Origin of the sequence: Micromonospora sp. NPDC023644 (assembly GCF_040640115.1) — a bacterium.
Classification (GTDB): domain Bacteria; phylum Actinomycetota; class Actinomycetes; order Mycobacteriales; family Micromonosporaceae; genus Micromonospora.
Map to the genome: position 1 here is coordinate 1 of NZ_JBFABA010000012.1, position 57,671 is coordinate 57,671.

The 57,671-nt window shown below is 72.8% G+C and carries 48 protein-coding genes (1 of these 48 running past the window's edge); 16 read left to right on the forward strand and 32 right to left on the reverse strand.

All coding sequences use genetic code 11. From position 1 onward, the window contains the following. Positions 1-764: 764 nt before the first annotated feature. A complete protein-coding gene (locus AB0G08_RS11965; protein ID WP_358086446.1) occupies positions 765-1,028 on the reverse strand; it encodes a hypothetical protein in 264 nt (87 codons plus the stop codon). A 183-nt stretch (positions 1,029-1,211) separates the two neighbouring features. Further along, a complete protein-coding gene (locus AB0G08_RS11970; protein WP_358086448.1) occupies positions 1,212-1,679 on the reverse strand; it encodes a hypothetical protein in 468 nt (155 codons plus the stop codon). A 289-nt stretch (positions 1,680-1,968) separates the two neighbouring features. On the opposite strand from AB0G08_RS11970, the gene AB0G08_RS11975 reads away from it, so the two are divergent. From AB0G08_RS11975 to fxsT, 11 genes are all read left to right on the forward strand, one after another. Continuing rightward, positions 1,969-2,418, forward strand: a complete 450-nt coding sequence (locus AB0G08_RS11975; RefSeq protein WP_358086450.1) for a PRC-barrel domain-containing protein — start codon at positions 1,969-1,971, stop codon at positions 2,416-2,418. Positions 2,419-2,458: 40 nt separating this feature from the next. Next, positions 2,459-2,635 carry a hypothetical protein gene (locus AB0G08_RS11980; RefSeq protein ID WP_358086452.1) on the forward strand — a complete coding sequence of 59 codons (177 nt, stop codon included), beginning with the start codon at positions 2,459-2,461 and terminating at the stop codon, positions 2,633-2,635. A gap of 87 nt (positions 2,636-2,722) precedes the next feature. Beyond that, positions 2,723-3,781, forward strand: a complete 1,059-nt coding sequence (gene trpS / locus AB0G08_RS11985; protein WP_358086454.1) for a tryptophan--tRNA ligase — start codon at positions 2,723-2,725, stop codon at positions 3,779-3,781. Positions 3,782-3,868: 87 nt separating this feature from the next. Continuing rightward, positions 3,869-4,384, forward strand: coding sequence for a DUF6098 family protein (locus AB0G08_RS11990; protein ID WP_358086456.1), 516 nt, complete (start codon positions 3,869-3,871; stop codon positions 4,382-4,384). 134 nt (positions 4,385-4,518) lie between these two features. Then, positions 4,519-5,046, forward strand: coding sequence for a DUF6244 family protein (locus tag AB0G08_RS11995; protein ID WP_358086458.1), 528 nt, complete (start codon positions 4,519-4,521; stop codon positions 5,044-5,046). A 127-nt stretch (positions 5,047-5,173) separates the two neighbouring features. Continuing rightward, positions 5,174-6,076, forward strand: a complete 903-nt coding sequence (locus tag AB0G08_RS12000; RefSeq protein WP_358086460.1) for a DUF4231 domain-containing protein — start codon at positions 5,174-5,176, stop codon at positions 6,074-6,076. A gap of 242 nt (positions 6,077-6,318) precedes the next feature. Beyond that, the gene (locus AB0G08_RS12005; RefSeq protein WP_358086669.1) at positions 6,319-8,646 is read left to right on the forward strand and encodes an FxsB family cyclophane-forming radical SAM/SPASM peptide maturase; all 2,328 of its coding nucleotides are present in this window, start codon (positions 6,319-6,321) and stop codon (positions 8,644-8,646) included. Further along, positions 8,637-9,440: an AAC(3) family N-acetyltransferase gene (locus AB0G08_RS12010; protein ID WP_358086461.1), complete on the forward strand. Its 804-nt coding sequence runs from the start codon at positions 8,637-8,639 to the stop codon at positions 9,438-9,440. The genes AB0G08_RS12005 and AB0G08_RS12010 overlap by 10 nt, the downstream gene beginning before the upstream one ends. 77 nt (positions 9,441-9,517) lie before the next feature. Further along, entirely contained in the window at positions 9,518-10,198 is a 681-nt protein-coding gene (locus tag AB0G08_RS12015) for a TIR-like protein FxsC (protein ID WP_358086462.1), read from the forward strand. Then, on the forward strand, positions 10,185-11,396 hold the full coding sequence (locus AB0G08_RS12020; RefSeq protein ID WP_358086464.1) for a TIR-like protein FxsC: 1,212 nt from the start codon (positions 10,185-10,187) through the stop codon (positions 11,394-11,396). The genes AB0G08_RS12015 and AB0G08_RS12020 overlap by 14 nt, the downstream gene beginning before the upstream one ends. After that, on the forward strand, positions 11,393-15,304 hold the full coding sequence (fxsT, locus tag AB0G08_RS12025; protein WP_358086466.1) for an FxSxx-COOH system tetratricopeptide repeat protein: 3,912 nt from the start codon (positions 11,393-11,395) through the stop codon (positions 15,302-15,304). The genes AB0G08_RS12020 and fxsT overlap by 4 nt, the downstream gene beginning before the upstream one ends. Here fxsT and AB0G08_RS12030 read toward each other — a convergent pair. The 3 genes from AB0G08_RS12030 to AB0G08_RS12040 all read right to left on the reverse strand — a co-directional run bounded on the left by AB0G08_RS12030 (position 15,298) and on the right by AB0G08_RS12040 (position 18,070). After that, a complete protein-coding gene (locus tag AB0G08_RS12030) occupies positions 15,298-16,248 on the reverse strand; it encodes an alpha/beta fold hydrolase (RefSeq protein ID WP_358086468.1) in 951 nt (316 codons plus the stop codon). The two genes, fxsT and AB0G08_RS12030, sit on opposite strands and share 7 nt — an antisense overlap. 383 nt (positions 16,249-16,631) lie before the next feature. Next, the gene (locus AB0G08_RS12035; RefSeq protein WP_358086469.1) at positions 16,632-17,399 is read right to left on the reverse strand and encodes an RNA pseudouridine synthase; all 768 of its coding nucleotides are present in this window, start codon (positions 17,397-17,399) and stop codon (positions 16,632-16,634) included. A 209-nt stretch (positions 17,400-17,608) separates the two neighbouring features. Continuing rightward, positions 17,609-18,070: a pyridoxamine 5'-phosphate oxidase family protein gene (locus tag AB0G08_RS12040; protein ID WP_358086471.1), complete on the reverse strand. Its 462-nt coding sequence runs from the start codon at positions 18,068-18,070 to the stop codon at positions 17,609-17,611. Between the two features lie 157 nt (positions 18,071-18,227). Between AB0G08_RS12040 and AB0G08_RS12045 the strand changes: the two genes are divergently transcribed. Further along, the gene (locus tag AB0G08_RS12045) at positions 18,228-18,716 is read left to right on the forward strand and encodes a GNAT family N-acetyltransferase (RefSeq protein WP_358086473.1); all 489 of its coding nucleotides are present in this window, start codon (positions 18,228-18,230) and stop codon (positions 18,714-18,716) included. Positions 18,717-18,783: 67 nt separating this feature from the next. Here AB0G08_RS12045 and AB0G08_RS12050 read toward each other — a convergent pair whose 3' ends face one another. The 8 genes from AB0G08_RS12050 to AB0G08_RS12085 all read right to left on the reverse strand — a co-directional run bounded on the left by AB0G08_RS12050 (position 18,784) and on the right by AB0G08_RS12085 (position 28,085). Beyond that, positions 18,784-19,410, reverse strand: coding sequence for a nitroreductase family protein (locus AB0G08_RS12050; protein WP_358086475.1), 627 nt, complete (start codon positions 19,408-19,410; stop codon positions 18,784-18,786). Further along, on the reverse strand, positions 19,403-20,620 hold the full coding sequence (locus AB0G08_RS12055; protein ID WP_358086477.1) for a cytochrome P450: 1,218 nt from the start codon (positions 20,618-20,620) through the stop codon (positions 19,403-19,405). The genes AB0G08_RS12050 and AB0G08_RS12055 overlap by 8 nt, the downstream gene beginning before the upstream one ends. Further along, complete coding sequence (locus AB0G08_RS12060) at positions 20,617-21,585, reverse strand: hypothetical protein (RefSeq protein WP_358086479.1); 969 nt, start codon at positions 21,583-21,585, stop codon at positions 20,617-20,619. Before AB0G08_RS12060 ends, AB0G08_RS12055 begins: the two co-directional genes overlap by 4 nt. After that, complete coding sequence (locus tag AB0G08_RS12065; RefSeq protein WP_358086481.1) at positions 21,516-24,224, reverse strand: PEP/pyruvate-binding domain-containing protein; 2,709 nt, start codon at positions 24,222-24,224, stop codon at positions 21,516-21,518. Before AB0G08_RS12065 ends, AB0G08_RS12060 begins: the two co-directional genes overlap by 70 nt. Further along, a complete protein-coding gene (locus tag AB0G08_RS12070) occupies positions 24,224-24,898 on the reverse strand; it encodes an isoprenylcysteine carboxylmethyltransferase family protein (protein ID WP_358086483.1) in 675 nt (224 codons plus the stop codon). Before AB0G08_RS12070 ends, AB0G08_RS12065 begins: the two co-directional genes overlap by 1 nt. Continuing rightward, complete coding sequence (locus tag AB0G08_RS12075) at positions 24,895-25,758, reverse strand: hypothetical protein (RefSeq protein WP_358086485.1); 864 nt, start codon at positions 25,756-25,758, stop codon at positions 24,895-24,897. The genes AB0G08_RS12070 and AB0G08_RS12075 overlap by 4 nt, the downstream gene beginning before the upstream one ends. A gap of 587 nt (positions 25,759-26,345) precedes the next feature. Further along, on the reverse strand, positions 26,346-26,939 hold the full coding sequence (locus tag AB0G08_RS12080) for a hypothetical protein (RefSeq protein WP_358086486.1): 594 nt from the start codon (positions 26,937-26,939) through the stop codon (positions 26,346-26,348). A gap of 114 nt (positions 26,940-27,053) precedes the next feature. Beyond that, positions 27,054-28,085 carry a saccharopine dehydrogenase NADP-binding domain-containing protein gene (locus AB0G08_RS12085; protein ID WP_358086488.1) on the reverse strand — a complete coding sequence of 344 codons (1,032 nt, stop codon included), beginning with the start codon at positions 28,083-28,085 and terminating at the stop codon, positions 27,054-27,056. A gap of 104 nt (positions 28,086-28,189) precedes the next feature. On the opposite strand from AB0G08_RS12085, the gene AB0G08_RS12090 reads away from it, so the two are divergent. Then, positions 28,190-29,143 (forward strand): helix-turn-helix domain-containing protein, encoded by a 954-nt coding sequence (locus tag AB0G08_RS12090; RefSeq protein ID WP_358086490.1) that lies wholly within the window; start codon positions 28,190-28,192, stop codon positions 29,141-29,143. 52 nt (positions 29,144-29,195) lie between these two features. Here the strand turns inward: AB0G08_RS12090 and ileS are convergent, their stop codons facing one another. Then, positions 29,196-32,318 (reverse strand): isoleucine--tRNA ligase, encoded by a 3,123-nt coding sequence (ileS, locus tag AB0G08_RS12095; RefSeq protein WP_358086492.1) that lies wholly within the window; start codon positions 32,316-32,318, stop codon positions 29,196-29,198. A gap of 364 nt (positions 32,319-32,682) precedes the next feature. Between ileS and AB0G08_RS12100 the strand changes: the two genes are divergently transcribed. Further along, a complete protein-coding gene (locus tag AB0G08_RS12100; RefSeq protein WP_358086494.1) occupies positions 32,683-33,180 on the forward strand; it encodes an NUDIX domain-containing protein in 498 nt (165 codons plus the stop codon). A 71-nt stretch (positions 33,181-33,251) separates the two neighbouring features. Here AB0G08_RS12100 and AB0G08_RS12105 read toward each other — a convergent pair whose 3' ends face one another. Continuing rightward, positions 33,252-34,253: an SIS domain-containing protein gene (locus AB0G08_RS12105; protein WP_358086496.1), complete on the reverse strand. Its 1,002-nt coding sequence runs from the start codon at positions 34,251-34,253 to the stop codon at positions 33,252-33,254. 32 nt (positions 34,254-34,285) lie between these two features. After that, positions 34,286-35,098 carry a BtpA/SgcQ family protein gene (locus AB0G08_RS12110; RefSeq protein ID WP_358086498.1) on the reverse strand — a complete coding sequence of 271 codons (813 nt, stop codon included), beginning with the start codon at positions 35,096-35,098 and terminating at the stop codon, positions 34,286-34,288. Positions 35,099-35,262: 164 nt separating this feature from the next. Here AB0G08_RS12110 and AB0G08_RS12115 point away from each other — a divergent pair, with 164 nt between their 5' ends. Next, positions 35,263-36,645, forward strand: coding sequence for an aldehyde dehydrogenase family protein (locus AB0G08_RS12115; protein ID WP_358086499.1), 1,383 nt, complete (start codon positions 35,263-35,265; stop codon positions 36,643-36,645). On the opposite strand, the gene AB0G08_RS12120 is transcribed toward AB0G08_RS12115, so the two are convergent. The 11 genes from AB0G08_RS12120 to AB0G08_RS12170 all read right to left on the reverse strand — a co-directional run bounded on the left by AB0G08_RS12120 (position 36,632) and on the right by AB0G08_RS12170 (position 50,105). Further along, positions 36,632-38,218, reverse strand: a complete 1,587-nt coding sequence (locus tag AB0G08_RS12120; RefSeq protein ID WP_358086500.1) for a pyridoxal phosphate-dependent aminotransferase — start codon at positions 38,216-38,218, stop codon at positions 36,632-36,634. The genes AB0G08_RS12115 and AB0G08_RS12120 overlap by 14 nt on opposite strands. Next, positions 38,218-39,087 carry a TauD/TfdA family dioxygenase gene (locus tag AB0G08_RS12125; protein ID WP_358086501.1) on the reverse strand — a complete coding sequence of 290 codons (870 nt, stop codon included), beginning with the start codon at positions 39,085-39,087 and terminating at the stop codon, positions 38,218-38,220. The genes AB0G08_RS12120 and AB0G08_RS12125 overlap by 1 nt, the downstream gene beginning before the upstream one ends. Before the next feature lie 154 nt (positions 39,088-39,241). Then, positions 39,242-39,766, reverse strand: a complete 525-nt coding sequence (locus AB0G08_RS12130; protein WP_358086503.1) for a flavoprotein — start codon at positions 39,764-39,766, stop codon at positions 39,242-39,244. A 38-nt stretch (positions 39,767-39,804) separates the two neighbouring features. Then, positions 39,805-40,749: an NAD(+) diphosphatase gene (gene nudC, locus AB0G08_RS12135; protein ID WP_358086505.1), complete on the reverse strand. Its 945-nt coding sequence runs from the start codon at positions 40,747-40,749 to the stop codon at positions 39,805-39,807. Then, the gene (locus AB0G08_RS12140) at positions 40,742-42,448 is read right to left on the reverse strand and encodes an NAD+ synthase (protein WP_358086507.1); all 1,707 of its coding nucleotides are present in this window, start codon (positions 42,446-42,448) and stop codon (positions 40,742-40,744) included. Before AB0G08_RS12140 ends, nudC begins: the two co-directional genes overlap by 8 nt. Before the next feature lie 108 nt (positions 42,449-42,556). Beyond that, positions 42,557-43,267, reverse strand: coding sequence for a PIG-L deacetylase family protein (locus AB0G08_RS12145; protein ID WP_358086509.1), 711 nt, complete (start codon positions 43,265-43,267; stop codon positions 42,557-42,559). 46 nt (positions 43,268-43,313) lie between these two features. Then, positions 43,314-44,942 carry a class I adenylate-forming enzyme family protein gene (locus AB0G08_RS12150; protein WP_358086511.1) on the reverse strand — a complete coding sequence of 543 codons (1,629 nt, stop codon included), beginning with the start codon at positions 44,940-44,942 and terminating at the stop codon, positions 43,314-43,316. 2 nt (positions 44,943-44,944) lie between these two features. Continuing rightward, positions 44,945-45,787 carry a phosphopantetheine-binding protein gene (locus AB0G08_RS12155; protein ID WP_358086513.1) on the reverse strand — a complete coding sequence of 281 codons (843 nt, stop codon included), beginning with the start codon at positions 45,785-45,787 and terminating at the stop codon, positions 44,945-44,947. Further along, positions 45,780-46,361, reverse strand: coding sequence for a GNAT family N-acetyltransferase (locus AB0G08_RS12160; protein ID WP_358086515.1), 582 nt, complete (start codon positions 46,359-46,361; stop codon positions 45,780-45,782). The genes AB0G08_RS12155 and AB0G08_RS12160 overlap by 8 nt, the downstream gene beginning before the upstream one ends. A 295-nt stretch (positions 46,362-46,656) precedes the next feature. Further along, positions 46,657-48,789 (reverse strand): radical SAM protein, encoded by a 2,133-nt coding sequence (locus tag AB0G08_RS12165; RefSeq protein WP_358086516.1) that lies wholly within the window; start codon positions 48,787-48,789, stop codon positions 46,657-46,659. Positions 48,790-49,151: 362 nt separating this feature from the next. Next, the gene (locus tag AB0G08_RS12170) at positions 49,152-50,105 is read right to left on the reverse strand and encodes an LLM class flavin-dependent oxidoreductase (protein ID WP_358086518.1); all 954 of its coding nucleotides are present in this window, start codon (positions 50,103-50,105) and stop codon (positions 49,152-49,154) included. Between the two features lie 48 nt (positions 50,106-50,153). Here AB0G08_RS12170 and AB0G08_RS12175 point away from each other — a divergent pair, with 48 nt between their 5' ends. After that, positions 50,154-51,149 (forward strand): aldose epimerase family protein, encoded by a 996-nt coding sequence (locus AB0G08_RS12175; RefSeq protein WP_358086520.1) that lies wholly within the window; start codon positions 50,154-50,156, stop codon positions 51,147-51,149. Between the two features lie 31 nt (positions 51,150-51,180). Here the strand turns inward: AB0G08_RS12175 and AB0G08_RS12180 are convergent, their stop codons facing one another. The 5 genes in view from AB0G08_RS12180 to AB0G08_RS12200 are tightly spaced (at most 14 nt apart) and all read right to left on the reverse strand, a layout consistent with a single transcriptional unit that may run on beyond the window. Continuing rightward, complete coding sequence (locus tag AB0G08_RS12180; protein ID WP_358086522.1) at positions 51,181-51,579, reverse strand: hypothetical protein; 399 nt, start codon at positions 51,577-51,579, stop codon at positions 51,181-51,183. A 2-nt stretch (positions 51,580-51,581) separates the two neighbouring features. Continuing rightward, positions 51,582-54,653 carry an AMP-binding protein gene (locus tag AB0G08_RS12185; RefSeq protein WP_358086523.1) on the reverse strand — a complete coding sequence of 1,024 codons (3,072 nt, stop codon included), beginning with the start codon at positions 54,651-54,653 and terminating at the stop codon, positions 51,582-51,584. Then, complete coding sequence (locus AB0G08_RS12190) at positions 54,650-55,864, reverse strand: cytochrome P450 (protein ID WP_358086525.1); 1,215 nt, start codon at positions 55,862-55,864, stop codon at positions 54,650-54,652. Before AB0G08_RS12190 ends, AB0G08_RS12185 begins: the two co-directional genes overlap by 4 nt. Beyond that, the gene (locus AB0G08_RS12195; protein ID WP_358086527.1) at positions 55,861-57,639 is read right to left on the reverse strand and encodes a non-ribosomal peptide synthetase; all 1,779 of its coding nucleotides are present in this window, start codon (positions 57,637-57,639) and stop codon (positions 55,861-55,863) included. The genes AB0G08_RS12190 and AB0G08_RS12195 overlap by 4 nt, the downstream gene beginning before the upstream one ends. Before the next feature lie 14 nt (positions 57,640-57,653). Beyond that, positions 57,654-57,671, reverse strand: the 3' portion of a protein-coding gene (locus tag AB0G08_RS12200) for an amino acid adenylation domain-containing protein (protein ID WP_358086528.1). It continues 4,224 nt past the right edge of the window; the window shows 18 of its 4,242 coding nt (coding positions 4,225-4,242); the start codon falls outside the window, past its right edge — the gene reads right to left on this strand; its stop codon occupies positions 57,654-57,656.

The following is a 57,671-nucleotide window of genomic DNA, read 5'->3' on the forward strand; positions in this document are numbered from 1 at the left end:
TCCTGAGCCAGGATCAAACTCTCCAACAAAAACTTGTTGAAAAACTGTCCCGACAACAAAAAGTGTTGCCAAAGGAATCCAAGACCAACAAACCATAAAGGCTTGCCAGTCCGGGGTATAAATCAATTTGGCACTGGCTTATCAAGCACCCTGTTGAGTTCTCAAAGAACAACCACACACCGCCCGGAAACCCCACACCGTGGGGCCCCCGACCCGGGGCATTTCGTTCGCGTCCCCGCCGCTCTCGCGCCGGGCACTTTTACTACGTTACCTCACCGTCTCCGCCGTGTCAAACCGTTTGTCCCGGTCTGTCGTGCTTCGTACGGGTTGGCTCCGACGGACGCGCGCAGCGGCGGACCGCTGCGGTTGATCATCGGATTTGGCAGACCGGCCGCTCTGCGGTTTCCCGCGAGCTCGCCCGGTTCCCTGCCGGCCGTGAACCTTACCCGGTCGGCTTCGCTGCGCCAAATCCGCCTCGCGGCTGATCCGGTGAGCCCCGCCCGGGGCCGTGTCGTCCAGGGTGTCGACCCTGTCCGATCCGGCGCCAGTCCGGTTCGGGCCTCAGGAGTTTCGCTCCTGTTTGCCCCGTTCCGCGCTGGCAGAGAGAAAGTTACGCGTCTGCGGGTTTGAACGTCAAATCGGGGGGTAGCGTCCCCGGTCACATCATTCCCGGCCCGCTATCTTGCCTGCTCAGGGCGGGTGCGGCGCTTCCGCCCTGGAGGCCGCCGGTATTCCGCGCGGACGGGAGGCGTCCGGTGAGGTGGTCAGGGCGCCTGGTCGTCGGCGCGCCGGCCGGCAGCCCGCCAGGCTCGGACGCCGAGCACACCGACGGTGGTGCCGATGAGCAGGGACGCCGCGATCAGCAATGCGTGGATCCAGAGGAAGCCGGTGGCCAGGAAGTCGCCGATCGCGCCGGTGGACCAGGACCGCGGGTCCTTCCAGATCGCGACCGCGAACCTCGGCCAGATCACCCAGGTCCAGATTCCGACCCCGGTGAGGAAGATCGACCAGCCTCGCGACAGCACCATGGCTGCCGAGTATGCCAGCGCGGCCGGGCGGGCGGTCGGCCGCCGGAGACCGAGACGCAGGTCAAGGGCCCTGTGCGGCATCCGGGTCTCCGCCCCGCCATTCGGGCACCGCCGCGGGCGGGTCCGGGCGCGTGGCCCGGAACGGGAGACCCGCACGGTCACGGGCCTCCCGGGCCGCTCCCGTCAGAAGCAGGTGCCGATGCCACCGATCGCGGGGTTCACCCGGTCGTGGCGGTGGATCGTGCCGCTCGGGTCGGCCATGAAACCGCCCCAGATGATGCAACCGCCCTTGACGTACGCGCGGGTCGGCCCGGCGGCCCACAGCTTGTCGCCGTCGTCGGTCTGGGTGGGCAGGTACTGGGCGGCGAGGTAGACCTGGGTGCGGGTCAGCGCACCAACGTAGGCGGACTTGACGGTGACCGTGCAGCCGTAGCCGACCATCGGGTGGTACATCAGGTACACGGTGCCGAGCCGGGCGCCGGTCTCCGCGTGCCGGATCGGGTCCTCGTCCAGGAGCGTGTAGCCGAGCCCGCAGAGCGACTGCGGCGTGACCGGATTAACGCCGGCGGCCTGCCCGGCGGCGCCGGTCCCGGCGACCAGTCCGAGCGCGACGGCGAGCACGACCCCGATCCGACGAATGCTGCGGTACATCCGTGTCCCCCTTTTTCTCCCTGCGACAGATGCGGGATCAGAATGGTCGGACCGGGGGGACGGAACGAATGTGCCGGCTGGACACTCCGCATTGCCGCCGGGTGTGCGTTCAGCCAGGTGCCACCGCTCCCACCTGCGGCACAGCCCCGCCATTCATCGACAGCCGACGACTATGACGTACTTCGCACCGAGACATTTCAGCGAACCGGAAATTGCCATGTTGTTTCCCGGCGGGACGGGCGGGGCACTGCCTTCCGGGACCGGCACATACCGTCATCGGAGGTGACCCGTGCAGCCGTCGACGTTCAATCCCTGGGCCTGGCGCGATCCGTCCGCACTCGCCGGCGGATACTCCGGGGCCAGCCTCGACTCCGCCCCGCCGGACAGGCCGGCGCCCGGCGGCGACGGACCGGACGCCCCTGGCCCCGGCACCCCGCTCGACCTGGTCGGCTACCGGGTGGAGGCCACCGACGGGCGGATCGGCTCGGTCGACGAGGCCAGCGACAACACCGACGCCCGCTGGCTGGTGGTGGACACCGGACCGTGGATCTTCGGTCACAAGGTCCTGCTGCCGGCCGGCACGGTGACGCGGGTGGACCACCTGGACCGCACGGTGCACGTGGACCGCACCCGCGAGCAGGTCAAGGAGTCGCCGGCCTTCGACCCCGACGCGTACGGCGAGCCCGGCTACCGGGACCGGATCGGCGACTACTACCGGGAGACCTACCGGCAGGGCTGAGGGCGGGCGCGGACACGGCCGGACCGGCTAACGTAAGGGCATGGTCCGGCCGATCAGCTACGCGCCGGAGGTCGTCGACCCGGTCGACGGCCTCCCGCTCGGTGTCGTGACCACCTCTCCCATCCGCTCCGGCGACGGCCGCGAGCGGATGATCGACGTACTTCGTGCCGGTGGACTGCGGTTCCGCGACGGCGCGCGATGGCGTTCGGCTCGCTGAGCCGACCCCTGACCGATCCCGGGTGACAACCCCGGTCGGCGCGCGCCCGCGCACACCTCGTCCATCAGGCACGAAAGGCACACCACCATGTCCGTTCCACGGATGCTCACCGGAGACCGTCCCACCGGGCGGCTGCACCTCGGCCACTACGTCGGCAGCATCGCCAACCGGGTGCGGCTGCACCGGCGCCACGAGAGCTTCTTCATCATCGCCGACCTGCACATGCTCACCACCCGGAACACCCGCGAGGACATCGAGCGGGTCGCGGTCAACGCCCGGGAGATGGTCACCGACATCCTGGCCGCCGGCGTCGAACCGGAGCGTGCCACCTTCTACCTCCAGTCGGCCATCCCGGAGGTCGGCGACCTGAACACCCTCTTCCAGAACCTGGTCACGGTGCCCCGGTTGGAGCGCGTGCCCTCGCTCAAGGACATGGCCCGCGACGCCGGCAAGGAGGAGATGCCCTACGGCCTGCTCGGGTATCCGGTGCTCCAGGCCGCCGACATCCTCTGCGTCAAGGGGCAGGTCGTGCCGGTCGGCAAGGACAACGCGCCGCACGTGGAGGTGACGCGGGAGATCGCCCGGCGGTTCAACCACCTCTACGGGGAGGTGTTCCCCGTGCCCGAGACGATCGCGTCCGAGACGCCGACCCTGGTCGGCACGGACGGCCGGGCCAAGATGAGCAAGAGCCTGGGCAACGCGATCGCGCTCTCCGCCGACTCGGCGACGGTCCGCCGCGCGGTGATGGGCATGTACACCGACCCGAACCGGATCCGCGCCGACGTGCCCGGCACCATCGAGGGGAACCCGGTCTTCGCGTACCACGACGTCTTCAACCCCGATCGGGCGCAGGTCGACGACCTGAAGGAGCGCTACCGGGCCGGGCGGGTCGGCGACGTGGAGGTGAAGGAGAAACTCGCCGTCGCGCTCGACCGGTTCCTGGACCCGATCCGGGAGCGCCGGGCCCGGATCGAGGCCGAGCCCGGGCTGGTCGACCAGCTGATCTTCGAGGGCACGGAACGGACCCGCCGCGAGGTGCGGCAGACGCTCGTCGAGGTCCGCCGGGCGATGGGGTTGACCGCCGCGTACACGCAGGTGCGCCGCCGGGCCGAGCGGCACCGCAAGGCCACGGCCACGCCGGCCTGAGCGGGTCGTACGACCGGCGTCCGGCCCGGGACCGGGGGTTGCTCCGGCACCGGGCCGGATCTCGCGGGCGAGATCGCGACGGAATGAATGAGTGGCTCCGGGCGGGGCAACTGGAACACCATGGGCGTGGTCCGGTACGAGGCGGTGATGCCGGTCGTCGACGAGCTCGATCAGCTCGTCGACCTGCTGCGGAATGCGCCCCCGGGTGAACAGTTGTACATCCGGTGGTCCCGCGGTCCCGGCGTTGACCTGTCCGGCGAGCACGGGTCCGAGCAGTCCAGCAAGGACGCGCTGACCGGCATCGACCTGCCCGGCCTCTCCGCGAATCCGCTCGCGGTCGAGTCGTGGTGGGGCGATCGGCCGCTGCGGCTGTGGGTGGCGCGGCGCCTCTACGACTACTGCCACCTGCGCCGGCTACGCGGCCCGGGCGTACGGCCCTGGGTGCTCGTCGGCGAGCAGCGCGGCCGGGGACCGGACAACGAGCCGTTGGTGCGGTGCCACCGGCCGGTCGCGTGGGTGTCGGAGCGGGCGCTGCGGGAGGCGGACCGCGTGGTCGAGGCGCAGGCGTCGACCGAGTGGGGACCGCTGCACCGGGCCGACTGATCCGCCCACGACGGGGTGACCGACCCCGCCCGTCGCGGCCCGGCCCCGCTCCCAACGGTCTGGCGGCCCGGCGCACATGTCGCTAGGTTGCAGCTTCGAGCACCTCACCGTCGTCGATCGGGGAAGTCGGCCGCGTGTCGCACATCGAGAAGATCACCGGGGAACTGCGCGCGTTGACGACCGGCGTCGAGAGGGCGCAGGCGCTGGCGTCCGCCGCCGACAACCAGGCGCAGGAGGTGGCCCTGCGCGCCGCCGCCGCCGGCTTCGCCGCCGTGGCGGCGGGCGTGACGCGCGTACGCGACGGCATCTCGGCCGTCCGGGGCGGCCTGGGCAGCCTCGCCACGACGATCGGCGAGGCCACGAAGGCGACCGCGGCCGTCCCGCAGGAAGCCAGCCCGCACGAGACAGTCGCCGGCCTGACGCCCGTGCAGAACGCGGTCGACGGCATCCGTGACACCGCCGTCGCCACCGTCGCCCAGGTCGACCAGACCCGGCAACTCGTCACCACCGTCCTGCACGGCGGCCAGCCGGGACCACTGCTGCAGTCGTTGGAGCACATCAAGCAGGTCCTGACGCTGGTCGCCCAGCGCACCGCCACCGCCCGGCAGGCGGTCGAGACGGCGATCGCCGAAGCCCGGCAGCTGGGGTCGGCGGGAAACTGACCGGGGCTGGCGGCAGCACACCGACCAGCTTCCTGCCCCGCTGACGCGCCGGCCGCCGCGGCCGTCGGGTCGGCTCGGCCGCCTCGGGTCCCCATGGTACGGGCGCGGCCGTCCTACCATTCACATCGTGGCGAGCTTCGATGTCCCGGCGGCGGTCGCGACGGTCTGGCAGCGGCAGGCGGCCTGGTCGCGGGCGTCCGGCGAGGCGAAGCGTGCGATCACCCGCGCGCGCCTGAGCATCGCCGCGCTCACCGTGGGCGCCGCCGTCTGCGGCACCCTCGCCAACCAGCTCGGCCAGGCCCACCCCGGCGCGGGACGGGCGCTCGCGATCGTCGCGGCGGCGGCGCTGCTCGTGGTGCCGCTGGCGGCCCGGTGGTCCTCCCGGGACGCGGTGCACGCGTGGACCCGGCTCCGCTCGGTCTCCGAGGCGCTGAAGGCGGACACCTACCGCTACCTCGCCGGGGTCGCCCCGTTCCGGGGTACGGACCGGGACGCCGTCCTGCTCGGCCGGCTCGACGCGCTCCTGGACGACGCCGGCGACCTGGTCGGCCGCACCTTGGACGCGCCACCGGCCGCCCGGCCGCTGCCGGCGGTCTCCGACGTGGCCACGTACGTGACGGAACGGATGCAGCGGCAGATCGACGGCTACTACCTGCCGGCGGCCCGCCGGATGGCGCACGCCGCGAGGCGGGTCCGGTACGCGGCGACGGGGCTCACGATCGCCGCCGCCCTGGTCTCCGCGACGGTCGGGGTGCTCGGCGACAGCCTCGGGCTGACCGCCTGGATCGGTGTCGCGGCGGCCGTGACCACGGCGCTGGTCGGCTACGGCTCCGCCCAGCAGTACGAGCACCACCAGATCGAGTACGCCCGCACCGCCGACCAGCTGACCCGGCTGCGCACGGCCCGCGAGGCCGGGCTGGGCTGGGCCGACGACGACGCGTTCGTCGCCGAGGCGGAGCGGATCATCTCGCTATCCAACGAGGGCTGGATGGCCAAGATGATCGAGCAGGATGGCGCTGCGCAGCCGTGACATCACAGGTTGTGGCATATAGCATCGTCGATAGTGCCGTTTGACCGTCGACGTGGGCGGCCGTCCGTCCACTCCCGACAGACATGGGGGAACCGACGTGGATCGCACCGTACGCCAGCCCGATCCGACCCCGCCGCCACTGGAAGACCTCCGGCGCACCCCGCTCGGCCGGATCCCGCTCGACCGGGCCCGGTCCGTCGCCCGCGTGACCAGCCGCAGGGAGGATCGCCCGGCCCGTGTCGATGTCGCGGCCTTCATCTCTGCGATCTGAGCCGGCCGGGCCGACCGTCGCCCCGCTGACGCAGTACGTGCTCAAGCTGGTCAGCCGCTGCGACCTCGCCTGCGACCACTGCTACGTCTACGAACACCCCGACCAGTCCTGGCGGCGCCAGCCCCGGGTGATGGACCCCGCCACCGTCCAGGCCGTCGCGGAGCGGATCGCGGAGCACGCGGCGGCGCACCGGCTCGACGTCGTGCGGGTGGTCCTGCACGGCGGTGAGCCACTGCTCGCCGGCGCCGCCCGGCTCGACGCCACCGCCGCCACCCTGCGGCGCGTCATCGGCCCGGTGGCCCGGCTCGACCTGCGGATGCAGTCCAACGGTGTGCTGCTCACCCCGGCGACCTGCGACGTGCTGGTCGCCCACGACGTCAAGGTGGGGATCTCGCTCGACGGCGACCGGGCCGCCAACGACCGGCACCGCCGCCACGCCAACGGGTCGAGCAGCCACCACCAGGTGCTGCGGGCGCTGTCGCTGCTGCGCAGCCCCGCATACCGCGCCAGCTACGCGGGCATCCTCTGCACCGTCGACCTCGCCAACGACCCGATCCGGGTGTACGAGGCGCTGCTGGCCGAGGAGCCGCCGCACGTCGACTTCCTGCTGCCGCACGCCAACTGGGACAACCCGCCCGCCCGGCCCGACGGCCTCGCCACGCCGTACGCCGACTGGCTGCTGGCCGTCCACCGGCGCTGGCTGGCCGACGGGCGCCCGGTGCCGATCCGCCTGCTGGAGTCCCTGCTCGCCACCGCGTCCGGGCACGGCAGCCACAGCGAGGCGGTCGGGCTCGGCCCGGCCGACCTGGTCGTCGTCGAGACCGACGGCACCTTCGAGCAGGTCGACTCGCTCAAGTCCGCCTTCGACGGCGCCGCCGCCACCGGCCTGGACGTCTTCCGCCACCGGGTGGACGACGCCGCGGCCCACCCGGCGATCGCCGTACGGCAGACCGGTCTCGCCGGGCTCTGCGCGACCTGCCGCGCCTGCCCGGTGGTCGGGCACTGCGGCGGCGGGCTCTACGCCCACCGTCACCGCGCCGGCAACGGCTTCGACAACCCGTCCGTCTACTGCCCGGACCTGCTGAGACTCGTCCGGGTGGTGACGGCAACCCCGGTCGCCGACGAGCCCACCCGTCCGACCGACTCGCTCAGCCCGCGCGTCCTCGACGACCTCGCCACCGGCCCGGGCACGGCGGGCTCGGCCGAGCAGCTCGCCGCCGTCCACCTGGCGCTGGTGCGGGCCCTGCTGGTCACGCTCAGCGAGCGGGCCGCGGGCGACCCGGTGGCGGCCGACGGGTGGCGGCTGCTGGTCCACCTGGACGACGCGCATTCCGACGCCGTCCGCGCCGTGCTGGCCCACCCGTTCGTGCGCCGCTGGGCCCGGCGGTGCCGGGACGGCGCGGCCGAGCTGTCCTACCTGGCCTGTGTGGCGGCTGCCGCCGCCGTCCGCGCCCGGGTCCGGGCCGACCTGCCCGTCCCGGTGCGCGACGGGCTGGTCAGCCTGCCGACGCTCGGTGCCCTCGCCGTCGGGATCGAACGGGGGGTCGTCCGACTCGTCACCGACGACGGGGACGTCCGGCTCGCCGGCCGGTGGGTCACCGCCGACGCGGGCCGGGCAGGCGACCCGGCCCGGGAGGACGAGCCGGACGGCTGGCTGCCGGTGCGTTCCGTCGGGCTCGACGGGGGCCGGCTGCTGCTGGAGGACACCGACCCGCACCGGGACTGCTACGACCTGCCGGTGCAGCCGCGGCTGTCGGGCGCCGCCGCGCAGCGGTGGACGCAGCAGCTGGAGCGGGCGGTGCGACGGATCGACGCCGAGGCCACCGGCTACGCGGCGGGGGTCCGCACCCTGCTGCGGGCCGTCGTGCCGCTGGGCGCGGAGCCGACCGGCCGGTTCCGCAGCGCCGCCGCCGGCACCGCCTTCGGCGCGGTGGCCGTGACCGCCGTACCCGACGACGCCGCCCTCGCCGTGCTGCTGGTGCACGAGGTGCAGCACCTCAAGCTCGGCGCGGTGCTGGACGTCTGCGACCTGTTCGACCGCGCCGACAGCCGGACGCTGCGCGTGCCGTGGCGGGACGATCCGCGGCCGGTGGAGGGCGTGCTGCACGGCGTCTACGCCCACCTGGCGGTCGCCGACGTGTGGCGCCGCCGCCCCGGGCCGGCCGCCGAGGGCCACTTCCGCCGCTACCGGGCCTGGACCGACGGGGCCCTCGACGCCCTGCTCGACCTCGGCACCCTGACCCCCGCCGGTGCGCGGTTCGTCCGCGGGATGCGCGCCACGGTGGACGGATGGCCGTGACCGCCGGCCTGCTCCGGCGGGGCACCCTGACGGCGGACCTGCGCGCGCTGGGCCTGCCGCCGGGGGCCACCGTGCTGGTGCACTGCGCCCTGTCCCGCGTCGGTCGGGTGGCGGGCGGCCCCGCCGCGCTGCTGGCCGCCCTGCGGGACGTGCTGGGCGGGTCGGGGACGGTGGTCGTACCGGCGCAGACAGCCGGCAACTCCACCACGTCGCGGCGGTTCCGGGTGGCGACCGCCGGCATGACCGCCGCCGGGGTCGCCGCGGCGGAGGCGGCCATCGTGCCGTTCGACCCCGAGCGCAGCCCCGCCGAGGGCATGGGGATCTTCGCCGAGCACGTACGCCGGCAGCCGGGGGCGTCGCGGAGCCGGCACCCGCAGACCTCCTTCGCCGCCCTCGGCCCCGACGCGGCCCGGCTGACCGCCGTCCACGACCTCGACTGCCACCTCGGCGAACGCTCGCCCCTCGGCGCGCTCTACGCCGCCGACGCCGTGCTGCTGCTGCTCGGGGTCGACTGGTCCGCCTGCACGGCGTTCCACCTGGCCGAGTACCGGCTGCGCCGGCCGCCGGCCGAGCGGGCGTACCGGTGCTACGTGCGCGACGCCGCCGGGCGGCGGGTCCGGCGCGACTTCCGGGCCCCGGACCTGCACGACACCGACTTCCCGCTGATCGGCCGGGCCCTGACGGACGCCGGGCCGGTGCGTGCCGGGCGGGTCGGCGGCGCCGACTGCCGGCTCGTGGGCCTCCGCACGGCCGTCGACTTCGCCAGAGGGTGGATGGATGAGCACCGCCGGTGACGGACGGGGCAGCGACGGGTTGGCGGCTGTCGATACTGTGGACGGCCGGAAGTCGCTGCACCGGTCGGGAGCGGTAGGTGGCAGAGGAAACGTACGGGGAGGACGAGAGCGCCCCCGTGTTCTTCCTCAGCTACGCCCGCACGAAGAACCGGGTGGCGGCGCCCCCGCGCGACACCAACCAGAAGGTCTTCCAGCTCTTCGTCGACCTCTCCGACCACGTCGTCGAGCTGCTCGGCCTCGGCCCGGGACGGACGGCCGGATTCATGGACCGGATGCTCGACGGAGGGCAGGTGTGGACCGAGGACCTCGCCTACGCCGCCGGCCACTGCCAGGTCTTCATCCCGCTGATCTCGCCGCAGTACCTGAACAGCGCCTGGTGCGCGAAGGAGTGGGACGCGTTCACCCGGCGGCAGGTCCTGCACCGGCCGGGCGCCGGGCCGTCGGCCGGCGAGACGCCGGTCATCCCGGTCAACTGGTCGGTGGTGGACCGCCGCCGGGTGCCGGAGGTCGTGTCGCGGCGGCAGATGTTCACCCCGACCCGGCTGCCCTCGGACATCGCCCCGCAGTACCACGACGAGGGCATCTACGGCCTGCTCAGCCTCGGCAAGAACGGCAAGGACGCCTACGACGCCGTGGTCTGGCGGCTGGCGCAGCGCATCGCCCGGGCCTACCAGACGCACTGGGTGCGGGCGGACGTCCCGACCGACGTGCGGCAGTTGCGCGAGACGTTCGAGGAGGTCGGACATGACGTGGTCTGACCTCCCGGGGGTCCGCGCCGTCCCCCGCCGGGAGACCTACTTCTTCCTCAGCTACGCGCACTCGGTGCCGCTGTCGGCCGCGTCCCGGCCGGACACCGACTACTGGGTCAGCCGGTTCTTCCACGACCTGGCCGCGGCCGTGCGGCGCGGCGCCACGAGGAGCGGCGACCTCGACGCCGGCTTCTTCGACGGCCAGGTCAGCCCCGGGGCCGACCTCAGACAGACGCTCACCGAGGCGCTCAGCCTCGCCCACGTCTTCGTGCCGCTGCACTCGCCGAACTACTTCCGCAACGCGTGGGCGCTGGGGGAACGCGAGTCGTTCCGCAGCCGCCTCACCCGGCTCGCCCCGGCGCGGGCCGAGCGGCACCTGTTGCCGGTGCTGTGGCTGCCGCTGCCGTCCCGGGGCGACCGGCCGGAGACGACGCAGGCCCTCGACCTGGTCCCCGACGCCGACGACCGGGCCGACTACGCCGAGAACGGGCTGCGCGCCCTCTGCAAGCTCAGCGCCTACCGCCGGCAGTACGAGAGCGTCCTCGCGGCGCTGGCGGCGCGGATCGTCACGGTGACCGAGACGCAGCCGCTGGCCCGGTCCCGGGCGGCGACGTTGTCCCGCCACCCGGTGACCGACGGCGGCGGCCCGGCGCTGGTGGTCACCACCCTCACCGACCACGCGCGGTGGCGGCCGTACGCCGGGCAGCACGAGCTGGCGGTGGCCGACTACGTCGCCGCGACCGCCGAGCGGCTCGGCCTGCCCACCCGGGTCGTCGACCTGCCGGCGGCCCGCGCCCTGGCGCCGGAGAGCCCCACCGTCGTGCTGGTGGACGCCGCGGCCGGTGCCGCCGCCGCCCAGGCCGCGCTGGCCGGCCTGCCCCGCTGGGTCGTCCCCTTGGTCATCGCCGCCGACCACGAGCGTGGCGAGTCGGCGCCCGAGTCCATCGCCGGTACGTTGCAGGACGCCGGATTCCCCCGGGTCCTGCCGGCGCGCGCGATCGAGGAGTTCGAGCGGTGCGCGCCGCTGCTGGTGACCGAGGCCCGCAAGCAGTTCCTCCGGCACGGTCCGGTGGACCCGCCCGACGGCCCGGCCACCCCGAAGCCGAGCCTGCGGCCGTCCCGGCCGTCCGACGGCCCGCCGGGCGCCGGTCCGGGCCTGCCGCCGGTGCGGCCGTTCGACACGACGCGAGGGAAGGACGAGCGATGACGCCATCGCGCGAGGGCCAGGTCGTCACCTTCTACTCCTACAAGGGCGGTACGGGCCGCACCATGGCGCTGGCCAACACCGCGTGGATCCTCGCCGCGAACGGCCAGCGGGTGCTCGTCGCCGACTGGGACCTGGAGTCTCCCGGCCTGCACCGGTTCTACGCCCCGTTCCTCGACCCGGAGCAGGTCGCCACCACCGGGGGCGTGATGGACCTGATCCTGGACTACGAGTGGGAGAACGCCCGCCGACGCGAGGAGGCCGGCGCCGACCCCCGGCCCGGCGACTGGCACCGGGAGTACGCCCGGGTCCACCGGTACGCGTTCTCGGTGGGTTGGGAGTTCCCCGGCGGCGGCAGCCTCGACCTGCTGCTGGCCGGCCGGCACAACCCCGACTACGCCACCAGCGTGACGGGCCTCAACTGGGACAACTTCTACAACCGGCTCGGCGGCGCGCAGTTCTTCGACGCGCTGCGCGAGGACATGAAGCGGCACTACGACTACGCCCTGATCGACAGCCGCACCGGGATCAGCGACGTCGCCGAGATCTGCACCATCCACCTGCCCGACGTCCTGGTCGACTGCTTCACCCTCAGCGACCAGGGCATCGACGGCGCCGCCGCGGTGGCCGCCCGGGTGCGCGACTACGAGGGGCGGCGGGCGCGGCGGGTGCTGCCCGTGCCGATGCGGGTCGACGACGGGGAGAAGGGCAAGCGCGACGCCGGCCGGTCGTTGGCCATGCAGCGGTTCGCCGGCCTGCCGGGGGGCATGACCGACAGCGAGCGGCAGGCCTACTGGCTGACCGTCGAGGTGCCCTACCGCGCGTACTACGCCTACGAGGAGACGCTTGCGACGTTCGGCGACGAACCGGGCGGCCGGACCACGCTGCTGTCCGCGTACGAGACGCTGACCAGCCACATCACCAACGGCAGGATCACCGGCCTGCCCCGGATGGACGACCAGTTGCGCCGCCGGACGGTGCAGCGCTTCGAGCGCAAGCCGACGGTCGTGGACGAGCTGATCGTGCTGCGGCACGTGCCCGAGGACCAGGTCTGGGCGGAGTGGGCGCAGGCCGTGTTGAACTCGGCCGACCTGCGGGTGGTCACCGCCGCCCTGGACGGGCCGGCGCCCGAGCCGACGGGCGCGGCCTCCCGCGAGGTCCGGCTGGTCTCCCGGGCCTACCTGGCGGCCCGGCGCGCCCGCCCCGACACCGACGGCGACCGGGGCGCGCCGAGCTGGCTGGCCGTGCACGTCGACGACACCCCGCCCGTGCCGGACGTCCCGGTCGGCAGTTGGACGGCCGTGCACGACCTCACCGCCGAGGACGCGGCGAACCACCTGCTGAAGCTGGTGGGGCGCACGGTGGGCGCGGCCGGCCTGCGTCCCGCCCGCTTCCCGGGCGTACGCGCGACGGTCTTCAACGCGCCGGCCCGCAACGCCCGCTTCACCGGGCGCGAGGACCTGCTGCGCCGCCTGCGGGAGGAGCTGAAGGCGTCGGGCGGCGGCGGCACCCCGGTCGCGCTGCGGGGCGGTCCCGGTCTCGGCAAGACGCAGCTCGCCATCGAGTACGCGCACCGGTTCCGGGGCGCGTACGACATCATCTGGTGGGTCGCCGCCGACCCGCCGCAGTTCGTCGACGTGATCATGACGGAGCTCAGCGAGGAGCTGGGCCTGCCGAGCCAGGCGACGATCCCGGAGACCAACCGTGCCCTGCGGCAGCGGCTGGGCCAGACCGAACGCCGCGCCGACGGCGGCCCGCCGCCGCACTGGCTGCTCATCTTCGACAACGCCGACCAGTACGAGGACGTCCGGCCCTACCTGCCGCAGGGCAACGGCCACGTGCTGGTCACCACCCGCAACCCGGACTGGGGCGACCTGGCGCGGGCGGTGGACGTGGAGGCGTTCGAGCGGGGTGAGAGCGTGACGCACCTGCGCGCCCGCCTGGGCGAGCACCTGATGAGCGTCGCCGAGGCCGAGCAGGTCGCCGACGCCGTGGAGAACGTGCCGATCTTCGTCGCCACGGTCGGGGCGTGGCTGGCCGACACCCGGACGCCGGTCGACGAGTACCTGGCCGGGCTCCGCCGCACCGGGCTGGAGACGGAGGTCTGGGACCTCCCGCTGCGACGGCTCAGGGAGGGCTCGCCGGGGGCGTACCGGCTGCTCCAGCTCGCGTCGGTGCTCGCGCCGGAGATCTCCCTCGACCTGCTCTACAACGACGAGGTGGCCCAGGTCATCGCCCCGCACGACCCGGTGGTCGCCGCCCGGGTCGCCGACCGGGTGTCGGAACGCGACATCGCGGCGGCGCTGGTGCAGCGGATGAACAAGCTCGCGCTGATCAAGCTCGACCCGCACGCCCACCGGGTGCAGGTGCACCGGCTGTTGCAGACCGCCCTGCGCGCCCGCATGTCCGACGACGAGCTGGTCACGGCCAAGCACGAGGTGCACCGCATCCTCGCCGGGTCGCGACCGCCGGGCGAGGTGGAGGACCCGGCGAACCGGCAGCGGTTCCGGATGCTCTGGCCGCACCTCGACGGCTCCGACGCGATCTCCTGCCGGGACGACAACGTCCGGCAACTGGTCATCGACCGGGTCCGCTACATCTACGTCAACGGCGGCTACGAGCAGGGCGAGCGGTACGCGCGGGAGACCGAGGCCGTCTGGTCGGCGCTGCTGGCGGAGTTGGCGCCGGACGGGCCGGAGCACCGCAGGCTGCGCGTCCAACTGCTGCACCTGCGGTTCAACTGGGCGAACGTGCTGCGCAGCCTCGGCCGGTTCGAGGAGGCCCACCGGCTGGACGAGGACACCCTGCGCCAGCAGGAGGAGCTGATCGGCGACAGCCACCCGCACACGCTGATGACCGCCGGTGGCTACGGGGCCGACCTGCGTACCCTGGGCCGCTACCGGGAGGCGCTGGAGCGCGACCTGCGGACGTACGCCGCGTCGGTCGACGTCTTCGGCGAGGACCACCGGCGCACCCTGACCGCGGCGAACAACCTGGCCGCGTCCTACCGGCTGATGGGGATGTTCGACAAGGCCCTCGACGGCGACGAGGCCACCTACCGCCGGCTGCGGGTCGTCCTCGGCCCGGAGCACCCGAACACCCTGGCGTCGGCCAACAACCTCGCCCGCGACCTGCGGGAGACCGGCGACTACGAGGGTTCCGTGGCGCTGCTGCGGGAGGCGGTGACGGGTTACCAGAGCCTCTTCGGCGAGCACTCCCGCGACCTGCTCACCGCGCAGGCCAACCTGGCCGCGTCGCTGCGCAGCACCGGGGAGATCGCCGAGGCGGCCCAACTGCTCGACGAGACCTACCAGCGGCTGTTGGCCACCCTCGGGCCGGCCAGCCCGGACACCCTGTTCAGCTGGCTCAGCCGGACGGCGAACCTGATGTTGCAGGGGCAGGGCACCCAGGCCCTGACGGAGCTGGGCGAGGTGGAGCAGATGTTCGTCCGGGTGTTCGGCGCCGAACACCCGTACACGCTGGTCTGCCGGATCAACCTGGGCGTGGCCCTGTGGGACGCCGGCGACACGGGCACCGGCCGGTCGCTCACCGAGGCGACGACGCGGACGATGCTCACCACGCTCGGCGACCGGCACCCGTTCGCGATGGCGGCGGCCAACAACGTCGCGGTCTTCACCATCCTCGCCGGGGAACCGGAGAAGGGACGCGACCGGCTGCGGGCCGTGGTGGCGCAGCTCACCGAGGTGCTCGGAGCCGAGCACCCGGACACGCTGCGCAGCCGGGGCAACCTGGAGACCGCCCAGCAGGCGTTGTCCGGCGGGCGGGTGAGCATCGGCCGGATGCGGATCGCCGACCGGCTCGCCAACCGGATCGGGCAGCACCACCCCAGCGTCGTGGTGCTACGCGACGGGCGGTACGTGCGCCGGGTGCTCGACCCGCACCCCTACTGACCGGGCCGGGCGCCGATCAGCAGGGTGGCGTCGAGCGCCACGTCGGGGTCGACGAGCCAGCGCAGGATGCGCGGCAGCTCCTCGACCGCGTCGAAGTGCGCCGCCCCGGGCCGGACCTCCATCTCGGCGCCGGGGATCTGCGCGGCCAGCCAGCGGCCGTGGCTGACCGGGGCGAAGTTGTCGTCGGCGCCGTGCCACAGCCGCACCGGCGTCGCCGCGGTGTCGATCGCCCGGAGGTCGAACGCCCAGGGGCGGCGGAACGCCAGCACGTCGTCGATCCACCCGTACGGCCCGGAGCGGAGCGCCTCCGCGTAGGTGTCGGTGATGAGCCGGCGCAGCGCGGGGTCGTTGACCGCCCGGCGGTCCGCGGCGCTCATCTCCGTCCTCAGGTCCGCCAGGAGCAGCCGCGGGTCGGCGGCGGCCCGCTCGGCGCGCTGGCGGATCTCCTCGACCACGGCCGCGGTGTCGGGGCTGCCGACGCCGAACCCGCGCACGTTGCCGGTGTTCATGCCGCCGACCCAGTCCAGCTCGACGGCGTTCCACGGGGCGAGACTGACCAGCACCGCCACCCGGGTCACCCGGCCGCGCAGCCGGGCGTCGGCCGCGCAGGCAAGGGCGTGCGGGCCGCCGCCGGAGCGCCCGACGACGGCGAACTTCTCCACGCCCAGGTGGTCGGCGATCGCCTCCACGTCGCGGGCGGCGTCGGCGACGTCCCGGTCCTCGCGCCGGTCGGAGTCGCCGTAGCCGGGCCGGTCGTAGGCGATCAGCCGGACGCCCATGCGGTAGAGGACGATGCCGCGGGGTTTCGGGCCACGGCGGCTGCCGGGTGTGCCGTGGAGCAGGAAGACGGGGAAGCCGTCGGGCGCGCCGGTCACCTCGTACGCCACGCGTCTGCTGTCCTCGCGTTCGGCGAAGTCGGCCCCTGGCTCGCCGTCTCGGGTCACTCCGTCCTGCCCTTCGGTGCCGCAACCAGCCAATACTCGCAACCCGGCATCGAGTAGAGACGATGTCTGACGGCTCCACTCAGCAATCGAGCCTAATGGTCGGGCCCGCCGCGCCGCTATGCCGAGCGGGAACAACGGGCCGGATCTGTCGGAAACGACACCTACGGTCCACGTGGGCTGGAACTTCCGGCGGCCCCTTCGACCGGGACGCCGGTGGCGGGTCCGCACCGGGCGGGCTTCGGCCGGCCACGGCGGCTCGGTGGCGAGCTGGCCGGCCGCCGCGGAGCGGGCCGGGCTCGGCGGGCCACGGCGGCTCGGGAGCGGGCCCGGCGGGCCACCGCGACTCGGGGGCGGGGCGGTTCGGCGCGGGCGCCCCGCGCCGGTCAGGCGGCCAGCGCCTCCAGGGCGTCGTCGAGCAGGGGCTTCCGGCCGTCGGCGAAGACGTCGAGGAACTCCTCGCCGGGCGCGGCCCAGAACCGGGTGCGCGGTTCCTCGCGCCAGTCGCAGGTGATCTCGCAGCCCCAGGAGTGGAGGTACGTCCGCTGGTCCGCCTGGCCACGGTGGAAGAGCGGGTCGCCGACGATCGGGAAGCCGAGCCACGCCAGGTGGACGCGGATCTGGTGGCGCCGACCGGTGACCGGCTTGAGCACCAGCAGCGTACGGTCGCCGCTGACCAGCGCCGTGGCGAAGTCGGTACGCGACTCGTAGGAGGGCTTGGACCGGTCGACGGCCGACTCCGGCAGCGCGAAGCGGCGGTGGTCGGCGTCGTAGCGGATGGCGTCGCGCTCTCCCGCGATCCGGATGGTCCCCTTGCGGCCGGGCCGCAGCGGCAGGTCGATGGTGCCGCGCTCGGGCAGCCGAGCCCCCTCGACCCAGGCCAGATAGCGCTTGTCGGCGCCCCGGTTGGCGAACTGCCGGGTCAGCGACGCGTGCGCCGACGGCGTCCTGGCCAGCAGCAGCAGCCCCGAGGTGACCTTGTCGATGCGGTGCACCCAGTGCACCGGTTCCCCGGCGGCGGCGGCCAGGTCGGTCAGGGACTCGGTGTGCCGCTCGCCCATCACGGAGATGCCCGGCGGCTTGTCGAGCACGAGCAGGTGGTCGTCCTCGTGGACGGGCTCGCGCCGAAGTTCCGACCAACTGAAGGTGGTCATCATCGCCTCGGCTCTCGACTGTCCTGAGCTGCTCCGGGTCGCCGACGGCCGCGCCCGGGGCAGCGGTGACGCGCGGAGCGGGGGTCGCACCGGCCAGGTGGGCCGGCAGGGCGAAGGATACCAACCCGACGACTGCGGGCCCTCGGCGTCGAGTGGCGTCGCGTCGGCGCTCCGGACCGCGCAGTGGGCGGGCGGGAGACCGGCACGGCCTACGTGCCGGCGTACCGAGCCGGGTCGAACCGCCACCGGGTGGCGGCGAAGCCGGACCCCTTGTCCATGCCGATCACCTTGGCCGGGGTCACCTCGAAGACGAGGTACGGCGACGGGCCGATCCCGTCCCCGTCGATCCCACCGTCGACCGGGGTCACCGCCCAGCCGTACTTCTCGCCGTAGGCCTCGGCGACGCGCTCCAGCGCCGCCGGGTCGGTGATCCGGGACGCCCTGCCCTCGATCGACAGGTCGAGCTCGGGACTGCCGACGGTGAGGACGCAGTGCGGGTTGGCGGCCAGGTTGTCGACCTTGTGGGCGGACCCGCTGGAGCAGAAGTACATGGCGTCGTCGAGCCACAGGGCCAGCAGCGGCACGGCGTGCGGCCTGCCGTCCGGCCGGACGGTGGACAGGAAGAACTCGCCCGCCTCCGTCAGCCGCTCACGCGCCCGCGACCAGGGCATTGGCTCGGCGCCTTCGCTAGCGAAGGACGGTTCCGCGACCGGCTCACGACCCACCATGGTTCCCCTTCGAACGACGACAGCGTGATGGAGACAGCACGCAGAGTATCGCAGCGTACGGGTGTCGGTGAACGGCCGGCCGGCCCCGTAGCCTGGGGTGATGCTCATCAGGGTCGCCACCGAGCAGGACTGGACGGACATCTACCCCTTCTACGCCGCGACCATGGCGGAGGGGAAGACCTATGCCTTTCCGCCGGACCAGTCCCTCGAAGAGGCCCGGCCCTGGTGGATGGAGCAGCCCCCGGGCAGGACCGTCGTCGCGGTGGACGGCGACGTCGTCGTCGGCTCGGCCAAGATGGGCCCCAACCGGCCCGGGCGGGGTTCGCACGTGGCCACGGCGTCCTTCCTGGTCGATCCCGCGCACCAGGGCAGGGGTGTGGGCCGGGCACTCGGTCGGTACACGCTCGACTGGTGCCGCGCCGAGGGATTCCACGGCATCCAGTTCAACGCGGTGGTCGAGTCGAACCACCGGGCCGTGCACCTGTGGCGTTCCCTCGGTTTCGACGTGATCGGCACGGTCCCCGAGGCGTTCGACCACCCCCAGGACGGCCTCGTCGGCCTGCACGTCATGTACCAGCGCCTGCGGTGACGGCCGGGGCCGGGGGCTCCGCCCCGACCCCGGCCCGGTCATCCCGCAGCGCGGTCGGCCGCCCGGGTCACCAACGCTCGTCGTGCAGCACGGTGGACAGTGGCGGTCGGGCGGCCGGCCGGAAGGTGCTGCCCGTGTACCAGGCCGTCGGTACCAGCGCCACCTGGTGCACCCCGGCAGGGATGCCGAGCAGCCGGGCCACCTCGTCCTCCCGACGCAGGTGGGCGGTGGTCCAGACGGTGCCGAGCCCGCGGCTGCGGGCGGCCAGCATGTAGCTCCAGACGCCGGGCATCACCGACCCCCACAGCCCGGCCTGGTTGCCGGCGGGCAGCGGGTCGGGGGTCACCACGCAGGCCAGCGCCAGGACGGGTACCGAGCCCATGTTCTCGGCCAGGTGGACGGCGCTGGCCAGCGACCGGTTCCCGTCCGGCGGCGGCCGGCCCGCCCCTCCACCGGCCGCCGCTAGTTGCTCCTCGAAGGCGGCCCGGTAGATGGTCCCGAGCCGGTCCCGGGTGCCCGGGTCGGTGACCGTGATCCAGTGCAGGGCGTTGCGACCGGAGCCGCAGGGCGCCTGCTGGGCGACGCGCAGGCACTCCTCGACCAGCGACCGGGGCACCGGCCGGTCCAGGTCCAGGCGCCGGCGCACGGCGCGCGTGGTCGTCAGCAGGGCGTCCGGGGTCAGCGGGTCAGCCACCTACGGCACCGTCCCACTCCAACGGCAGCTCCCACAGGCCCCGGACGTACATGTCCGTACGCCACCGCAGCGCCTCTTCCGGCACCGCGATCCGCAGCCTGGGCAGCTTCTCCAGCAGCATGGCGACGCCCACCCGCAGCTCCAGGCGGGCCAGCTCCGCGCCCAGGCAGTGGTGCGCGCCGAACCCGAAGGCGACGTGCGGGTTCTCCGTGCGGTCCGGGTCGATCCGGTCCGGGTCGGCGAAGACGTCGGGGTCGCGGTTCGCCGCGTCCGGGACCGGCACCACGACCTCGCCCTCGGCCACCACCGAGCCGTCGGAGAGCGTCACGTCGGTGGTCGCCACGTGGGGCACGCCGCCGCTGCCGTTGGCGCAGACGTGGCGCAGCAGCTCCTCCAGCAGCGGATCGAGCGAGGCGGGACCGCCCCGGGCCCGTTCGACCAGCTCGGGTCGACGCAGGATGTGGTACAGCAGGACGGCCAGCACGTTGCTGGTCGTCTCGTACCCGGCCATCAGCATCCCGGCGGAGAGGACGACCACCTCGGCGCGGCTCAACTGCCGGTCGGGCCGCTGCTGGGTCATCATCCGCACGATCAGCCCGGACGGCGCCTCGCCCCGGTCGAGCCGGGCCCGCAGCGTGTCCACCAGGTCCGCGAAGTATCCGTGCATCTCCCGGTGGCAGCGGTCCACCTCCTCGCCCGGAACCCGGTTGATCGACATCATCGAGTCGACCCACGGGCCGAAGCGCGGCATGTCCGCCTCGGGCACGCCCATCAGCCGGCACATCACCCGCAGCGTGAACGGCACCGTGAAGCGACCCACCACGTCGGCCGGACGCGGCCCGGCCGCGAACTCGGCGAGCTGCCGCCGGGCCAGGTCCTCGACCATCGGCCGCAGCCGGCCCACCTGGTGCGCGGTGAAGGCCGGCACCACCGTGCCCCGGCGCCGGGTGTGCACGGGCGCGTCGGTGGTGATCAGGGGCAGCGAGTCGGCGCTGCGGGCGAAGAGCGTCCCGGCGGTGTAGGCCGAGCGGCTGAACCTGCGGTCGGAGAGCACCAGCCGGACGTCCGGGTACCGGGTGACGAGGAGCGCCTCCCGGCCGCTCGGCAACCGGACCCGTCCCGGCCGTGGGCCGGCGCGCATCGCCGCGTACTCGGCCGGTGGTTCCACCGAGGGGTCGACCGCGAAGGGGAACGAGGGCAGGTCGCTCATGCGCTTGCCACCTCCTGCAGGATGCTGACGAGCTGATAGGTGGCGAACGTGCCGAGCAGGAACATCGCCGCCGACGCGTACGGCCAACGGGGTTGCCGCTCGACCCAGAACCGCCGCGCGCCGAGGGCCGGCAGCGCCAGCGGCAGCACCACCAGCCAGACCGGCCAGTACGGCGCGTCGTCCCGCGCGGTGGTGACCAGCAGCAGCACGACCGACGCCAGCGCCGCGCCGACCGCCAGGGCCGCCGTGGCGGGGGCGCCGAGCGCCTGGGAGTACGTGCGCTCGCCCGGCCGGGGCTGCCGGGTCGTCTTGCGGCCGAACTCCAGGTGCAGGAACGCCAGCGCGGAGACCACGATGCCGACCGCGCCCGACCAGGACGGCGCCAGCCCCGTCGAGTGCAGCACGCCGGCGTAGAGGAACGCGTTGATCAGGAGCTGGACCGGGAAGTTCACCACGAAACCGACCAGCAGCGCATCGCCGGCCGGCCAGCGCAGCCGCTGGTCCGCCCAGAGCAGCGCGAAGGCGTACCCGAGCTGGGCGGCGAGCACGCACATCACCGGCCACCGCCAGGCGTTCAGGGCCAGGACCAGGACCGTGCCGGCGGCGATCATGACGCCCAGGTCCCGGACCCCCACCACGCCCCGCGCCAGCGGCCGGTCCGGATTGTGCGTCCGGTCGTAGTCGAGGTCCCGGATGTCGTCGATGGCGCGCATCATCAGCAGGTTCACCAGCAGGGTGAGCGCGCTGACCAGCGTGCCGACGTCGGGCAGCCAGCCGTCGATCCGCACGTCGGCGACCGCGCACACCGCCGCGCCGCCGAGCGCCCAGAGCACCGCGTACGGCACGTACGCCTTCGGCGGGTAGCTGCCCGTGACGTAGCGCGACAGCCGCCGGATCAGACCGTCGCCGGGCTGGTGGCCGGGACGCTGCGGACCGTACCGTTCGCCCCGTCCACCTCGATCCACGAGCCGTCCTCGATCAGGGTGGTGGCGTCCGGCACCGCGACCACCGTCGGGATGCCCAACAGTCGGCCCGTGATCGCGGTGTGCGAGAGCAGGGTGCCCCGCTCCACCACCATGCCGCGCGCCACCATCATCAACATCAACCATCCGGGGTCGGTCTCCTTAGCTACGATGATCCGGTCACGGCAGGTCTCCGCCGGTGTCGACGGGTCCAGCACGACCCGCGCCTGCCCGCGCACCACTCCCTTGCTCGACGGCAGCCCCTGCAACCGCACCGGCCCGCCGGCGCCGGCCGCGGCGCTGACGACGGGCGCGGCCAGGGAGGCCGGCATCGGCCGGTTGTACGGGGTGGCGGGGCGGATGCCGAGATCCGGGCCGTCGGCCGCGGCCAGTCGCTCCGCGCGGCGGCGCCGGACGATCGCGCGCAGGTCGGTGTCGACCACCGTCCCGTCGTACGCTCCGAGCACCTCCTCGACGGTGAGGTCGAGCACGTCCAGCCGGTCGTCGAGCTGTCCCGCCTCGGTGAGCAGCGCCCCGAGCCGCCACATGACGTGCCGGGTCAGCCCGTAGAGCTGGCTGCGGCAGTAGCGGGTGTCCTCCCGGGTCCGGACGAAGAACCGCAGCCCCGCCGCGAGGGTCCGGATGACCAGCCGGCGACCCGCCGAGCGGCAGTTCTGCCGCAGCTCCCGCTCCGCCTCGGCCCGGCTCTCCAGTTCCCGGGCCCGGCTCTCGGCGACGGTCAGGCCGCTCTGCACCAGGGGCCGCAGCATCGTGATGATCATTCCGGGTCGCTGGCGGGGCGAGGCCTCCTCCAGCTTGAGGTCGTGCGGCGCACGGTCGCCGTACCGGCGCAGGTGCTCACGCGCGGCGTCGGCCACCTCCGTGCCGTACCGCCCGTCGGTCACCTCGCGCCAGAGCGCGTCGGCCGCGTCGTCGTCGCAGTGCCGCACCCGTTCGGCGAGTTCCGGGTGCTCGCCGAACAGCTGGGCGAGGGCGATCCCCGACCGCACGCCGAGCACCGAGCGGTTCTCCCGCCCGCCCATCAGCAGGCCCCCGAGGGTCCGCTGCTCGTCGCCGTCCACCCAGCGGCGCACCAGCGCCGAGGCGAGGGTGGCCGTGCCGAGCATGAAGAAGGTGTTGACCAGGGTCACCCCCCACCGGTGGCCGACCTCGCTCCAGAGCCGGCGGTAGCGGGCGATCAGCTCCTCCGGCGTCCACTCGTCGATGCCGCGGGAGTCGTCGACCAGCGCGTCCCACCACCGGAGGAACCGCCGCACGGAGCCGGGCAGCCGGGCCAGCCGCAGCGCCAGCCCGGGCACGCTGGGCAGCGCCCGCAGCACCTCGGCACGCGACGGGCGGTAGTCCCCGGCCAGCCCCATCGACCGCTCCCACCAGGGGCGGACCAGCACGAAGCCGGGGATCTGGTGGTGCAGGACGAACCAGGCGTCCAGCCGGTAGTAGACCCGCCCGCCCAGCAGCCCCACCATGCGGCTGAGGTGGTGCTCGTTGGACCGCAGCCGGTGTTCCGGCACGCCCATCCGGCGGTACACGTCCCGGAAGATCAGTCGGTAGAACACCCGCGCCTGGGAGTACGTCAGGGCGCCCGACACCCCCGGATAGCTCTCGGTGATGTTGTGGTTGCTCCAGGGCACGGCGTCGTCGTCGGCCCCGTCTGCCTCCCGGGGCCGCTCGGGCGAGGAACTCGCGAAGACCACCGGCCGGGCCTGGAGCAGGTGCACGGTGCCGTCGGGGGTGATGGTGCCCTCGATGTCCTGCGGCGGGCCGAAGAACCCCTGCACCCGGGCGGCCAGGTCCGCCACCTGACGGGCCTGCTCCTCGGTGAGCACGGGCGCGGTGGCGAGTTCCGCCGGCACGGGCTGGACCATCGGTCCCGTACCGTCCGCGGCGGGAACGACCATGTCCCTCTTGACCACGGTCTCGGCGCGCACGGCCCCGGTGGCGTTGTCGACGAAGAAGTGGTCCACGTCGGCGCGTTCCTGCACGACCCCCTCACCGATGCCGTGGGCGGCGGCCACCACGCAGGAGTCCGCCCCGGTACGCGGATCGCGGCTGAACGCCACGAACGAGCGGGTGCCGGGGATCATACGTTGCACGCCCACCGCCACCCGGGCCGACACGGGGGGAAGGCCGCGCCGGGCCCGGTACAGGATCGACTCCGGGTTCAGGCCGGACGCCCAGCAGTCGAGGACCCGCCGCCGGACGTCGGCCGGCGCGACGTACAGGAACGAGTCGGTCAGGCCCGCGAAGGCGTCGTTCACCCCGTCCTCGCCGTTGCCGTCCGCGTCGGCCACCACGCACGCCCGTACCGCCAGCAGGTGGTCCGGGGCGGCGAGCGCGGCCACCGCCGCGTCGAGTTCGGCGGTGACCTCCGCCGGCAGGGTGACCGCCCGGAGCTCGTCGGCGGTCCGCTTCGCCCAGTCCAGCAGCTGGTCCGGATCCGCGTCCGCGCCCGGCGCGGTCGCCATCAGCGCGGCCGCCGCCTCGTCGAAGGCGAGCACCGACAGGCAGCAGAACCCGGGTACCGGGAAGCCGGCCGCGCGGAGCTGCTCCTGCCGGGCGAACTTGTGCCCGACCAGCGTCGGATCGGACAGCCGCGGATCCCCGGCGTGGATGATCGACATCACCACACCCCCGGCACGAGCCGGGCGCGCCCGGTGGCGAACTCCGGGTAGCCCGGCGCCGACCAGAGCACCCGCTCCTCGGTGCGGATCCGCCAGATCAGGCCGCCCAGCAACGCCAGCAGCGCCAGCACGCTGACCGGGCTGAGGAAGTAGAGCACGAAGCCGAGGTTGGCCAGCAGCATTCCGGCGTACGCCGGGTGCCTGACCAGCCGGTACGGCCCGCCGGTCACGATGGGGTGCCGGTCCCGGCGCAGCACGTGGTGGGTGTAGAGGGCCCCGAGGGCCCGGATCGCAGTCAGTCGCAGGGCGATCCCGGCGACGAAGAGCACGATCGGGGGGATCATCCACCACGAGAACCGGGACCACGGCGCGGCCGGCACCATCGCGACCACGACCAGCGTCAGGCGGGCGCAGGCGTAGACCGCCAGGGTGCGGATCTCCGCCGCGGGCTGCGCGGGTTTGCGGAAGGTCACCGGAATCTCGACGCTCAGCCAGACCAGGTATCCGACCGCGAGGAGCCCGGAGATCAGGTGGGACGGCTCCCCTGCCGAGCTGAGGTACCAGACGCCCCGGACGACGAGCACGGTGAACGCGACCACGAAGAGCAGCCGGGTCAGCACGGTGACCGGGTCGATCCCGGCGCGGGGCCTGGTGGTGGCTTCGGGCCGGGTCACGCCTGCCTCCCGGTGCTCGCGGTCGGACGCCGGAGCCGGTCGTAGACGGCGGGGGTCGCCACGTAGTAGCGGAAGCCCACGTGCCCACGGGGGACGCCGTCGACCAGGACCCTGATGGTCAGGCTGAGCCGGCCCCGGGCGGCCGGTTCCGGCGTCCAGTTCAGCGCGATGTCGCCGGACAGGTCGCCGGGCAGGTCCGCGTCCAGGTCGAGGAGGACGAACGTCGCGCCCGGGCGGGACCGGCCAGCCACATGGTTGATCATGGTGGCGAACTGGCGGGCGGCGTCGACGACGAGTTCGACCCGGGCCGGCGCACCAGGGGGACCGGCGAGCGGATGGCCCGGCGGTGGCCGGCGGACGGCGACGGAGTAGTCGGCGTCCATCGCGGAGATGAGCACGTTCTCGGGGTGTTGGCGGTGGACCAGCGCCGGATCCGCCGGGGGCGCCGGGGCGGACACCCGCGTACCCGGGACCTCGGGTCGGGACGGCTCCCCGGTCCGGAAACCGACCGTCCCCTCGCAGACGGTGGTCTCGCCCTGGAACGCCCGCAGCCCGATGTCGCCGGCGGTGCTGGCGCCGTCGCCACCGCTCGCCGCCAGGTGGCCCACGAACGCCACCGAGCGCGCGGGCGCCGGAACGACCGCCTCGAGGCCGACCGGGTCGCCCAGTTCGCAGAAGAGGGGGAAGCGCAGCGAGACGAGCATCTGCCGCCGGGTCCCCTCGATGCCGACGTCGGCGGACCTGAGCAGCTCGAACAGACCGCAGACGAGCGCCATGCCGGGCAGGTGGTCGAGCGGATGGTCGAAGAAGTAGGGGTCGTGCGGGTCGACGACGAGGGCGGCGGACCACCGGTCATGCACCGTCCCGCCCTCCCGCGCCACGCGGCTGACCAGCTCTCCGCCGCTCGTCCGGCCGGGCTGAGAGGTCTCGAGATGCTCGGTTCCCAACGACATAGGACCTGCCCTTCGGTCTGATCGGAGACCATGATCCTCAATGGGAGTTCCGTCGCCAGCTTCTTCCATATTGCGGTTTTCCATTGGCGTGGGCAGATGGGAACGCGCATACCGGAGTTCGTGGGAATTCCACTTGTCCCGGTCCGCGACATACGACGCGACCGCCTCGGATGTCCCGGGAAGAGGTGGTTGGGGCCTGTCCCGTCCGGCGGTCGTCCGGCCGGCCGGATCGCGTCCTGACCTGGGCGGGAACGCCCGCCGGGGCAGGGCGGCGCGGGTGCCGGGCCGCCTCGGTCGGCGTCGGGATCGGGCCGCCTCGGGGGGCGCCCGCGGCTACGGGAGCGCCCCGAGGCGGCCCGGCGTCGGAAACCGGACACTGGACGGAGCCTCGCGATTCGCCACGCCCGTTCGGAGGTCCGGCAACGAGCCCCAGCGAACCGACCGCGGGAACGCGCGACGCCTACGACCTGAGGGCGCCGTCGCCTCCGCCGGGGTCATTCGCCCAGCGGAGCACCGCGCCAGCGCCATTCCTGCGACCGGGGGCGTCCCGGCAGCTCGATCCGGCCGGTGGACCACCGCAACGCCGCCCACGGGTCCACCCCGGCCAGTTCCCGCACCGCTTCCGGAAACAGCCGGGCGAGGACCCGGGCACACACGTCACGTGGTGGACGGAGGGCCAGGCCGAGGCCCTGCGCGATGTCGTCGCCGTGCAGCAACGTCTCCGCGCAGCCCATCGCGGCGAAGCCCTCCGGATCAGCCTGGCCCGTGGGGTGGTAGGCCCGGACATCCGGGCCAGACGTGCGTACGGTGGCCGCCAGAAGACGGCCAGCCACCTCGACGAACTCCAGCACCTCCGCCGGCGAGGCGTCCTCGTCGGCGTTAGCCATGAAGCACACGAACCGCTTCTCGGGCCGGGCGACGAGCTGGCCCGCGAACGACATCAGGCAGTCTCCGACGTGCTCGGCGGCGTGCCAGCAGTCCCACTCCAGGCCGCCTGCCCGCGCGGACCAGTCCAGGCCGGTCGCCGGTCGCAGGCTGGCGACGACGCTGGACACTGCGACATCGAGATCATCGGCGGTGACCGCCACTGTTTCCTCCAGTTCCGCGCGGCGGACGCCGTGCCCGCCGTAGCCGGTGCACACCTTGCCTGCGGGGTGTGACGAGCCCGCCGGTGGTGGGAGTCCGAGAGGGGAGCGCAGGGCCTACTGACGCAGTTCGAGCGACATGTGCGCGGACAGGGCGCGGAGGAAGTCGGGCGCGTCGAAGACGGCACCGGCGGAGGCGACACCGACGGTCCTGGTCCGTCCCGTGAGGATGCGGTGGACGGCCTCCACCGCGAGCGGCGCGCTGACGGCGTAGATGTCCCGGCCGCCCGCCACGGCGCGCCGTTCCGCGCCGCCGGAGCGCACGACGACGTCGACGAGGAAGGTCTGCGCGGACCGCCCGCGATCGTCGGCGGCGGCCGGTGCCGGAGTGTCCGGAGCCGCCAGTTCCCCGGCCGCCTCGACCGTCATGTAGGTGCGGACCTCGGGGATGGCCAGGTGGCTCGGGACGGTGACGACGTCGGCCATGCTGAATTCGCCGATCACCGCCCGGCTTCCCATCGGCTCGGGGAAGGCCCACGTCAGGGCGGGCGGGGCGTCGTCGCGGTACTCCAGCCGCCCGTCGCGGTAGCGGACGCGCCGGCCGTCCCTGCGCTGCCGGGAGACCGTGCCCGCCGCGCGGGTCCCGGGCGTGGGGTGCCAACCGCTCAGCCCGTACGCGACATGCGCCTCGTCGGCCGCCGTCCAGTCGCCCATCGCCGCGGTGACCAGCAGGTCGCCGAGGCCGCCGAAGAAGGCCATCGCGGGAACCACCACGGTCCCCGCGGCGCGGGCGCGCTCCGCGAAGTGCGTGAAGGTGTCGAGGTTGGCCTCGATCTCGGCGGCCACGTCCACGTACGGGATGCCGGCGCGCAGCGCCGCCTCGATCACGGGAGCGGCGGTCACGGCGAAGGGCCCGGCGCAGTTGACCACGGCGGCCGCGCCGGCCAGCGCGCGGTCGAGCGAGGCCGGGTCGTCGACCGAGGCCGGCCGGACGTCGAGCCCCGGATGGAGCGCCGCGAGCGCCCGCAGCTTGTCCGCGTCACGTCCCGAGAGCAGCGGGACGAACCCGCGGGTGCGCAACTCCGCCACCACGAAGCGCCCGGTGTGCCCGTAGGCGCCGAAGACCGCCACCGTCCGATCTGATCCCATCAGCTCTCCCAGCCCCGTACCCGATTGATCAACTGTGACCATCCTGGCCGTGGTGGCGCACCGCCGCGAGTGTCTGGAACGCCATGCCCCGTACAGTTTCGGACATGGGCACCGTCGCGCTGGCCGTCACCGAGGGGATGCTGCACTTCGAGCTGTCCCTGGCGTACGAGGTCTTCGGATCCGACCTGACCGGCCTGGCCGACCCCTGGTACCGCCTCACCGTGTGTGGACCGGCCGCGGTGCGGGTGGGCCGGTTCCTGCTGGAGCCCGACTGCGGGCTCGACCAGCTCGCGCACGCCGACACGGTGATCGTCCCCGGGTGGGTCGACGTCGACGAGGACCCGCCCGCCGACCTGGTCGACGCGGTGCGCGCGGCCCACGAGGCGGGCGCGCGGGTGGCCTCCCTGTGCACGGGCGCGTTCGTGCTGGCCGCCGCCGGCCTGCTGGACGGCCGACGGGCGACCACGCACTGGGCGCACACCGAGGCCCTGGCGGCCCGCCATCCCCGGGTGGAGGTCGATCCGGACGTGCTCTACGTGGACGACGGCAACGTGCTCACCTCCGCCGGCAAGGCCGCCGCGATGGACCTGTGCCTGCATCTGGTCCGCCTCGACCACGGCGCGGCGGTCGCCAACACGCTCGCCCGCCGCCTGGTCGTGCCCCCGCACCGGGCCGGCGGCCAGGCCCAGTTCGTCACCGCCCCGGTGCCCGCCCGGGACGACCACCCGCTCGCCGCGCTGTTCGCCTGGGCGATCGAACGGCTCGACCGCCCGCTGACGGTGGAGGACCTGGCCCGCCAGGCGAACATGAGCTCGCGCAACCTGGGCCGCCACTTCAGGTCGTTGGCCGGCACCACCCCGCTGCGATGGCTGCTGACCCAGCGGATCCGGCACGCCCAGGAGCTGCTGGAGACCACCGGCGACAGCATCGACGCCGTCGCGGCGGCCACCGGCATGGGCACCGCCGCGACGCTGCGCCGACACTTCAACCGCGCCCTCGGCGTGCCCCCGGAAACCTACCGCCGCACCTTCCGCAGCTCGCGGTCCAGCGCTCGATGACGGGCCACCACCGGGGGCAGCGAGGCTCGACCTGTCCCGCCGCGACGATCCCTCAGGCCTTGCGGAGCCAGAACGTCAGACCCAGCGATTCGTCGCTGAACGCCTCGGCGTCCGCCCAGGTGGGCGTACCGGCGGCGTAGTCCGTGGCGAGCACCTCGTCGGCGACCAGCTCGCCGTGCTCGGCGAGCGCCGTCGCGGTGTCGTCCACCGACGCCTGGTAACGCAGCACGATGCGGTCCGCGACGTCGAGGCCGCTGGTCTTACGGGCCTCCTGGATCTGCCGGATCGCGTCGCGCGCCACCCCGGCGCGCCGCAGCTCGGGCGTGAGCTGCAGGTCGAGTGCCACGGTGGCACCGCTGTCGGAGGCCACCGCCCAGCCCTCGCGCGGGTTCTCCGTGATGATCACCTCGTCCGGGCCCAGCGTGACGCTCTCGCCACCGACGACGATCGTGGCCGTGCCGGTGCTGCGCAACTCGTCCTTCAGCGCGGCGGCGTCGGCGCCCGCGATCGCCTTGGCGACGGCCTGCACCTCCTTGCCGAACCGCCTGCCCAACGACCGGAAGTTGGCCTTGGCGGTGGTGTCGACGAGCGATCCGCCGGCCGTGACGACCGACGACACCGACCCGACGTTGAGCTCGGCGGCAACCTCGGCGAGCAGTTCCGGAGGCAGGTCGTCGAAGCCCGAGGCAGAGGCCAGCGCGCGCGACAGGGGCTGGCGGACCTTCATCCCCGAGTCGGCGCGGGCCGCCCGGCCCAGCTCGACCAGCCGCCGGGCGAGCGCCATCTGCACCGCCAGCTCCGGCTGGACCAGGGAGTCGTCGGCGACCGGGTACGCGGCGAGGTGGACGGACGTCGGCGCGTCCGGTGTCACCGGCACGACCATGTCCTGCCAGACCCGCTCGGTGATGAACGGCGTGATCGGCGCCATCAGCAGCGTCACCGCCGTGAGCGCCTCGTGCAGGGTCGCCAGCGCCGCCCGGTCCCCCCGCCAGAACCGGCGGCGGCTGCGCCGCACGTACCAGTTGGACAGGTCGTCGACGAAGGCGGCGAGCAGCTTGCCCGCCTCGTGCGTGTCGAACGCCGCCATCGCCGCGTCCACCCGCTGGATCAGGCTGTGCGTCTCGGACAGCAGCCACCGGTCCAGGAGCGGGCGGTCGGCCGGGCGCGGGTCCGCCGCCGAGGGGGACCAGCCGGCGGTACGGCCGTAGAGCGACTGGAAGGCCACCGTGTTCCAGTAGGTCAGGAGGGTCTTGCGCACCACCTCCTGCAGAGCGCCGTGCCCCACCCGGCGCGCCGACCAGGGCGATCCGACCGCGGCCATGAACCAGCGCACCGCGTCGGCGCCGTGCTGTTCCATCAGCGGGATCGGCTCGAGGATGTTGCCCAGGTGCTTGGACATCTTGCGGCCGTCCTCGGCCAGGATGTGGCCCAGGCAGACCACGTTCTCGTACGCCGACCGGTCGAACACCAGCACGCCGATCGCCATCAGCGTGTAGAACCAGCCCCGGGTCTGGTCGATCGCCTCGGAGATGAACTGCGCCGGGTAGCGGCTCTCGAACAGCTCCCGGTTGCGGTACGGGTAGCCGAACTGGGCGAACGGCATGGCGCCGGAGTCGTACCAGGCGTCGATCACCTCGGGCACCCGGGTCGCGTCGGCGCCGCAGTGGCAGGCGAACGTCACGTCGTCGATGAAGGGCCGGTGCGGGTCGAGCTCGGACAGGTCCCGGCCCGCCTTCTCACCCAGCTCGGCCAGCGAGCCGACGCAGGTCAGGTGGCCCTCGGTGCAGCGCCAGACAGGCAGCGGCGTGCCCCAGTAGCGTTGCCGCGACAGCGCCCAGTCGATGTTGTTGACGAGCCAGTCGCCGTACCGGCCGTGCTTGATGGTGGCGGGGTGCCAGGTGGTGCGCTCGTTCTCGCGCAGCAGGGCGTCACGCACCGCGGTGGTCCTGATGTACCAGGAGGGCTGCGCGTAGTAGATCAGCGCGGTGTGGCAGCGCCAGCAGTGCGGGTAGCTGTGCTCGTAGGCGATCTCGCGGAACAGCAGCCCACGGGCGGTCAGGTCGGCGACCAGCGGCGCGTCGGCGGCCTTGAAGAACAGGCCGCCGACGAGCGGCAGGTCCGCCTCGAAGGTGCCGTCGCGGCGCACCGGGTTGATCATCGGCAGTCCGTACGCCCGGCAGCTCGCGAGGTCGTCCGCACCGAAGGCCGGCGACTGGTGCACCAGACCGGAGCCGCTGTCGGTGGTGACGTAGTCCGCCAGGATCACGATGTGCGCGTCCGGCGCGTCGACCAGGTCGAACGGCGCCTGGTAGGTCCACCGCTCCATCTCACGGCCGGTGAAGGACTCCCCCGTGGCCTTCCACCCGTCGCCGAGCAACGGGGCCAGCAGCGGCTCGGCGACCACCAGCTGCTCGGTGCCGTCGGTGGCGACCACGTAGGTCACCTCCGGATGCACGGCGACCGCCACGTTGGAGACCAGCGTCCACGGGGTGGTGGTCCAGACCAGCAGCGACGCCCGCCCGGCCAGTGGACCCGAGGTCAGCGGAAAACGCACGTACACCGACGGGTCGACGACGGTCTCGTAGCCCTGGGCCAGCTCGTGGTCGGAGAGGGTGGTCTGGTCCTTCGGGCACCACGGAGCCACCCGGAAGTCCTCGACCAGCAGGCCCTTGTCGAAGATCTGCTTCAGCGACCACCACACCGACTCGATGTACTCCGAGTCCATGGTCCGGTAGGCGTCGCCCAGGTCGACCCAGTAGCCCATCCGTCGGGTGAGCTCGGCGAAGGCGTCGGTGTGCCGGGTCACCGACTCGCGGCACCGGGCGTTGAAGTCGGCGATGCCGTAGCGCTCGATGTCCTGCTTGCCGTTGAGCCCGAGTTCCTTCTCGACGGCCAGCTCCACCGGCAGGCCGTGGCAGTCCCAGCCGGCCTTGCGTGCGACGTGGAAGCCCTTCATCGTCCGGTACCGCGGGAACATGTCCTTGAAGACCCGCGCCTCGATGTGATGGGCGCCGGGCATGCCGTTCGCGGTGGGCGGACCCTCGTAGAACACCCATTCGGGGCGTCCCTCGGACTGCGCCATGCTGCGCGCGAAGATGCCCTCGTCGTTCCAGAACCGCAGCACCTCGTGGTCGAGGGCGGTCAGGTCGACCTGGTTGGCAACGGGACGGTACATGGCTCCTCCGTCGGACGGTGTCCTGCTCCGGCGAAGGGACGAGGCCGGAGCCCCGCGGTACCACCCTTCTTGGCCGCGTACGGCCCCCTCATTAGGGTTCGCGGTCGGTTCTACTCGGCCTCGCGGCCTTTCCTCCGACGGCTCCGGGGTGATCTTCCCGTCGCGCACACCCCCGGGCTCACACCATCCCCAGGTCGCTACCGGCTGCGTGCGGCGGTACTCGTCCCCATCTGCGCCTTGCGCTCCCATGCTAGCCCATCGGATCGCCCGGACGTCACGACCGAGGGCCCCGCCCCCTCCGGGGCTGCGCGATCCGTGGTGAGCACGGCCGCCGCCCGGCGAGCGGGCCGTCTAGGGTGAGCGGGTGGCTGGGATCGCGTGGGCGGATTCGTACCTGGGGCGGCTGCGGGCGAGCGCCGGCGACCACGACACGCTGCTGTTCGTCGGGGTACGCGGCGTGCTGCTGGACGAACGCGGGCACCTGCTGCTGATCAGGCGGCGCGACAACGGGCACTGGACGATTCCCGCCGGCGCGATGGAGTTGGGCGAGAACGTCGCCGAATGCGCCGTTCGCGAGGTCTGGGAGGAGACGGGCCTGCGGCCCACGTCGCTGACGCCCTTCGCGATGTACACCGGGCCGACGTACACCCACACCAACATGTACGGGCACACCTACCAGCTGTTCCACACCGCGTTCCAGGTGCACTCCTGGGACGGCGAACTCCGACGGGAGACCGACGAGACGGTCGACGCGGGATTCTTCCCGCTCGACGCGCTGCCCGCGCCCGCGTCACCGTTCCTGCCGGAGACCCTCGAGGACCTGCGAACGTTCGCACACACCGGCAGGCTGGTGCTGAAGTAGCGCGGCGGCGGGGACCGTCGAGCGGCCACGGCCTGCGGGTCACCACCGCGCCCCACCGACCGTCGGTCACCTCACCGGCGGTGGAACGGGTGCCGGCCGAGGAGCCCGGCGAGCTCCGCGGCCAGCGGAGCGGCGAAGAGGTGCTCCACCAGCGGCGCCCACTCCGGGGGACACGCGTCGGGCAGCGGCAGCAGCAGGTGGGCGTGCTCCCGGGCGGCGGCGTCCCCGGGCCGGGCCAGCACGGCGACCCGGTGACCCCGCTCACGGGCCTGCGCGCAGAGGCGTACCGCCCGCTCGTGGCTCGGGCCCGGGGGCGCCAGGACGATCAGCGGGGCGTCGCGGTCGGTCGCGAACCGCTCCACGTGCCACCATTCCTCGAGGTCCTGCCCGAGCGCCGGGACGCCGGCCCCTTCGACCACCTTCGCCGCCGCGTACCGCGCGGTACCGAACGCCGGCCCGCCCCCGAGCACCTGTACGAGCGGCGCGTCCCGCAGCATCCCGGCGAGCTGCCGGCACGGATCCGCCTGCCGCTCGATCGTCTCGGCGACCACCTTCACCATGGCGGCGCCCGCCTCGGCGCCGAGGCGGGCGGCCGACGGCGCGCCCGCGTACCGGCGGGCCAGCAGCAGCAGGCTGAGCAGGCTGGCCTGATAGCTGCGCACACCCGGGGCCGGCGGCCGGTCCGGCAGTTCCGCCAGGAGGACGTGCTCGGCGCTGCGACCCACCGGACTCTGGGCGTTGCCGACCGCCGCGAGCGTCCGGTGCCCCGCCGCCCGCGCGCGGGCGAGGCCCTCCGCCAGGCCGACGTTGCCACCCGACGCCGAGATGCCCACCACGAGGGACGACGGCCCCGCCGGCACGCCGTAGTCGTGCAGCCGATAGGTGCTGCGGACGCGACACCCGCCCGCCGGGCCGAGGTCGAACGCGTAGCTGACCGCCTCGGCGGCGAAGAGCGAGTCGCCGCTGCCGGACAGCACGACCTGGCCCGGGCCGGGCCCGGCGGCGATGAGGTCGTCGACCTGGGCGCCGATCACGGGAGCGAGCGACGCCAGGTCGTCGTGGAGGTGTGTCACCTCCGCACGGAGGGCGGCGAGAGTGCGGCGGGTCACGCGGACCGCCGCGGGGCCAGGGAATCGACGATGTCCATGTAGGACCGCACCCGCTCCTCCGACACGTCCGAGGAGAAGCTCCCGTCGGCGGTGAAGCAGCCGGCGACGAAGACGCCGTCCGCCGCGTCGACCAGCCGGGCCGCGTTCTCGTGGTCCGTGTGCCCGGCGAGATAGATCGGAGCGGTCGGCGACGCCCGCCGCACCTGCGCGATGAGCTCCAGGGTCCGCGCCTCGTCGGGATCCCCCAGACAGATCGCGTCCGCACCGGCGTTCACCGCCGCCCGCGCGACCTCGCCCACCGGCCGCTCACCGCCCGGCCACTTGTAGTGCATGCTGAAGACGTCCGCGACGACCCGGACGTCCCAGGCGTCGATCGTCCGGCGGTAGGCCATCACGGCCGCCGGGTCCGGTGCCACCCGCCCCTGCCAGCTCAGCGTCTCACCGACGAGGGCACCCACCCGGACGAACGAGCCGCCGCAGACCTTCGCCGCCGCCAGCGAGGCCCGCGTCGCGTTCCGCATGATCTGGACCCCCACCTCGAAGGTGGGGCGCGTGGCTGCCCGGACGGCCTCGGTGATCAGGGCGACGGCGGCGAGGCGGGCCGGATCGCAGTCGTCCTCGACCCCGTACACCCGATCCGCCGTCTGGATCAGGCAGCCGTGCGCGCCGCCCCGGTCCAGCGCCCGCGCCGACTCCACCGCGCGGGCGAGGTTGTGTCGGAAGGACCCGGCCTCGTAGAAGGGCGTGCCCGGCAGCGGGGCCAGGTGCAGGACGCCGTAGCAGGTCCTCGTCCGTGCCGGCTGTGCCACCCGTGTTCCCCCACCCAAGTCTCCCGACCGATCCGGTCGAGCGTCCCGCGCGCCTCGTGTGCCGCCGGCAACACTAGTCGATCCCTCGGCCGGGGAGCGTAACCGGCGGGGTCCGGAAGATTCCGCGGTCCTTTCTGGACCGGCGGCTGGGTTAAGCTCCGGCCATGAGCTCACCTACCGTGCCGCACCAGGTCGAATCGGCCGGGATCCGGCTCACCGATCCGCGGACCGGCCGGATCCGTCGTCGTCTCCCCGCGTCGGACGGCGCGGCGACGGCGGAGGCGGTGGCCTCGGCGCGGGTCGCGCACCGGCAGTGGTCGGCGCTGCCGACGGGCGAACGGAGCCGCCGACTGCTGGCGTTCGCCGACCGCGTCCAGACCGCCCTGGCGGAGTACGTCGCCGCCGAGCGGGCCGGGACGGGCAAGCCCGCCCACGAGGCGGAGGGCGAGATCCTCACGAGCGTCGACGTCCTCCGGTTCTACGCCGGCGCGGCCCGGGCGGCGCTCTCCCCGGCCGCGGGGCACCACCTGCCCGACCGGGAGAGCTGGGTCCGCTGGGAACCACTCGGCGTGGTGGCCGCCATCGTCCCGTGGAACTACCCCATCCTCATGGCCGCCTGGCGGATCGGCCCCGCGTTGGCGGCCGGTAACAGCGTGATCCTCAAGCCGGCGGAGAGCACGCCGGACAGCGCCCTGCTGCTCGCCCGTGACGCCGCGGAGACGCTCGGGCCCGGGGTGCTGGTCGCGCTGCCCGGCGACCGGGCGACGGGGCGGTTGCTGGTCGACAGCACGGTGGACGCCGTCGCCTTCACCGGCAGTCTCGCCGGTGGCCTGGACGTCGCCGCCCGCGCGGGGGTCCGCAGAATCAGCCTGGAACTGGGCGGCAACTGCCCCGCGCTGGTCCTGCCCGGGGCGCCCGGGCACACGTACGCCGAGCTCACCGCCGCCGCCACCTACAACGCCGGGCAGAGCTGCGCGGCGCCGGCCCGGGTGATCACCCTGCGGCAGAACTACGCCGAGGTGGTCGACCGGCTCACGGAGGCGATGGGCCACCGACCGGCCGGCACCACGTTCGGGCCGCTGAACAACGCCGACCAGCTCAACCGCTTCGACGACATCCTGTCGCGGTCCGGCGCGGGCAGGCACCACCGTTCCGGGCTCACGATCGACGCGGACGGCGCCGCCGAGGGCTACTGGGCGGAGGGACGCATCCTGGCCGACCTGGAGCCCGACGACCCGGCCGTGGTGACGGAGGTGTTCGGCCCGTGCCTCACCGTGCAGGCGGCCGCCGACATCGACCACGCCATCGAGCTGGCCAACGGGGTCGACCAGGCGCTCGCCGCCAGCGTGTGGGGGTCCGGTGAGGGTCAGCTCCTCGCCGTCGCCCGGGCCGTCGACGCGGGCGAGGTGTGGGTGAACTGCGTGCTGGAGCAGTGCCCGGAGCTGCCACACGGGGGGCGAGGCGCCTCAGGCCACGGCACCGACCTGAGCGTCCTCGCCCTCACCGAGTTCCAGCGTCCGAAGACGGTGACCGTCAGACTCTCCTGAGTTCCGGCGCCCCGCGCCGTTGCAGTCTCGGCATCGCCACCTCGTAGTCGGACGACCGACGCGAGGTGGTCAGGCGTACGGGCGCCCCGGAGAGGCAGAAGAGGAGGATCCCCGGGAACAGCGCCGCCCCCGTCTCCTTGAGGAGCTGACGGTAGAGCAGGTACGAGTCCGTCGCCCCCTCGAACGCCGCCGCCATGTTGATCGAGTACCTCGGCGGCAGGGGCGTGATCCCCGGCACGCGCAGGCCGTTGACGCACGCCTCGCGGAAGTGGAGGAGCGAGGACTCGCGGGACTCCCGTTCCAGCCGGTAGGTGTCGTACGCCCGCTGGAGGTTGGGCAGCTGGAGGTCGTAGACCGGTTCGAACTCCCCGCAGTGCGTCCCGTCGAGTTCCGTCGTCTCCGTCACCCGCCAACGCTCCATCCGGGCCAGCACCTCGACCAGGGTGTAGAAGAAGGACGGCGGGCCGCCGAAGCTGGTCGACGCGTACTCGTAGTACTCGTCGATGAAGGCGCCGTCGGCGACGAACCAGCCGACCTTCAACCCGGGCGCGGACCAGTTCTTGGACAGGCTGCTCACCCGGATGACGTTGGGGGCGGCCCGGGCCGGCGAGAGGACGCCCGGGTCTCCCAGCCACTCGTGACATTCGTCGAGGATGATGAGCGTCTCCGGCGAGGCGGAGCGGATCAGCAGCTCCAGCTCGTCCTCGCGGACCAGCGCCCCGGTGGGGTTCGCCACCGTCTGCAGCAGCACGATCGGGGTGTCCGGCCGCAGCGCGTCGATGAGCGGGCGCAGCGGGATCTCCCCGCTGCTGGTGCACGGCAGCGGCACCAGTTGCACCGGCCCGCGCCGGCCGATGGACTCGACCAGCGGCGGATAGTTGGGAATGCCGCAGAGGGACGTGCCCTGGCCGCGGTTCACCTCGAGGAGGATGAAGTCGGCCAGCGAGTTGATCGCCATGGTGGCGCCCATGGTCAGCGCGATGTTGTCGGCCGTGTACCCGGCGGAGGGCAGCCGGGCCGTCTCGTACTCCGCGACCGCCTCGCGCGCGGATTCCCGGCCCCGGCTGTCGGAGTAGCCGTACCAGTCCCGGTCCAGCGCGTAGCGGACACAGTCCTTCAGGGTGCTGGGCAGCCCCCAGTAGGCCTCGTCGACCGCGCCGGTGCAGAGGAGCGCCTCCGTCTGCGAGCGCAGGTCACCGAAGATGTCGTCGCGGAAGTAGAAGTTGAACAGTTCCTTGACGAAGCGGACGGTCGCTCGGGACGAGAGCACCTCCTCCGCGCCGACCTCCCGCCGCACGCGGCTGCGGCGCCAGCGCTCGGCGAGCTCCGGGCGGTGGCTCTCGGGCCCGAGTTCGCACTCGACCCGGCCGAGGTAGAGATCACGCAGCTCCATCGCGTCGTGCGGGTTCGCCGCCCGGGCGTACACCTCCAGCAGCCGCGCGTCCGGCTCGGGATGTACCGACAGCGTGCCCGTCGGATGGGGCGACTGGGCAGCGAGCATCTTGATCTCGGCGGGGACCACCGAGAGCTGCGGCTCTCCGAGCCCGTGGAACAGCCCCTGTGCGTTCGTCATCACATCGCCTTTCCAGTTCCGGTGGTGATCCGGAGTCGCTTCAGATGGCGGTGCCGCGTCGAGCCCGCGAACGGCGCCGCGGAACGGCCGTGGAACCACCACGTGTTGTCGATGACGGCGAGCAGGCCGGGGCGCCAGCGAAGTGCACGCGCCCCGGCCTCGTCGTACATGGCCCGCAGGAGCCCGGCCAGCGCACCACGTACCTCCTGCGGTGCGAACCGGTCCGTGTCGCAGACCCAGTCCAGTGCGTCTGCCTGGAAGTCCCGGAAGGAGTAGACCGGCCGGCCGTCCACCACCCGGCGGACGGTGGGCACGCCCGGACGGTCGTAGCGGACGTGGCCGAGGATCTCGCGGTCGACGGCCGGCAGGCGGGCGTCGACGGCGGCGAACGGCACGAGCACCGTCTGCGCCGCGTTCTCGTCGTCCCCCGGGTGCAGGCACATCAGCACGATGTAGCGAGGCTGGCCCGACGCGGGCCGGCCGCTGCCCTCGCTGTGCAGGCTCAGCGGGCCGGTGCTGAAGGGCTGCCGGCACACGTCGGCGGTGTTCCCCTCCGCGCTGATCAGGTGCAGGATCCGCCCGCTCTCGACGTTCGGCTGCACCGCCGGGTCCGTCTCCGGCGTCAGCTCGCCGAGCCGCTCGCCGAGGGCGATGAAGTCGGGGCTGGTCAGCGGTTCGTCGAGGGCGACGAGGCCGAGCCCGCACCGGGCGAGCTGCCCGCGCAGCACGGCTTCGATCCCGGCGACGCCGCCCTCGTCGGTGACGGGCTGCGCAGCGAGCTCCGGGGCGGGCAGGGCCCGGCCGTCGAGCAACGCGGCGCGCAGCGCGACGTGCGGGTCGTCCACCTGCTCCAGGAAGGTGCCCCGCACGGGCCACCGTGGTCTCCCGCCGGCCTCCCGCACGGCTGGCTGATCATCAGCGACCATCGGTACCCCCGTAGTCAAGGTGCCGCACCGGGGGTGGGACCACCCGGGCGGTGCGGAAGAGTCGGTCTTCACTGGCCACAGCTGACATCCGTTCGCGTCACCCGTGCTCGGCGTCGAGCAGGTCCAACGCCTCCGCCCAGAGGAACGGGGGATTCTCCGCGCCGAACGGGTGGGCGGGCCGCCGGCTGATGCGCACCCCGAGGGACCTGAGCCGGTCGACGCTCTCGCGATAGGCCGGATGCCGGGCGTGGGCGTCGTGCACATGCGGGAGCACCGCGATGGGGACACCGGATCCCGAGTGGTCGCAGAGCACGCTCACGGCGAGCGTGTCGGCGATCCCGGCCGCCCACTTGTTGATGGTGTTGAAGGTCGCCGGCGCGACCACGATCGCATCGGCCGGGGGGAAGGGAGACCGCTCCGTCGGCGATCGCCAGCCCGACCGGACGGGGCTGCCGGTCAGCGCTTCCAGCTCCGCCCTGTCGAAGAGGGCGAGCGCGTTGGGCGACGCGGTGGCCCAGACGCGCCATCCCCGCTGCTGGGCGATCTCCACGAGCAGCCGGACGTCCCGGGCGGCGTCCGCCGCGCAGATCACCAGGTACAGATTTTCGCGTCCGTTCCCCATCCCTGCTCCCCAGGTGTCCGTCGCGGCTCGTCATGGGCTCACCAGTTCGTCGGACCGTCGGGCGACGCATCGAACTCGGACGGCAGTCGTTGCCCGTACCAGGCTTCGATGAGGTGGTGGCCCACCGAGATCTTCGGCGGCAGGCGGAGCTTCCCGTTCCGCATGGCGTCGGTCAGCTCCTGACGCGTCCACCACCGGGCCTCGACGATCTCCGCTCCGTCGCACGTGACGGCGGTGGTCACCGCCTCGGCGAAGAACCCGGCCATCAGGCTCCCCGGGAACGGCCACAGCTGGCTGCCGACGTACACGGGGGCCGACGCGACGATCCCCACCTCCTCGGCGATCTCCCGCAGAACCGCCTGCTCCAGGGACTCGCCGAGGTCGACGTATCCCGTTATCACCGAGAAGTGCTGCTCCGGCCAGCTGCGTGCCCGCGCCAGCAGACACCGGTCGTCGCCGTCCCGGACGAGGGCGATGACGGCGGGATCGAGCCTGGGGTAGTGCCTGCTGCCGTCCGACAGGCAGATCCGGACGTGGCCGCCGTCCGCCGGGGCCGTGCGGCCCCCGCAGCGCGGGCAGTACCGGTGACCGCTATGCCAGCTGTCCAGCCCGACGGCCGACACCAGCAGCCCGAGGTCACGGTCGCTGAGCATCGTCGCGACCTCGCGGAGCCCCGCGCTGACGCCCCTGCCCAGGCCCTCCCCCGGGGTCCGCGCCGCGAAGTAGGTGACGTCGTCCTCATCGACTCCCAGGAGTACGAGGTCGCACGGGGGCAACTCGGCCGGAGCGAAGAACTCGAGGGAGACGCGGTCGCCCACTCTGCGCACCAGGGTGCGCCCCGCGGAGATCGGCAGCACCCTCGTCCGATCGTCCCGGCGGGCCCGGTCGACCCAGCCGGGATCGCTCCGGTGCGCTGCCGCGCGGTCGACGGCGCTCCGAGCGAGCAGCAGCGAGCGGGACAGCCCGGCGGGTTCCCTACCCATGCCACCAGTTGGTGATCGGCATCTGCCAGTCACGGCCGTAGCTGCGTGCCGTGACGGCGGGACCCACGGGGTACTGCCGCCGTTTGAACTCGGTCCTCTTCACCATCTGCACCACCTGATCGACGAGCAGCGGATCATCGACCCCCTCCAACAGGTCGGCGAGGTCGGCGTTCCCCTCGACGTACTGCCTGACCAGCGAGTCGAAGATGCGGTAGTCCGGGATGGAGTCGGAGTCGAACTGGTTCGGCCGCAGTTCGGCGGACGGCGCCTTGTCGATGATCCGGGGCGGGATGGGCGGGACCTGTCCCGACTTCTCGGCCTTCAGGTTCCGCCATCGGCACAGCTCCCAGACGAGGGTCTTGCACACGTCCTTGATGGGGCCGAACCCGCCGGCCGTGTCGCCGTAGAGGGTCAGGTTCCCTGCCGAGAGTTCGCTCTTGTTACCCGTCATGAGGACGAGGTGCCCGTGTTCGTTCGAGAGGCCCATGATGATGGTCCCCCGGATGCGGACCTGCAGGTTCTCCTCCGCGACGCCGTGCAGCGTCAGCTTGGACTGGAACCCGTCCATCAGGTCGTGGATGGGGATCATGCGGCTCTGGAGGCCCTGCCGCCGCACCAGGTCCTGCGCATCGGTCACCGAGTGGTCGCTCGAGTAGCGACTCGGCATCAGCACGACGTGCACGTTGTCCGGGCCGAGCGCGTCCGCGGCGATCGTCGCGACCAGTGCGGAGTCGACGCCGCCGGACAGGCCCAGGATGGCCGAGCTGAAGTGGTTCTTGCGCGCGTAGTCGTGCAGCGAGAGGACCAGCGCGGCGTAGACGGCCTCGCACCTGTCCAGCGGTGGGCTGATCTCGACCGGCGCCGGTACGGACGGCGCGGGACGGGCGACGGTGACGGCGGCCCGGCCGTCGTCGCCGGCGCTCGGCGCCGCCGTGGGCAGCGTCAGGTCCGCGACCAGGAGATGCTCGGTGAACTGCGGCGCCCGGCCGACGAGCTGGCCGTCGCCGGCCAGGACCATGGAGCCGCCGTCGAAGACGAGTTCGTCCTGCCCGCCCACCATGTTGACGATCGCGAGCGGGGTGCCGGCCGCCCGGGCCCGTCGGGCCCAGTCCTCGTATCGCGAGTCGGAGGCCGGCCCCCGGTACGGCTGGCTCTGGAGCACCACCACCAGATCGGCCGCTGCCCCGGTGTCGGCTGCGGGGGCGTCTCCGGCGTCGTCGCCGATCCGCACGAGGACGACGACGTCGTTGATGCGGAACCGTGCCATCGCCACGCTCGGCTCGGCATGCCCACGAGGTTCCGAGATGCAGGCCTCGGGCACGTACCGCTTCGACGCCGCGATCAGCACGTCGCCGTCGTACAGCCAGGCCGCCGCGTTGCGGGGAGGGCCGGCGTCGGAGTCGGCATCGGGGGTGCCGTCGAGGCAGCCGACGACGGTCGGCAGGTGGCCCAGCCCGGACGACACGAGGCGCTCGGCGATCTTGCGCAGCGTGCCGGCCGACGCCGTGACGAACGACCGACGACGCGCGAGGTCCTGGACCGGTTGCCCGGTCAGGGCCAACTCGGGGAAGACGAGGAGATGCGCACCGGCCGCCTCCGCCCTGCGCGCCCACTCGATGATCTTCTCAGCGTTGCCTTCGAGGTCGCCGACGATGGGGTTCATCTGTGCGAGAGCTACCCGAAATCGCGTGCCTGTCATGTCGTTCGCGCCATCGACGGCACTGGTCCCGAGGCTGACCAGTCAGTCGTGGCGCTCCCTCCCCCCGCTTCTCGAATACGTCCAGTCACAGCAGGCGGCGCATCGCCGTCATGGCGCGATCCGCTCGAACGACACGGCCGGGCCGACACCGATGTCGCGACCGGTCCGCTCGGCGTCCTTCCGCAGGTACGCGGCCGCGTCGAAGCCCTCCAGGTCCGCCAGGTACGCCCGGTGAGCCAGCAACGACCTGATGCCGACCTCGAGGTGGTCCCCGATCTCGACGTAGCGGTTGGACTTCGGCGAGTTGCTGAAGAGCACGCTCGTGACGCCGCCCCAGGGCTCCAGCCCCTCCTCGACGAGCTCCGGGAACATCCACCCGTTCGCGGCGTCCCGGACCGCGTCGACGATCGCCGGGCCGAGCATCCGGTGGTCGACGTGGTTGAAGCTCTCGCCGTACGGCCAGGAGTCCCGGAAGTTCAGGGACACCACGACCTCGGGCCGGCGCTGGCGGATCGCGCGGGCGAGGTCACGGCGCAGAGCCAGGCTGTACTCCAGCGCCCCGTCCGGGTACGCCAGGAAGTCGACGGCCTCCGCCCCGACGATCCTGGCCGCCTCCTGCTGCTCCGCCATGCGCAGGGCGGCGGCGGTCTCCGGGTCCTTCGAACGGATGCCGGCTTCGCCACGGGTCACCAGCAACTGGGTCACCCGCTTGCCCTGCGACGTCCACCGGGCGAGCGCGGAGGAGACGCCGTACTCCAGATCGTCGGGGTGCGCTGCAATGGCGAGGGCATCGGTCCACTGCTCGTCTACGACCATCATGGCGACGTGATCTCCTGCGGCTCGTGCGAATGGGTTGTCCGGCCGGTCACGTCGTCGTCCGTACCGGTTCCACGCCCGGCGTCCGCGCGATCAGCTCGTCGGTCAACGCCGGCCGGATGATCTTCCCGGTGGCGGTTCGCGGGATGGCGTCGAGCGGCAGGATCCGCTGCGGGACCACGGCGGCGGCGAAGGACGCACGCAGCGCGCCGGCCAGGTCGGGCCGGCTGTCCGGAGCGAGCACGACCGCTGCGACGATCTCGTCACCGAGGAACCGGTGCGGCATGCTGACACACGCCGCGTCACGCACGCCCGGAACGGCCCGCAGGGCGCGCTCCATCTCCTCGAGCGAGACGGTCTCGCCGCGCACCTTGGCGATGTTCTTCGTGCGGCCCGTGATGACGAAGTACGGCCGCGGGTCGTCGGCGCCGATCACCGCGAAGCCCAGGTCCTGGGAATGGAACCAACCGTGCCGGAACGCCTCCGCGGTGGCGGCGGGGTTGCCGGCGTACCTGCTCATCACGTTGTGCCCGCGCATGCAGAGTTCGCCGACCTCGCCGGGTTCGGCAGCCGTGCCGTCCGCACGCAGGACGCGGACCTCGTTGCCGGGCATCGCCGTTCCGATCGACGGGATGTCGGCGTCGAGGAGGAGCCGCCGACAGGTGTCCGCCGAGGCGTCGGCGGGCATCGTGGTGGAGAAGTTGGTGGTCTCCGTGAGTCCGTAACCCTGGAGGACGCGTGCGCCGAGGCGCCGGTGGACGTCCTGCGCGGTCCGTCCGGTCAGGGGCGCCGCCGCCGAGACGAAGTACTCGAAGTCCCCGGGCAGGCGCGGGCCGCGCCACACGTGCGTGAGGGTCTCCAGGATCGTCGGCACCACGCTCGCGATGCGGGGCCGGAACCGCTCGAGCAACCGCGGATAGTCGAACGGGTCGAACTGACCGGCGAGCATGACGTGGGCGCCCGCCGCGAGCGGACCCATCACGGTGAAGTGGAGGCCGTTCACGTGGTGGATCGGCAGGCACCCCAGGATGCGCTCGCCCGGCCGGAGCCGGTGGTGGGCGCGCAGCGCCGCGGCGTTCGCCACGACGTTGTAGTGCGACTGCGCCACCAGCTTGGAGGACGCCGTCGACCCGGAGGTGCCGATGAGGAAGGCGTCGGCGCCGGGGCTCGCCGGGGCGTCGCCGTCGTCCGGTGGCGGATCGGCGAGGACGCTCGGGTCCGGCAGCGCCACCGGCGCCAACGACGGATCCGGGTCGACCGCCGGTGGGTGCAGCAGGACGGTGGCTCCGGCGGCCCGCACCTGGTCGCGCATCCTGGCGGCGGGATCGGCGGGACTCAACAGCAGCACGGAGCAGCCGGCGCGGAGGACGCCCAGGATCCCGACGACGGACCGCACGTCGTTCACCGGTGCGAGCGCCACCACGTCGCCGGCCGTCACGCCTCGCTCACGGCGCAGCCAGGCGCGGACCCGCCGGCTGAGGCGGTCCACCTCCCGGTACGACAGGGTGGTCGTCGCGCCGTCCGCCGTGACGGTCGTCAGGAACGCGGCGTCGCCGAGCACCGCGACCTGGCGGACGAGGACGGACACGATGGTCCCGCCGTACTCCCACGGCGGCCCGAAGGAGCGGCCGAGGTAGCTGTGGACGAGATCGCCGTCGACGAGCTGGGGCGTCCCCATGGTCAGGCGAACCGGTTCGGCGAGTGCGGACAGCCCAGCTCGCTCAGGTCCTGGTGGCCCTCGGCCGTCACGCCGCAGATCTGGCACGCGATGGAGCTGATCGGCGTGAGGAGAGCGGAGTACTCGATCAGATTCTGGCGCTCCGGGTCCTCGATGCCGCGGTGCGGTGAACCGATCGCGAGGATCACGTGGTCGGTGATGGCGCCGACGGCGTGGGGGACGGCCCCGTCGATCATGTAGACCTGCCCGGCCCGGGTCTCCGTGATGACCCCACCCACGGTGATCGTCCCTCGCCCGCCGACCACGAACAGCAGGTGGTCCCCCGGGTGGGTGTGCGGCGCGAAGCCGTTCCCGGCCGGTACGTGGATCAGGTCGGCGCCGAGCTTGCCGTTGGTCACCAGGGAGCGGCCGGTGGCGGCTGCGGTCTTGGGGATGGGGACGGCCCGGGGGCCCAGGTCGAAGCCCAGGCGCTGCATCGTGCCGTCGACGCCGAGGTCCTCGGCCCAATCGAGCATCAGCAGCGGCGGCGTCGCGCCGGGCGCGGCAGCCGGCCGGGGCGCCGCCGCGGGCTGCCGCAGCGTCGTGACAGCGTCCACGATGGACGAAACGGACCGGAACGTCGACCGGTCCAGCATCGTGGACGGGAAGCTGATGGAGTAGGCCTCCTCGAGCTGGACGATCAGTTCGACCAGGGCGACCGAGTCGACCCCGAGGGCCGCCAGGTCCGCGTGCGGGTCGGCGAGGGCTCCGGAGTCGCCGGTCCGGACGCGGCGACGCACCAGATCGGTGACGACCCGCTCGACGCTGTCCACTAGAGACTGCTCGACGACCACTGCCTCATCCACTGACGACTCCGCTCTCATCAGGATCATCGCAACGCGAAGCTAACACATGTTTCGATGTGGCGATCGACTTCTGCAACTGGACCCGACGCACGCCGCCCTCGGCGAGAACCGGTCCGTACTGCGCGAACCCCAGCACGACGAGCATGCGTCGCGTTGCTTGAAGATCCGGGTTGGCCTCGCAGCGCAGCGCGTCCGCGCCCGTCTCCCCGGCGAGCTCGACAGCCCGGCGGAGGCAGCGCATGCCGACGAGCGAGCCGGCGTGTGCCGGGGCGACGGACAGCCGTTGCAGGTACACGGGCCGCTCGGCGGGCGGGTAGGCCGCCGGGTCGAGACCGTGCGGGGGGTACGCGGAGAGCGTGAACGAACCCACCGCCTCCGTGCCGTGACGCAGCACGTGCACCGCTCCCAGGCGGACCCACCGCTTCGTGGTGTCCGCGTTGCGCACGGGTGCCGTGAGTCCGTTGCGGGCCGCCTGGTGGGCGTCGCTGGCACACAGCAGCTCGTGCACCTCGGCCCAGTCGGTGCCGACCTCCCACGTCCACCGGGCAGGCGCACTTGCGGATTCGTCGAACACAGTGATCGAGTTTCCCCGATCGACGAGGTGCCCGCAATGGCCGATCAAGGCCGTCCGGGCCGCTTCGGGAACGGGCCCACAGTGGAGTCGCACACCGTCCAGCTCGGACGGAATCTCCGGCTGGGCGTGGGATCAGGCAGTGAGGCCGTCGGCCGGCGACGGGCACGGCGCGGCCGCACACCTCGCCCGTCGACGCGCTCGGCGTCGCGGTCCGCGGCGGCGCCGCCCCGGTCGAACCGATCCACCGGTGCCGGGGGCGGACGAACGCCTGCTCCCGCCGCCCGCCCGTCCGCCGTCAGGCCGGGAGGGCCTGCCTGGAGTAGTGCAGGTGACGCCGGCGGTTGGCGTTGGTGCTCGCGAAGCTGCGCAGGTAGATGCGGCGGATGTTCTCCTGTTCCCGCGACCGCCAGAGCCGCTCGTGGTAGGCGTAGCCCTCGATGTGCAGCGTGAACGTCACGGGTTCCGCCCGGGTGAAGTCCGCGAGCGGCTGGCGGAAGTTGCACTTGCGCCATTCGACCAGGTCGTAACGCGACTCGATCGAGACGTCCTCCGGCACCGGCTCGTGCAGCGGAATGAACGACTGGATCTGCAGCTCGGTGATCACGTCCAGCTGCTCGGAGAGCGAGTCGTCCGGCGCCTGGCCGGAGAGGTCGCGGTGCAGCCGCAGGCCGGCCTGCGCGAACTCGCGGACGACCGCGGGGAAGGCGCCCTCGGTGAACAGGTCGCTGAAGACCGCGTACTGGTACCGCATCGCCCCGAACTGGTTGTCGGTGACCTGCTCCGGCTGCCGCTCCGCCATCTCCCGGATGAGCTCGGCGACCTCCTCGCGGGTGTCGCGCATCATCGCCCGGTGGCCGGCGAGGAACCGGCCGGCGTACTCGGCCAGCGTGGGGCACTGCGCCGGGTCGGCCAGCATGGCGCGGATGATCGCGGTCGCCCGGACGCCGTTGGTCTCGAAGAAGAAGACCAGCTCGCGGAGCCAGCCGTAGAACAGGGCGAAGTTGAAGAAGAAGATGAACTTGAAGAACTCCAGGTATTCCTGCTCGGGAATCGTCGCCGTGGCCACGACGAGCTCGTCCATCTCGAACGTCTGCACGTGCTCGTACGCGGAGTAGCCGTTCTCGGAGAGGGCGAAGCGGGTCTTGAGGCCGAACTTCTCCCGGTACTCGGGGAACGCCATCTCCGCCTGGTCGAGGACGTTGAGCGCGTAGATGACGACGTTGTCGAAGCGGTGGTCGAGCACCTTGTCGAGGGACCTGGTGAACGAGTCGATCGTCTCCCCGGGCAGCCCGAAGATGAGCTCCGTGGAGAGGACGAGGCCGTTCTCCCGCGCGAACGCGGCCGCCTCCTCGATCGCGTCGTCCTTGACGTTGACCCGCTTGATGTTCTTGAGGACCTGCTTGTCCAGGGACTGGAAGCTGATGTTCAGGGGGATGAGGTCGCGCATCAGCAGGGTCACCTGCTTGACGTTCTTCGTCAGGTGCTTGTCGGTGTAGACCTGCACCACCGAGGGGTAGGAGTGCTTGTCCTTGATCTTGCGGATGTGCTCGGCGATCTCGACGTCGCGCGGGAGGATCCCGAAGTTCTCGTCCGCGATGCGGAGCAGGGGGTGCGACGTCCGGGCCTGGATGTAGTCGAGTTCCTCCTTGACCCGCTCCACGCTGAACGCGCGCAGCTTGGACCACCAGTCATGGCCGGCCACGCAGAACGTGCAGCGGTACGGACACCCGCGCGAGGTCTGCAACAGGGGGATGTACTCGGGATCCGCCAGGAAACCGTCGCACAGGCCCGTCAGGTACGGCGACGGGATCTCGTCGAGCGCGCCGACCCGGTCCAGCGGCTCGCCCTGCAGGATCAGCCCGTCCTTCCTCAGCGAGTAGCAGCCGCTCACCACCGTCCCCTTGACGTCGCTGGGATCGGTCGCGCCGAGGCAGGCCTCCACGAGGTTGGCCAGCGGCTGTTCGCCCTCGCGGGAGATGTAGAAGTCGGTGGTGTGGTTCCGCCGGAGCCCCGCCTGCGCGATCGACTTCTCCGTCGGGATGTTGGGCCCGGCCACCGCGACCACGACCTTCGGATACTTCTCCTTGACGACGGTGATGACGGCGTTGGTCAGGGCGGTGTTCCACGAGTAGTTGCCGAAGGCGAAGACGTCGGGGACGAACTCGTTCAGCGCCTCGTCGACCTCCTGGGTCGTGGTCAGCTGCCGGGTCACGATGGCGTCGCCGAATCGCGCCTTGAGGTACGAGTGGACGTACGTCATTCCGAGCGGCACCGTGACCCGCAGGTTCTTCCCGGTCGTGCTGTGCAGGTGGGCGAGGAAGACGACGAGCGGTCGGCCGGTTGCGGCGGCTCGGGCGGTGGATCCGACGGTGCGGACACGAAGCGTGTCGACCGGGACGAAACTTGGCTTCGGCTGCTCGACTGCCATGTTGCCTGCCCCTTCTCGGCATGGTGGGCCGGCGACTGTCGGCCCGCTGCGCGGACACCCCCGTACGGTCCCCGCGGGTGCGTGACCGGAGGGATCGCCGGCGTCAGCCACTGTGGATGGGCGCGGGTCCGGAGACGGACGTCCACCGCCGCGACGACCGGACCGCAGGCGCGCCCCGGCCGATGACCTCACCCCGGCGAACGCGCGGCTGGCACCAGTCCCGCTCCCCTCCAGTCCTGCGATCTTGGCTGGGTGGTCCCTACGTTATACGCGATCGACTGTTGTCGCACGACCCCTTCTTCGGGCGCTCCTCCACAGGGGAGGCATCGACCAGGATCGGCGCGTGCGGCGCGAACCTCCAGTCAGGAGGCGCGCAGTGCCGGCACGACGCGCTGCGCGAACATCTCGACGGAGGCCCAGTCGACGGGCGGGCGCGCGCCCAGCACGAAGTCCCGGACGCCCATGCGGAGGTAGGGCTGGAGGTCCCGTACGCAGTCCTCCGGGGTGCCGATCGTCACGAATTCGTCTAGTACGGGCGATCCAGGGCCGAAATGGTCGGCTATCTGCGTCCACCGGCGCTGTGCCGTCGCGCGGTCCCCAGCGAGGACGACGCGGAACGTCACCGACTTCCGCACGCTGTCGGGGTCGCGTCCGGTCGCGGCACAGTGCTGGCCGAGCACGGCCAGCTTGCGCGCGTAGCTCTCCGGATCGCCGGCGAGCGTGTTCCAGATGTCGGCGTGCCGGGCGACCACCCGCAGGGTACGCCGCTCCCCGTCGCCACCGATGATCAGCGGGAGCCGGGTCTGCAGCGGCTTGGGTTCGAGACGGGCGTCCGCCAGCCGCACGTGCCGGCCGCTGAACGTGGTCGTGGGCTGGGTCCAGAGCCCGCGCAACACGTGGCACGCCTCGTCGAGCATCTCCACGCGCACCCGGGGTGACGGGAACGGGATCCCGTACTGCTCGTACGCCAGGTCGGCACTGGCGGCGCCCACACCGAACTCCAGTCGGCCGCCGGAGACGTGGTCGATGGTGGTGGCGATGTTCGCGGCGAGTGCCGGGTGACGCCACGTCACGGCCGACACCATGATCACGCATCTGACCCGTTCGGTCCGGGCGGCGAGCGCGGACAGGAGGCTCAACCCGTCGAAGCAGGGCCCCGCGGGGCCGCCCAGGGGCGGACGGAAATGGTCGAAGAGCGACACCATGTCGTACCCGAGCGCCTCCGCGCGCTGCCACAGGTCGAGCAGCGTCCCGAAGTCGGTGTACTGCTGTCCGGAGTGGACGCCGAACCGGAGTGCCGGCCCATGTATCTGCACGTTCGTTCCTCGCTCCTGAACGGACATCGACTCTCTATGATGGGCTTCGTGGATCTTCGACGCCAGTCCGTCGGTCGCACCTCGGCGCACGCGCCGGACCCGCGAACCGAGGTGCACGCCTACACGGTGACGAACGGGCAGGGCCACGCCATCACGGTGTGGACGTACGGCGCGACCCTGGTCGACGTCAGCGTCCCGGACCGGCACGGTCGCCTCGCCAACGTCGTGCACCGCCTACCCGATCTCAGGACCTACGAGAACCGGACGCTCAACCCCTACGTCGGGTCGACCGTGGGCCGCTACTGCCGCGCCATCCGCAACGGCACCTTCACGCTCGACGGCGTCCCGCACGTCCTCGATCGCAACGACGGCGAGCATCACCTGCACGGCGGGCCCGCCGGGTTCGACCGGCGCGTCTGGCAGGCGTGGACCGAGGAGTCGGCGGACGAGGCGGCGGTCGTGCTGAGGTTGGTGTCCCCCGACGGCGATCAGGGCTATCCGGGCACGGTGGACGTCGAGGCGGCGTACCGTCTGCACCGGTCCGGCCGACTGACGTTCGACTACCGGGCGACGACCACGGCGCCCACGATCATCGGGCTCACCAACCACGCCTACTGGAACCTCGCGGGCGGCGGCACCATCGACGGCCACCACCTCGCCATCAACGCGGACCGCACGGTGGCGTTCGATTCCGACCTGCTGCCGAGGTCGGGGCCGCCCGTCCCGCTGGCCGGAACCGCGCTGGACTACCGCACGCCGCGCCGCATCGGAGCGGCGGCCATCGACAACTTCTTCGTCCTCGACGATGCCACCTGGGCCGCCGAACTCGCCGATCCCGACAGCGGCCGGCGCATGACCGTGGTGACGGACCAGCCCGGCATGGGCGTGTACTCCTCAGACGGGCCGGCCGCCCCGCGCCGGGGCCTCTGCCTCGAGGCGGGGGCGTGGCCGGACGCGGCGAACCGCCCAGACTTCCCGTCGGTACGCCTGGACCCGGGCGACGTGTACGAGCACCGCACGACGCACCACTTCTCGGTCGACTGACGGCGGGAACCGGGCGGGCGCGACGGTTCCATCAGCGGTGGAGCTCCCGCACCCGTAGCCGTCCGGACGCGAGCAGTTGCCGCAGGGTGTCCGCGTCGGGCCCGGCCAGCAGGGCCTGCGAGAGCCGGTCGGCGTCCGGGACCACGAGGACCAGTTCCTCCAGTACGCGGCCCTCGACGAGGTGGTGGAGCAGCTTGAAGGCGAGCCCGATCGACCCGAAATCGGTGCAGACCAGCCCCATCCTGGGCCGGATGAACGTCCCCGGGTCCACGTCCTGGCCGAAGGACGCCGTGTCGACCACGGTGTCGAACTCGCCGCTCAGTTCACCCGCGGCTGCGCGCCCCACCGGCGCCGTCCTGTCGCACCACAGCACGGCGGAGGGCGGGGCGGGGAGGGTGGGGGACGCCCCGGGAACCTGAGGTCTGCTCATCGTCACTCGCTCCAGTGGTCGTGCCGGGCGAGCGTCCGCAGAGCGTCGCCCACCGTGTCGAGCAGGCGTACGGCGGTCTCCTCGGCCATGCCGTCGGCCCGCCAGAACATGACCAGTGACCAGGACCCGTCAGCTTGCGGGAACGCCTCGAACATCAATTCGATCGCGGTGGTGGGCGGCCGGACCCGCACCCGCTCGACCACGACGCCGCCCGCCATGGACACCGGCGCGAACTCGGCCTGGAGCACCGTCCACACCTGGAAGAAGGGGTGCCGGGAGCGGTCCGGTCGCAGCTCGCGTACCAGGTCGTCGAACGGGGTCCGGGCATGCTCGAGCGCCGTGATCGTGCCCTCCACCACCGCCCCGAGCAGCGCGTCGGGAGCGCTGTCCAGCGCATCGCGGACCGGCACGGTGAGCGGGTTGACGAAGTACCCGACGATCCCTTCGGTCTCGGTGTCGAGCCGGCCGGCGGTGACCGTCCCGACGGAGACCTCGGGCGCCCCGAAGGTCGTGGCCAGGGCCCTGCCGGTGGCGGTGATCAGGGCGGACAGCAGCGGTCCCCCCTTCGCGGTCGCGGCCCGGTGCAGTGCCGCCACCGTCTCCGCCGGCACCGCCAGCGTGAGTTCGCAGCGCGGCGCCTCACCGACGGCCGCGGGCAGCGGCAGGAACGGGGGCGGCGCCGGCGTGAGGGTGCGCCGCCAGTAGGACAGCTCGGTGCGCCGCCAGTGCTCCAGGTTCTCCTGTTCCCACACCGCGAAGTCCCGGTACGAGAACGGCCGGGCGGTGGGCGGCGCGCCACCGGCGAGCCGCGTGTCGTACGCGGCGGCGAGGTCCGCGAGCAGCACCGACTCGGACCAGCCGTCGAATGCCACGTGGTGCACGTGCAGGCAGAGCAGGTGCCGGCGCTCGTCGAGCCGGCAGATCCGGGCCCGGATCGGGATCTCGTCCTCGAGGGCGAACGGCCGTCCCCACCAGTCCGCCGTGGCCCGCTCCGCGGCGAGCTGCACTGACTCGGCGTCCGGGAGGGCCACCTCCTGGACCTCGGGCACGACGCCGTCCAGGATCTGCTGGGCGGGGAGGTCGTCGTCGAAGTCGTAGACCGTGCGCAGCACCGAGTGCCGCTGCACGACGTCGGCAAGTGCGCGGCGGAGCACGTCGGTGCGGAGTGGCCCGCTCATCAGATAGGCCAGCACCAACATGTTGTCGGCCCTGCCGGGCGCGGTCTGCTCGGCGAGCCAGAACCGGCGTTGGGCATGGGAGAGCGGAGCCGGGCCGTCGTGCGTCACGGGTACGAGCGGCGTTCCCACCCGTGGCGCCGCCGCGTCGAGGGCGTCGACGATTTCGGCCAGCGAGCGGCACCGGTAGACGTCCGCGACGGTGCAGCGGACCCCGAGACGGCCGCTCAGCCGCGCCGCGAGCCGGATGGCGTCGAGGGACGTGGCACCCGCCGTCACCAGGTCGTCCGAGGCCGCCAGGTCCGGCAGGCCGAGCAGGTCGCGCACCTCGGCCAGGAGCGGGTCCACGGCGGTGCCGGCCGCCTCCGCCGGCTCGGGCGCCAGCAGGCGGCGCAGCGCGGCGACGTCCGCCTTGCCGTTGGCGGTGAGGGGCAGGCGGGCCGCCTGGTGGAACCGCGTCGGAACCATCGCGTCGATCAGGGTGCGCGCGGCGAGGTCGCGCAGCAGCGCGACGTCCAGCGGCTGCCCGTCCGTGGCGGTGAACACGCACCCCACCTCGACGCCGCCGGCCGGCCGCTCCACCGGCAGCACGACACACGACGCGATCGACGGCGACGACCGCAGCGCCGCCTCGACCTCGCCCGGCTCGATCCGCACGCCCCGGACCTTGAACTGCCGGTCGATCCGACCTCGGTAGCGCAGCTCGCCGTCCGGGCCGAACTCGCCACGATCGCCGGTGCGGTAGTGGCGGACACCGTGGACCTCGAAGAACCGGAGCGCGGTCTCCTCCGGGTCGCCGAGGTAGCCCAGGGCCAGCCCGTCGCCGGAGAGCGCGATCTCGCCGGTGTCCTCCAGGAGCACCACGCCGGTCCGCGGCACCGGGCGGCCGATGGGCACGTCGTCCGTGCCGTCGGCCAGGTCGGCGGGCCGGACCACGTGGGTCGTCGCCGCCATCGAGCACTCGGCCGGTCCGTACAGGTTGACCAGGTGCAGGTCCGGTGCGACCTCGAGGATGCGGCGCAGGTGCGGTGCGGACACCCGCTCGCCGCCGACCACGAGGACCCGGATGTCGCGGAAGAGCTCCGGGCACTCCTCCGCGAAGACGTTGCACAGCGAGCTGGTCAGCCACAGCGTGTTCACGCCTCGGGCGATCCCCGCGCGGAGTGCCGCGGCGTCCAGCGCCGTCTGGTCGCGGTCCATCAGCACGCAGCGACCGCCGTTGAGCAGGGCACCCCACAGCTCGAACGAGTGCATGTCCCACGGGACGGGCACGGCCTGCAACAGCACCGTGGCCTCGTCCAGCGGGATGGTCGGCGAGTTGACCAGGAGCCGGCAGGCACCGCGATGCGGGGAGAGCACCCCCTTCGGCCGTCCGGTCGAGCCCGACGTGTGGAAGACGGACGCCGGGGCGGAGCCGTCGAGTGGCGGGCGTCCCGTCGGCTCGACCGGCCCCGGCTCCGGCTCCGGCCCCGGCTCCGGGCCCGGCTCCGGGCCTGGTCCGGCGAACGCGCCGGGCGGAACGTGGACCAGCCCGGTCCCGGTGAAGCGCCGCGCGTCGTCGGCGACCACCAGCGACACCCCGGCGTGCGCGACCACCCGGTCGAGGCGTTCCCGCGGCCACCGGGGATCGAGGGGCAGGTAGGCGGCCCCGGTGAGCAGCACGCCGAGGAACGCCGCCACCCGCTCAGGGGTGCGCTCCATGTGCACGGCGACGATGTCCCCGGCCGACGCCCCGGCGGCCCGGACCGCGTCCCGGGCCCGGCACGCCTGCGTCCACATCTCGCCGTAGCTGACGCGGCGCTCGCCCTGCTGGATCGCCGTCCTGTCCGGATGCCGGCGGGCGTGGACGCCGACGACCTGCTCGATGCGGTCACCGTGGGCGTACGGGCCGCCCGTCATGCGAGCTGTACCGGAAGCGAGGTGATGCCGAGGATGAAGTTCGATCGCAGCCGGCGTGGCGCGCCCGCCGGTCGGCACCGGACCTTCGCGCTGGTCAACTGCTGGAACAGCAGCGACAGCTCACCCTGCGCGACCGGTGCGCCGATGCAGCGGTGGATGCCCGAGCCGTAGGTCAGGTGCCGGTTGGGGGTACGGCCGACGTCGAAGACGTCACCGTCCGGGTACTGCTCCTCGTCTCGGTTCGCCGACACGTTCCACAGCGTCACCGAGTCGCCGGCCCGGATCCGTCGACCGCGGCGCTCGACATCGCGCTTCGCCATCCGCTGCACGTAGGCGTTGGTGGAACTCCACCGCAGGATCTCGTCCAGCGCCGTTGCGAGCAGGCCCGGGTCGGCGAGCAGTCGCTCGTACTGCTCCGGGTGCTCCATCAGGGCGAGCAGCCCGGTGCAGGCCGTGTACGACGACGTCTCGTTCCCGCCGACCGCCATGTTCATGCAGTTGTACAGGATCTCGTCGGTGGAGAGCGGCCGGTCGTTGATCCTCGCCCGGGCCAGCATGCTGACGAAGTCGTCGCCCGGCTGCCGTCGCCGCAGTGCCAGCAGGTCCTCGAAGTAGTCGAAGATCTCCGCCTGAAGCCAGGCCAGCCGCAGCCCGGCGTCGGTGCCGGTGTCGACGAACGCCTCGTCCCGGTAGCCGACCATGCGCCTGGTCAACCGGATCAGCTCGTGCGCCTCCTCCCAGGAGACGCCCATGATCGTCATCAGCGCGCCGGCCGGCAGTTCGGTGGCGACGTCCACCGCGAAGTCGCCACCCCCGTCGGCGAGCATCCGGTCGACCGCCCGCTCGACGAGCGTGCCGACCTGCCGCGAGACGGCCTCCACCACCGCGTGCGACAGAGCCGGATGGACGACCTGTTTGAGCAACCGGTGGCGCGGCAGGTCGGAGGCGACGAGCATCCGGCCCGCGGCGGAGTCGTCGGAACTCTGGAAGGAGCCCCCGACGACGGCGCCGCGCACCGAGCTGAACAGCTCGTGCTCCCGGTACGCCCACTGCACGTCGTCGTACTTCGTCAACGCCCAGAAGCAGCTGCCGTCGGCGCCCTCGTTCCAGTACACCGGGTCTTCCTCGCGCAGCCGGCGGAAGGCGTCGAGGTGTGCTCCCCGGACGAACAGGTCGACGTCGGCGAGGTCGATGTCCGGTCCGTCCGTCACGCCGGTCCCCCCTCCTGGGCCGTCCTATCGATCAGCGCGGCGAGGTCGCCCAGCACGGCGTTGGCCAGCAGCTCCTGGAACGGCACCTGCACCCCGAGGTCCCGCTTGATCCGCCGGTGCACCTGGAACGCCTGGAGGGAGTGCCCACCCAGCCCGAAGAGGTCCTCGTTGCGGCCGACGTTCTCCACCCCCAGCAGCCGCTCCCACAGCCCGGCGAGGTACCGCTCGGTGTCGGTCCGCGGCGGGAGGTGGCTGTCCCGCCGCCTGCGGTGGGCGTCCAGCAGCTCGCGCAGCGCCACCATGTCCCGCTTGCCGTGCTCGGTCGCCGGGACCTCCGGCACCACGATGAAGTGGGCGGGCACCATGAAGTCCGGTAGGTCGCGCTTCGCCTGGGCCCGCACCTCGCCGAGATCGGTGCCGTCGTCGACGACGAGGACGGCGACCAGCCACCGGTCGTCGGCCGTCCCGTCGGACAGGACGACCGCCTCCTGCACCTGGCGCTGGCGGCGCAGGCCCCGCTCGACCTCGCCCGGCTCCACCCGGTAGCCCCGGATCTTCACCTGGTCGTCCGCCCGGCCGACGAACTCCAGCACGCCGTCGGGACGACGGCGGACCAGGTCACCGGTGCGGTACGCCCGGACCGGCCGGCCGTCCTCGTCGGTCAGCGTCCGGAACCGCTCGGCGGTGCGCTCCGGCTCGTCCTGGTAACCGCGGGCCACGCCCGGCCCGCCGACGAACAGCTCGCCGACCTCCCCGTCGGCAACGGGTGACAGCTCCGGTGAGAGCACCTGGGCGACCACCCCGGGCAGCGGCCGGCCGATCGGGACGAGGTCCGCCTCGGCGTCGGCGGCGGTGACCCGGTGGGCGGTGCAGGCCGTGGTGATCTCGGCGGGCCCGTAGAGGTTGTAGAGCTCGCCGCCGAACTGCCCGCCCAGCAGGTCACGGCAGGCGGACGGTTGAAGTACGTCCCCACCGACCTGGAGGACCCGCAGCGACGCGAACGCGTCCCGGTCCTCCCGGACCACCTGGTTGACCACCATGGTGGGCACCAGCATCGCCGTGATGCCGTACCGCTTCATCTGTCGTTGGAAGTCGGCGGCCAGCAGATCCGGGACCGGCGGCAGCACGATCGCCTCGGCGCCGGCGCCCAGCGTCGTCCAGATCTCGAAATGGAAGGCGTCAAACGACACGCTGGAGATCTGCCCGGACCGGTCGGCCGGCGTCAGCCGGGGCAACCCCGGATTGAGCGCGAACGACACGAGGTTCCGGTGTTCCAGGACGATCGCCTTCGGCTCGCCGGACGAGCCGGAGGTGAACAGGATGCTGGCCGCCGCGCCCGGGTCGACCGCGCCCCGGTTCGCCGGCCCGGCCTGGGACACCTCGGCCGCGGTCACCACGTCGGCCGCGAGGTGCCGCAACCGGTCCCGCCACGCCGCCTCGCAGACGACCAGTTTGACGCCGCCGGCCCGCAGCATGAGGTCCCGCCGGGCGTCCGGATACCGGCTGTCGACCGCCACGTAGGCGGCGCCCGCCTTGAGAACCCCGAGGATCACCACGAAGAGGTCCACGGAGCGCTCGACGTAGACCCCGACCCGGTCCTCGACGTCGACCCCCCGGGCGGCCAGCCCGGCGGCGACGGCGTCGGACTCGCGGTCGAGTTCGGCGTACGTCAACCGGCGGCTGCCGTCGCTGACCGCGGGGCGGTCGGGGTGCTCCCGCACCGACCGTCGGAAGAGGTCGATCAACGTGTCGACGGTTGCTGGCGTACCGGTCACAGTCGCGTTCCCTTTCATCGCGGCGTCTCGGT

Coding starts and splice junctions, on each gene's coding strand:
- AB0G08_RS11965 (WP_358086446.1), bottom strand. CDS start 1,028: ATGGTGCTGTCGCGAGGCTGGTCGATCTTCCTCACCGGGGTCGGAATC.
- AB0G08_RS11970 (WP_358086448.1), bottom strand. CDS start 1,679: ATGTACCGCAGCATTCGTCGGATCGGGGTCGTGCTCGCCGTCGCGCTC.
- AB0G08_RS11980 (WP_358086452.1), top strand. CDS start 2,459: ATGGTCCGGCCGATCAGCTACGCGCCGGAGGTCGTCGACCCGGTCGAC.
- trpS (WP_358086454.1), top strand. CDS start 2,723: ATGTCCGTTCCACGGATGCTCACCGGAGACCGTCCCACCGGGCGGCTG.
- AB0G08_RS11990 (WP_358086456.1), top strand. CDS start 3,869: ATGAGTGGCTCCGGGCGGGGCAACTGGAACACCATGGGCGTGGTCCGG.
- AB0G08_RS12005 (WP_358086669.1), top strand. CDS start 6,319: ATGTCGCGGCCTTCATCTCTGCGATCTGAGCCGGCCGGGCCGACCGTC.
- AB0G08_RS12010 (WP_358086461.1), top strand. CDS start 8,637: ATGGCCGTGACCGCCGGCCTGCTCCGGCGGGGCACCCTGACGGCGGAC.
- AB0G08_RS12020 (WP_358086464.1), top strand. CDS start 10,185: ATGACGTGGTCTGACCTCCCGGGGGTCCGCGCCGTCCCCCGCCGGGAG.
- fxsT (WP_358086466.1), top strand. CDS start 11,393: ATGACGCCATCGCGCGAGGGCCAGGTCGTCACCTTCTACTCCTACAAG.
- AB0G08_RS12035 (WP_358086469.1), bottom strand. CDS start 17,399: ATGACCACCTTCAGTTGGTCGGAACTTCGGCGCGAGCCCGTCCACGAG.
- AB0G08_RS12040 (WP_358086471.1), bottom strand. CDS start 18,070: ATGCCCTGGTCGCGGGCGCGTGAGCGGCTGACGGAGGCGGGCGAGTTC.
- AB0G08_RS12045 (WP_358086473.1), top strand. CDS start 18,228: ATGCTCATCAGGGTCGCCACCGAGCAGGACTGGACGGACATCTACCCC.
- AB0G08_RS12055 (WP_358086477.1), bottom strand. CDS start 20,620: ATGAGCGACCTGCCCTCGTTCCCCTTCGCGGTCGACCCCTCGGTGGAA.
- AB0G08_RS12065 (WP_358086481.1), bottom strand. CDS start 24,224: ATGTCGATCATCCACGCCGGGGATCCGCGGCTGTCCGATCCGACGCTG.
- AB0G08_RS12085 (WP_358086488.1), bottom strand. CDS start 28,085: ATGGGATCAGATCGGACGGTGGCGGTCTTCGGCGCCTACGGGCACACC.
- AB0G08_RS12090 (WP_358086490.1), top strand. CDS start 28,190: ATGGGCACCGTCGCGCTGGCCGTCACCGAGGGGATGCTGCACTTCGAG.
- ileS (WP_358086492.1), bottom strand. CDS start 32,318: ATGTACCGTCCCGTTGCCAACCAGGTCGACCTGACCGCCCTCGACCAC.
- AB0G08_RS12115 (WP_358086499.1), top strand. CDS start 35,263: ATGAGCTCACCTACCGTGCCGCACCAGGTCGAATCGGCCGGGATCCGG.
- AB0G08_RS12120 (WP_358086500.1), bottom strand. CDS start 38,218: ATGACGAACGCACAGGGGCTGTTCCACGGGCTCGGAGAGCCGCAGCTC.
- AB0G08_RS12130 (WP_358086503.1), bottom strand. CDS start 39,766: ATGGGGAACGGACGCGAAAATCTGTACCTGGTGATCTGCGCGGCGGAC.
- nudC (WP_358086505.1), bottom strand. CDS start 40,749: ATGGGTAGGGAACCCGCCGGGCTGTCCCGCTCGCTGCTGCTCGCTCGG.
- AB0G08_RS12140 (WP_358086507.1), bottom strand. CDS start 42,448: ATGACAGGCACGCGATTTCGGGTAGCTCTCGCACAGATGAACCCCATC.
- AB0G08_RS12145 (WP_358086509.1), bottom strand. CDS start 43,267: ATGATGGTCGTAGACGAGCAGTGGACCGATGCCCTCGCCATTGCAGCG.
- AB0G08_RS12150 (WP_358086511.1), bottom strand. CDS start 44,942: ATGGGGACGCCCCAGCTCGTCGACGGCGATCTCGTCCACAGCTACCTC.
- AB0G08_RS12165 (WP_358086516.1), bottom strand. CDS start 48,789: ATGGCAGTCGAGCAGCCGAAGCCAAGTTTCGTCCCGGTCGACACGCTT.
- AB0G08_RS12180 (WP_358086522.1), bottom strand. CDS start 51,579: ATGAGCAGACCTCAGGTTCCCGGGGCGTCCCCCACCCTCCCCGCCCCG.
- AB0G08_RS12185 (WP_358086523.1), bottom strand. CDS start 54,653: ATGACGGGCGGCCCGTACGCCCACGGTGACCGCATCGAGCAGGTCGTC.